The organism is Bacteroides sp. AM41-16, from assembly GCF_003603495.1.
Taxonomy (GTDB): Bacteria; Bacteroidota; Bacteroidia; order Bacteroidales; family Bacteroidaceae; genus Bacteroides; species Bacteroides uniformis.
In genome coordinates, this window is sequence record NZ_QTNE01000017.1 from 1 (window position 1) to 56,573 (window position 56,573).

The 56,573-nt window shown below is 45.9% G+C and carries 65 protein-coding genes (1 of these 65 running past the window's edge); 10 read left to right on the forward strand and 55 right to left on the reverse strand.

All coding sequences use genetic code 11. From position 1 onward, the window contains the following. Positions 1-96: 96 nt before the first annotated feature. The 6 genes from DW896_RS14405 to DW896_RS14430 form a co-directional block, all read right to left on the reverse strand. Positions 97-324 (reverse strand): hypothetical protein, encoded by a 228-nt coding sequence (locus DW896_RS14405; RefSeq protein ID WP_119993390.1) that lies wholly within the window; start codon positions 322-324, stop codon positions 97-99. 115 nt (positions 325-439) lie between these two features. After that, positions 440-937 (reverse strand): hypothetical protein, encoded by a 498-nt coding sequence (locus DW896_RS14410; protein ID WP_061411836.1) that lies wholly within the window; start codon positions 935-937, stop codon positions 440-442. Between the two features lie 195 nt (positions 938-1,132). Next, complete coding sequence (locus DW896_RS14415) at positions 1,133-1,594, reverse strand: DUF6808 domain-containing protein (protein WP_119962310.1); 462 nt, start codon at positions 1,592-1,594, stop codon at positions 1,133-1,135. Then, positions 1,591-2,115 carry a glycoside hydrolase family 108 protein gene (locus DW896_RS14420; RefSeq protein WP_119962309.1) on the reverse strand — a complete coding sequence of 175 codons (525 nt, stop codon included), beginning with the start codon at positions 2,113-2,115 and terminating at the stop codon, positions 1,591-1,593. Before DW896_RS14420 ends, DW896_RS14415 begins: the two co-directional genes overlap by 4 nt. Positions 2,116-2,137: 22 nt before the next feature. Further along, positions 2,138-2,479, reverse strand: coding sequence for a hypothetical protein (locus DW896_RS14425; protein WP_119958097.1), 342 nt, complete (start codon positions 2,477-2,479; stop codon positions 2,138-2,140). A 146-nt stretch (positions 2,480-2,625) separates the two neighbouring features. Next, complete coding sequence (locus DW896_RS14430) at positions 2,626-3,225, reverse strand: master DNA invertase Mpi family serine-type recombinase (RefSeq protein WP_117599663.1); 600 nt, start codon at positions 3,223-3,225, stop codon at positions 2,626-2,628. Between the two features lie 77 nt (positions 3,226-3,302). Between DW896_RS14430 and DW896_RS14435 the strand changes: the two genes are divergently transcribed. The 5 genes from DW896_RS14435 to DW896_RS14455 all read left to right on the forward strand — a co-directional run bounded on the left by DW896_RS14435 (position 3,303) and on the right by DW896_RS14455 (position 5,693). After that, positions 3,303-3,680 carry a hypothetical protein gene (locus DW896_RS14435; RefSeq protein WP_120096305.1) on the forward strand — a complete coding sequence of 126 codons (378 nt, stop codon included), beginning with the start codon at positions 3,303-3,305 and terminating at the stop codon, positions 3,678-3,680. A 133-nt stretch (positions 3,681-3,813) separates the two neighbouring features. Beyond that, positions 3,814-4,170 (forward strand): hypothetical protein, encoded by a 357-nt coding sequence (locus DW896_RS14440; protein ID WP_119993392.1) that lies wholly within the window; start codon positions 3,814-3,816, stop codon positions 4,168-4,170. Between the two features lie 66 nt (positions 4,171-4,236). Further along, positions 4,237-4,578 (forward strand): hypothetical protein, encoded by a 342-nt coding sequence (locus tag DW896_RS14445; protein WP_117965667.1) that lies wholly within the window; start codon positions 4,237-4,239, stop codon positions 4,576-4,578. Between the two features lie 60 nt (positions 4,579-4,638). Then, the gene (locus DW896_RS14450; RefSeq protein WP_119993394.1) at positions 4,639-5,037 is read left to right on the forward strand and encodes a hypothetical protein; all 399 of its coding nucleotides are present in this window, start codon (positions 4,639-4,641) and stop codon (positions 5,035-5,037) included. A gap of 74 nt (positions 5,038-5,111) precedes the next feature. Then, complete coding sequence (locus DW896_RS14455; protein ID WP_117945645.1) at positions 5,112-5,693, forward strand: hypothetical protein; 582 nt, start codon at positions 5,112-5,114, stop codon at positions 5,691-5,693. A gap of 1,113 nt (positions 5,694-6,806) precedes the next feature. Here the strand turns inward: DW896_RS14455 and DW896_RS14460 are convergent. The 13 genes from DW896_RS14460 to DW896_RS14525 form a co-directional block, all read right to left on the reverse strand. Beyond that, on the reverse strand, positions 6,807-7,343 hold the full coding sequence (locus tag DW896_RS14460) for a hypothetical protein (protein WP_119993396.1): 537 nt from the start codon (positions 7,341-7,343) through the stop codon (positions 6,807-6,809). Between the two features lie 40 nt (positions 7,344-7,383). After that, positions 7,384-8,223 (reverse strand): hypothetical protein, encoded by an 840-nt coding sequence (locus tag DW896_RS14465; protein ID WP_117965684.1) that lies wholly within the window; start codon positions 8,221-8,223, stop codon positions 7,384-7,386. Position 8,224: 1 nt separating this feature from the next. Further along, positions 8,225-9,220, reverse strand: a complete 996-nt coding sequence (locus DW896_RS14470) for a hypothetical protein (protein WP_243634826.1) — start codon at positions 9,218-9,220, stop codon at positions 8,225-8,227. 40 nt (positions 9,221-9,260) lie between these two features. After that, positions 9,261-9,545, reverse strand: coding sequence for a hypothetical protein (locus DW896_RS14475; protein WP_119993400.1), 285 nt, complete (start codon positions 9,543-9,545; stop codon positions 9,261-9,263). An 18-nt stretch (positions 9,546-9,563) separates the two neighbouring features. After that, positions 9,564-10,721, reverse strand: a complete 1,158-nt coding sequence (locus DW896_RS14480; RefSeq protein ID WP_243634827.1) for a hypothetical protein — start codon at positions 10,719-10,721, stop codon at positions 9,564-9,566. A gap of 204 nt (positions 10,722-10,925) precedes the next feature. Beyond that, positions 10,926-13,583, reverse strand: coding sequence for a hypothetical protein (locus DW896_RS14490; RefSeq protein ID WP_119993405.1), 2,658 nt, complete (start codon positions 13,581-13,583; stop codon positions 10,926-10,928). Positions 13,584-13,656: 73 nt separating this feature from the next. Next, complete coding sequence (locus DW896_RS14495; protein WP_119993407.1) at positions 13,657-15,699, reverse strand: hypothetical protein; 2,043 nt, start codon at positions 15,697-15,699, stop codon at positions 13,657-13,659. Positions 15,700-15,708: 9 nt separating this feature from the next. Further along, positions 15,709-19,203 (reverse strand): hypothetical protein, encoded by a 3,495-nt coding sequence (locus tag DW896_RS14500; protein ID WP_119993409.1) that lies wholly within the window; start codon positions 19,201-19,203, stop codon positions 15,709-15,711. A gap of 4 nt (positions 19,204-19,207) precedes the next feature. Continuing rightward, positions 19,208-19,627: a hypothetical protein gene (locus tag DW896_RS14505; protein WP_119993412.1), complete on the reverse strand. Its 420-nt coding sequence runs from the start codon at positions 19,625-19,627 to the stop codon at positions 19,208-19,210. 111 nt (positions 19,628-19,738) lie between these two features. Then, entirely contained in the window at positions 19,739-20,011 is a 273-nt protein-coding gene (locus tag DW896_RS14510) for a 5-formyltetrahydrofolate cyclo-ligase (protein WP_117599745.1), read from the reverse strand. Beyond that, positions 20,001-20,213 carry a hypothetical protein gene (locus DW896_RS14515; protein ID WP_119993414.1) on the reverse strand — a complete coding sequence of 71 codons (213 nt, stop codon included), beginning with the start codon at positions 20,211-20,213 and terminating at the stop codon, positions 20,001-20,003. The genes DW896_RS14510 and DW896_RS14515 overlap by 11 nt, the downstream gene beginning before the upstream one ends. Then, a complete protein-coding gene (locus DW896_RS14520; protein WP_119993416.1) occupies positions 20,210-20,485 on the reverse strand; it encodes a hypothetical protein in 276 nt (91 codons plus the stop codon). Before DW896_RS14520 ends, DW896_RS14515 begins: the two co-directional genes overlap by 4 nt. Before the next feature lie 366 nt (positions 20,486-20,851). After that, on the reverse strand, positions 20,852-21,415 hold the full coding sequence (locus tag DW896_RS14525; RefSeq protein ID WP_118358100.1) for a DUF4468 domain-containing protein: 564 nt from the start codon (positions 21,413-21,415) through the stop codon (positions 20,852-20,854). A 178-nt stretch (positions 21,416-21,593) separates the two neighbouring features. On the opposite strand from DW896_RS14525, the gene DW896_RS14530 reads away from it, so the two are divergent. Both DW896_RS14530 and DW896_RS14535 read left to right on the forward strand, forming a co-directional pair. Then, positions 21,594-21,791, forward strand: a complete 198-nt coding sequence (locus DW896_RS14530) for a hypothetical protein (protein ID WP_117599675.1) — start codon at positions 21,594-21,596, stop codon at positions 21,789-21,791. A 44-nt stretch (positions 21,792-21,835) separates the two neighbouring features. Next, entirely contained in the window at positions 21,836-22,252 is a 417-nt protein-coding gene (locus DW896_RS14535) for a DUF5053 domain-containing protein (protein ID WP_044467566.1), read from the forward strand. A gap of 124 nt (positions 22,253-22,376) precedes the next feature. Here DW896_RS14535 and DW896_RS14540 read toward each other — a convergent pair whose 3' ends face one another. The 32 genes from DW896_RS14540 to DW896_RS14715 form a co-directional block, all read right to left on the reverse strand. After that, positions 22,377-22,610 (reverse strand): hypothetical protein, encoded by a 234-nt coding sequence (locus DW896_RS14540; RefSeq protein ID WP_044467563.1) that lies wholly within the window; start codon positions 22,608-22,610, stop codon positions 22,377-22,379. Position 22,611: 1 nt separating this feature from the next. Next, complete coding sequence (locus tag DW896_RS14545) at positions 22,612-23,547, reverse strand: amidoligase family protein (protein WP_117652831.1); 936 nt, start codon at positions 23,545-23,547, stop codon at positions 22,612-22,614. Positions 23,548-23,807: 260 nt separating this feature from the next. Next, a complete protein-coding gene (locus DW896_RS14550; RefSeq protein ID WP_119993418.1) occupies positions 23,808-24,368 on the reverse strand; it encodes a hypothetical protein in 561 nt (186 codons plus the stop codon). Further along, positions 24,365-25,333 carry a hypothetical protein gene (locus DW896_RS14555; protein ID WP_119993420.1) on the reverse strand — a complete coding sequence of 323 codons (969 nt, stop codon included), beginning with the start codon at positions 25,331-25,333 and terminating at the stop codon, positions 24,365-24,367. Before DW896_RS14555 ends, DW896_RS14550 begins: the two co-directional genes overlap by 4 nt. Beyond that, positions 25,327-26,184, reverse strand: coding sequence for a hypothetical protein (locus tag DW896_RS14560; RefSeq protein ID WP_119993422.1), 858 nt, complete (start codon positions 26,182-26,184; stop codon positions 25,327-25,329). The genes DW896_RS14555 and DW896_RS14560 overlap by 7 nt, the downstream gene beginning before the upstream one ends. Then, positions 26,181-27,653, reverse strand: coding sequence for a hypothetical protein (locus DW896_RS14565; protein ID WP_119993424.1), 1,473 nt, complete (start codon positions 27,651-27,653; stop codon positions 26,181-26,183). The genes DW896_RS14560 and DW896_RS14565 overlap by 4 nt, the downstream gene beginning before the upstream one ends. Further along, entirely contained in the window at positions 27,650-27,961 is a 312-nt protein-coding gene (locus DW896_RS14570) for a hypothetical protein (protein ID WP_117599681.1), read from the reverse strand. The genes DW896_RS14565 and DW896_RS14570 overlap by 4 nt, the downstream gene beginning before the upstream one ends. 251 nt (positions 27,962-28,212) lie before the next feature. Then, on the reverse strand, positions 28,213-29,967 hold the full coding sequence (locus DW896_RS14575; protein ID WP_119993485.1) for a hypothetical protein: 1,755 nt from the start codon (positions 29,965-29,967) through the stop codon (positions 28,213-28,215). Position 29,968: 1 nt separating this feature from the next. Further along, a complete protein-coding gene (locus DW896_RS14580; protein WP_119993427.1) occupies positions 29,969-30,610 on the reverse strand; it encodes a hypothetical protein in 642 nt (213 codons plus the stop codon). Next, positions 30,607-30,957 carry a hypothetical protein gene (locus DW896_RS14585; RefSeq protein WP_119993429.1) on the reverse strand — a complete coding sequence of 117 codons (351 nt, stop codon included), beginning with the start codon at positions 30,955-30,957 and terminating at the stop codon, positions 30,607-30,609. The genes DW896_RS14580 and DW896_RS14585 overlap by 4 nt, the downstream gene beginning before the upstream one ends. A 1-nt stretch (position 30,958) precedes the next feature. Next, positions 30,959-32,170 (reverse strand): DNA cytosine methyltransferase, encoded by a 1,212-nt coding sequence (locus DW896_RS14590; RefSeq protein WP_119993431.1) that lies wholly within the window; start codon positions 32,168-32,170, stop codon positions 30,959-30,961. Beyond that, complete coding sequence (locus DW896_RS14595) at positions 32,167-33,498, reverse strand: site-specific DNA-methyltransferase (RefSeq protein WP_119993433.1); 1,332 nt, start codon at positions 33,496-33,498, stop codon at positions 32,167-32,169. Before DW896_RS14595 ends, DW896_RS14590 begins: the two co-directional genes overlap by 4 nt. 1 nt (position 33,499) lies before the next feature. Further along, positions 33,500-33,874 (reverse strand): hypothetical protein, encoded by a 375-nt coding sequence (locus DW896_RS14600; RefSeq protein WP_044467552.1) that lies wholly within the window; start codon positions 33,872-33,874, stop codon positions 33,500-33,502. A gap of 41 nt (positions 33,875-33,915) precedes the next feature. Next, the gene (locus tag DW896_RS14605) at positions 33,916-34,533 is read right to left on the reverse strand and encodes a hypothetical protein (RefSeq protein WP_119993435.1); all 618 of its coding nucleotides are present in this window, start codon (positions 34,531-34,533) and stop codon (positions 33,916-33,918) included. 77 nt (positions 34,534-34,610) lie between these two features. After that, positions 34,611-35,612: a hypothetical protein gene (locus tag DW896_RS14610; RefSeq protein ID WP_119961570.1), complete on the reverse strand. Its 1,002-nt coding sequence runs from the start codon at positions 35,610-35,612 to the stop codon at positions 34,611-34,613. A 93-nt stretch (positions 35,613-35,705) separates the two neighbouring features. After that, positions 35,706-37,736, reverse strand: coding sequence for a hypothetical protein (locus tag DW896_RS14615; protein ID WP_119993487.1), 2,031 nt, complete (start codon positions 37,734-37,736; stop codon positions 35,706-35,708). Positions 37,737-37,753: 17 nt separating this feature from the next. Beyond that, complete coding sequence (locus tag DW896_RS14620; RefSeq protein ID WP_119993437.1) at positions 37,754-38,725, reverse strand: S49 family peptidase; 972 nt, start codon at positions 38,723-38,725, stop codon at positions 37,754-37,756. A gap of 51 nt (positions 38,726-38,776) precedes the next feature. Further along, positions 38,777-39,121, reverse strand: a complete 345-nt coding sequence (locus tag DW896_RS14625) for a hypothetical protein (protein ID WP_117652841.1) — start codon at positions 39,119-39,121, stop codon at positions 38,777-38,779. Positions 39,122-39,216: 95 nt separating this feature from the next. Further along, the gene (locus DW896_RS14630; RefSeq protein ID WP_317133015.1) at positions 39,217-39,711 is read right to left on the reverse strand and encodes a hypothetical protein; all 495 of its coding nucleotides are present in this window, start codon (positions 39,709-39,711) and stop codon (positions 39,217-39,219) included. Positions 39,712-40,285: 574 nt separating this feature from the next. Then, positions 40,286-44,344 carry a DNA primase gene (gene dnaG / locus DW896_RS14635; RefSeq protein ID WP_119993439.1) on the reverse strand — a complete coding sequence of 1,353 codons (4,059 nt, stop codon included), beginning with the start codon at positions 44,342-44,344 and terminating at the stop codon, positions 40,286-40,288. Further along, positions 44,341-44,766: an XRE family transcriptional regulator gene (locus DW896_RS14640; protein WP_243634828.1), complete on the reverse strand. Its 426-nt coding sequence runs from the start codon at positions 44,764-44,766 to the stop codon at positions 44,341-44,343. The genes dnaG and DW896_RS14640 overlap by 4 nt, the downstream gene beginning before the upstream one ends. Then, positions 44,702-44,974, reverse strand: a complete 273-nt coding sequence (locus tag DW896_RS14645; protein WP_133303686.1) for a hypothetical protein — start codon at positions 44,972-44,974, stop codon at positions 44,702-44,704. Before DW896_RS14645 ends, DW896_RS14640 begins: the two co-directional genes overlap by 65 nt. A 47-nt stretch (positions 44,975-45,021) precedes the next feature. Next, entirely contained in the window at positions 45,022-45,381 is a 360-nt protein-coding gene (locus tag DW896_RS14650; protein WP_119993445.1) for a hypothetical protein, read from the reverse strand. Between the two features lie 33 nt (positions 45,382-45,414). Then, positions 45,415-45,795: a xylulose kinase gene (locus DW896_RS14655; protein ID WP_117965736.1), complete on the reverse strand. Its 381-nt coding sequence runs from the start codon at positions 45,793-45,795 to the stop codon at positions 45,415-45,417. A 17-nt stretch (positions 45,796-45,812) separates the two neighbouring features. After that, positions 45,813-46,421, reverse strand: a complete 609-nt coding sequence (locus DW896_RS14660) for a master DNA invertase Mpi family serine-type recombinase (protein WP_119993447.1) — start codon at positions 46,419-46,421, stop codon at positions 45,813-45,815. Positions 46,422-46,862: 441 nt separating this feature from the next. Beyond that, a complete protein-coding gene (locus DW896_RS14670) occupies positions 46,863-47,102 on the reverse strand; it encodes a hypothetical protein (RefSeq protein ID WP_118937028.1) in 240 nt (79 codons plus the stop codon). A 10-nt stretch (positions 47,103-47,112) separates the two neighbouring features. Further along, the gene (locus DW896_RS14675) at positions 47,113-47,478 is read right to left on the reverse strand and encodes a hypothetical protein (protein ID WP_119993449.1); all 366 of its coding nucleotides are present in this window, start codon (positions 47,476-47,478) and stop codon (positions 47,113-47,115) included. A 753-nt stretch (positions 47,479-48,231) separates the two neighbouring features. Continuing rightward, entirely contained in the window at positions 48,232-48,576 is a 345-nt protein-coding gene (locus DW896_RS14695; protein ID WP_119993456.1) for a hypothetical protein, read from the reverse strand. 12 nt (positions 48,577-48,588) lie between these two features. Then, positions 48,589-48,888, reverse strand: a complete 300-nt coding sequence (locus tag DW896_RS14700) for a hypothetical protein (RefSeq protein ID WP_119961560.1) — start codon at positions 48,886-48,888, stop codon at positions 48,589-48,591. Between the two features lie 179 nt (positions 48,889-49,067). After that, entirely contained in the window at positions 49,068-49,631 is a 564-nt protein-coding gene (locus DW896_RS14705) for a response regulator transcription factor (RefSeq protein ID WP_119961559.1), read from the reverse strand. Beyond that, positions 49,625-49,840, reverse strand: coding sequence for a hypothetical protein (locus DW896_RS14710; protein WP_119993459.1), 216 nt, complete (start codon positions 49,838-49,840; stop codon positions 49,625-49,627). Before DW896_RS14710 ends, DW896_RS14705 begins: the two co-directional genes overlap by 7 nt. Further along, a complete protein-coding gene (locus tag DW896_RS14715) occupies positions 49,833-50,045 on the reverse strand; it encodes a hypothetical protein (protein WP_119993490.1) in 213 nt (70 codons plus the stop codon). Before DW896_RS14715 ends, DW896_RS14710 begins: the two co-directional genes overlap by 8 nt. A gap of 143 nt (positions 50,046-50,188) precedes the next feature. On the opposite strand from DW896_RS14715, the gene DW896_RS14720 reads away from it, so the two are divergent. Beyond that, complete coding sequence (locus tag DW896_RS14720; protein WP_119993461.1) at positions 50,189-50,518, forward strand: helix-turn-helix domain-containing protein; 330 nt, start codon at positions 50,189-50,191, stop codon at positions 50,516-50,518. A 172-nt stretch (positions 50,519-50,690) separates the two neighbouring features. Here the strand turns inward: DW896_RS14720 and DW896_RS14725 are convergent, their stop codons facing one another. Continuing rightward, entirely contained in the window at positions 50,691-51,656 is a 966-nt protein-coding gene (locus tag DW896_RS14725) for a PAS domain-containing sensor histidine kinase (RefSeq protein WP_117713672.1), read from the reverse strand. Next, positions 51,653-53,026 (reverse strand): sigma-54 dependent transcriptional regulator, encoded by a 1,374-nt coding sequence (locus DW896_RS14730; RefSeq protein WP_034523182.1) that lies wholly within the window; start codon positions 53,024-53,026, stop codon positions 51,653-51,655. The genes DW896_RS14725 and DW896_RS14730 overlap by 4 nt, the downstream gene beginning before the upstream one ends. Positions 53,027-53,489: 463 nt before the next feature. Here DW896_RS14730 and DW896_RS14735 point away from each other — a divergent pair, with 463 nt between their 5' ends. Together DW896_RS14735 and DW896_RS14740 are read left to right on the forward strand one after the other, a co-directional pair. Then, positions 53,490-54,713 (forward strand): site-specific integrase, encoded by a 1,224-nt coding sequence (locus DW896_RS14735; protein WP_119993463.1) that lies wholly within the window; start codon positions 53,490-53,492, stop codon positions 54,711-54,713. A gap of 22 nt (positions 54,714-54,735) precedes the next feature. Further along, complete coding sequence (locus DW896_RS14740; RefSeq protein ID WP_119993466.1) at positions 54,736-56,037, forward strand: site-specific integrase; 1,302 nt, start codon at positions 54,736-54,738, stop codon at positions 56,035-56,037. A 68-nt stretch (positions 56,038-56,105) separates the two neighbouring features. On the opposite strand, the gene DW896_RS14745 is transcribed toward DW896_RS14740, so the two are convergent. Together DW896_RS14745 and DW896_RS14750 are read right to left on the reverse strand one after the other, a co-directional pair. Then, positions 56,106-56,417 carry a helix-turn-helix domain-containing protein gene (locus DW896_RS14745; RefSeq protein WP_005644200.1) on the reverse strand — a complete coding sequence of 104 codons (312 nt, stop codon included), beginning with the start codon at positions 56,415-56,417 and terminating at the stop codon, positions 56,106-56,108. Further along, on the reverse strand, positions 56,414-56,573 hold the 3' portion of the coding sequence (locus DW896_RS14750) for a helix-turn-helix domain-containing protein (RefSeq protein WP_008777759.1). The gene runs 137 nt beyond the window's last position; the window shows 160 of its 297 coding nt (coding positions 138-297); its start codon lies beyond the right edge, outside the window; the stop codon is at positions 56,414-56,416. The genes DW896_RS14745 and DW896_RS14750 overlap by 4 nt, the downstream gene beginning before the upstream one ends.

The window sequence follows — 56,573 nt, forward strand, 5'->3', positions numbered from 1 at the left end:
TATAACTGAATCCCGTTTCTATTTACACAAAATTATGGATACTGCCATAATAAATAATGTAGGAGGCTAATATTGGTCTCCTACGCTCCTACAGTCCTACATATTATCTTCCATATGCTCCTTCAACCTATATAACCGGTCAATAGCCGGGTTATAGAATGCATCCGGATAATGCTGCTTAATATCGCAGATATTCGCATTAACATACATGGAGGTATCAAAAATATGTTCTGCCTCACTTAATGTCACCTCTTTGGGTAATAGTGCGTTCTCAGCCCATTTCATTAAGGCATTCACGCTTTCTTCGTCATAATTGTATGCCATATTTTTTTGTTGCAAAGATAAATCATAGCAGAGAGAAGCCAAAGAAAAAAGGTCGCTTATTGGACTGCTTTACCTATCAAAACCTTACGATGTAAGAATGATGGATGCCTATTACCTAATCCCACCAAGAAAACAACTTGTAAGTTCTGATTTTATTATATAGATACCACGCCTTATATCTTCTCAATTCCTCTTTATGAATAATTTCAATATCATAATCATCTGTCGGGAAATTAAATAGGCAGAACCTTGATGCATTTTTAGTGTTAATGTATAGATTCCTACAAGCTATTATATGCGGACTTTCTACCATTTCATACATACCGTCATCTCTACGCATAGTCTTCATTCCTGAAAATTCCAACTGCAAATTATCTTTTTCGAGCACAATATCCAATAGGCCAATGCAAAGTTGCAAGTCTCTTGCCACTATAGGCATTTTATCCGAACGCGTACACTTTTTAAAGTATTCATACATTTCTATTATTTTCTTGCGCTCTATTTCCAATAAAAACGTATAATCCCAATCAAAATCCTTTTCTAAAAGCCTGCACCACGAATTAATCTTTGCACGTTTATAGTTGGACTCAGACCTATTTCTTCTCTGTTTCATATCTAATACTATTATTATTTGTTCTTACTTTCAGATAATCATATCTGAGCTTATATCAACTTAGATATAAAAGAAAGTAGGCACTGGAATACTTTTAACTAATCATTTCTTGTATAAAAAGCCCCGACGGAAGCCGGGGCCACTTATCAAATGAATGATAAGTAAAACTACTACAGCAACAAAGGTATGTTTTTTCTACCACATAAACAAATTATAACTCACCCCACCACCGACATAAAAACCACCCGGATAGCCATATCCTACCTGCAACCCTAATCCCCAACGCTTCTTCTTCGACTTGATGGGAACCGGATGATAGACGTCATTCGTCACTGTCTGATACACAGTTCTTGGGAATATCTGTAAACTATCCAGCCGAGGGTCTACATATCCGCTCACCACAGCCCGATACGAGCTGTCTGAATACACTACTTGTCGGCGATGAAGCAGCGTATCACCTATCCGTGTCGTATCATCCGGCACGAAACGCCAGAATACTGCCATCGGTGCAGAGATAAGCATCGTATCTACCTTGACAACCGTCTTTATCTTCGTCTCTACACGAACTTCAGCCGGAGGCTGCTCATGCGGACGGAACCAAACCACTATACAAGCAATTGCCAGCAGTACAATTAATATCCACGGTAACTTTTTCATTCCTCGAATCTCAAATCATTAATCCGATTCATCCAACCTCTCTTAAATTTATTGTTCGCCGGACGTTTTTTGCATATATCCTCGATGAAATCGAACCGTGCAATCTTGATCTGGTCGAACAACTCACGCGGGTTCCTGGCATTCACCGCAGCAAGTGTCTTAGGACCTACTATTCCATCCACAGTAACACCAAGCAAACGTTGAGGAATCTTTATTCCGTGTGCACCGGATGCCCACACCCAATCGACAAGGATATTAGCAACTGATTGCGATTTAATATCGTCAGCTTTCCATCTGTCCCAATAATGCGGCTTGAGCACCCGTTTAACGACATCCTCACGGGTAAGCAGATGCAGGTCATCTACGTCTATATCACCGTCGCCGTCCTTGTCATAGCCGCATGACTTCCACGTACCGATAGTCACACCCATATTTGTAGCACCTCCAAGGTCTGCCGGGTCATTCACGAAACCGCCTTCCCATTTTAGGATAAACGGTGCAAGTTGATTCACATTCGCCATTTCAATTTTCCTCCTTATTCAATTAATACCCATTTTGCGGTTCTCTATCACCGCACTTCTTTCTCTCACACCGTTTCAGTGCTAGTTCCAGTTTCAAGTCAGAATTAGTTTCCTTCAGTGTAAACAGCTCATCCTGTGCCTTACGGAGCCGGTCAGTCTGCTCCACAAACCGCTGTTCCTTCTCCGAAAGCTGCTTCTGCAGGAACTCGTTGTACTCCCGTAATGCCTTGAACTCCTCTACATCAGCATGTGCGTCCTCAATACGCGCATTGGTTTTGCGCGACATCCACCACTTAATAAGCTGCTTGATGCCCTCGATGCCACCGAGTGCGGTCACCAGCATAACCCAATCATTCATACCCATTTTATTGCTTTATTTATAACCATCAAATTGTCAGACAACCACAAAAGTAAGTAAGCTTATGTCAAACATGCTGCCAATTCGAGATTTTCCACTGACACAGAATGTCAATGCAAAGATAGATATGGATGTAGCCTTCAAAAAGGACATTATTTTTTTGACATTCTCCGCAAATGGTCATCCAATGTTTTAGGGTTACATTTAAGCTTACGACATATGGCTGCCTTTGAATAACCATATTCGAGCATAGTTCTAATGAGAGGTTCTTTTCCTGTAAGCTTGTAATGCGTGTTTTTATCCCCCTTTTTCCGACCAAGTCGTATTCCTGCAGCTTTTCTGTAAGCAAGGGCCTCCTTGGTTCGCTGACTGATCAAATCACGTTCAATTTCAGCGGATAAACCGAAAGCGAATGCCAATACCTTACTGTTGATGTTATTACCTAATTCGTAACGCTCCTTGACAGTAAGAACGCAAGTCTCCTTAATCATACAGAGGTGAAGCATTGACATAATACCCATCAGGTTTCTTCCTAATCGGCTGATTTCTGTTATGATTAGAGTGTCGCCTTTCTTCATCCTCTTGAGAAGCGGACCTAATTTCCTATCGTTAGCAATTTTTGTGCCGGAAACCTTCTCGGACACCCATTTATCTATTACAAGTCCTTTTTCCGTTGCAAATTTCTGGACTTCGAACCTTTGGTTCTCGACTGTTTGTTTGTCAGTGCTAACCCTAATGTATGCGTAAACCATTTTTAGCCGTGAAGGTAGTCTTATTCAACAGCCTAACCAAAAAGGGTATTCTAATGACCCTCAAAAGTACAAGGGATATGATAGAGAAGGTTCTGATAACAGACACAAACGTGATAAATGCTATCACAAGGCAGCTCAATATAAAGAATATCAGGAATGAGATGTTCCCTACCTGGAGACTGACATTGCAACCGGGGGAGGAATACGATTTGAAGACATCCTATTATGGAATGTACATGGTTCGATGGGCTGATGCTGGGGCGACAGCCCTGATAATGATCGGCGCCGGAGTATCGGCCAATATATTGTTGAATAATGGTGCGAGTATTTCCACGGACTTCACAGAGGTCGGCAAGATTATTTTGAATAAGAAGGCTGTCAATGGCACTGTATTTGTTAAGAACAACGGAAATAAAGAAACGGGAATAAATGTCATGCAGATAACTAATTATTAGCAGGGGTTATTCCCCTGCCTTCCTTACTCGTTCTCGATATAAATTGCTCAGTAACTTTTACTTTTATTGTGCTCATTGTTGTTTATTACTTATTTCCGTCATATCCTTTGACCCTCAAAAGTACAAGGGATATATGATAGAGAAGGTAAACATAAGCCAAGTAATGAACCAGTATCAGATAGTAACTGATGCAGACCATGTGTATGTGGAAAAAGGGAATAGCCAAGGGAAGATTAAGAAAAACGATTTTTTCAACTTACTTCCATTTAAGAATTATGGTATTGTAGAAGGTTCCTTGGATGAAATAGGTTCCGGATTTGGCTACAATTCAAATGGAGATGGTTCTGGTATTTCTGGTATGTTTCTTTGCGTTAACTATAGTCAGTGTAGGTTTCAACTAAAATCCGATTTATTGGGAAATACTTTAAAAGTCAGGAGCAGCAATTTTTACGGGGAATGGACGAACTGGAAGTCCATATCATTTACTTGATTGACAGTAGAGCTCATAACAATCTTTTTCCCGTCATATCCTTTGACCCTCAAAAGTACAAGGGATATGATAGAAAAGGTTAATATAACAGATGCCAATGTGGTTGAGTTAATCAGAGAAAAACTGCCTGCTGCAACAGAAGCAAACAAGGGGCTTATGCAAGCTAATGGATTTGAACAAGGTAAGAATATATTAAATAAAGAATACGATAGTAAAATCAGTGCCGGTGTATATTCATCTACTGATAATCTAAATAATATGGGCACTGGAATTTTATTAGCGCTAAGAGGGTTTCAATACACAGCCCATTTATATATTACCAACTCTGCAAGAATATATATTAAAACCATTCGTAGCAATGGAGAGGTTTTGAAAGATTGGACGTTAATAAATAATACCAAAATATAAGAGACTTTTGGAGTATCCGTTTTCCTATCCTATCCTTTGACCCTCAAAAGTACAAGGGATATGATAGAGAAGGTAAACATAAGTCAAGTAATGAACCAGTGCCAGATAGTAACAGATGCAGACTATGTGTACGTGGAAAAAGAAAATAGCCAGGGAAAGATTGATAAGGATACAATATCATCTTTGTTGCCAATTAAGAATATCGGTATTACCGATGTAACAGATTTAAATGAAGCTTATAAAATTTGTAATGCAGGACTAAGCATTTTACATATTGCTCTTACCATGAATTCACCTGTTGATTATGGAATTTGTATTCATGTACAACGCACATATCGTGGTAATGTTACTGGTAGCCAATTTATCTTTCAGATAGTAAGCGGTGGTGAAAGGACATACATTAGAGAAGGAAGTGGAACAACATCTTTTATTAATTATACTGATTGGAGGGAAATATAATTTACCTATAATAGAGCAATTTATTCATTCTACTTTTTCATTCGTATCTTCTGACCCTCAAAAGTACAAGGGATATGATAGAGAAAGTAAACATAAGTCAAGCAATGAACCAGTGTCAGATAGTGACTGATACAAACTATGTGTATGTGGAACTGGCAGATGGTAGTCAGGGGAAAATAAAGAAAAGTGATTTGGCAAATGTGATGAATACATTAATAGGAGGCTTATTTCCAAAGTTATTTTCCACTCCTTCAGCTGGAAATGTAAAAGGCTTTATAATTAGAACAGCAATAAGTACGGCACAATATCGTGCCATAAGGTTGCAATGCTCTATAGGTTTTAACCAAAACAATATGAGTAATGAGAATTTCTCTGTTAATATAAAGTATTGGGAGAACAAATTCGCAGACAGTCGTCTATCCAAAGAAAATTACAGTTCAACAATATGTAACTATATCGTATGCTACGTTGATAATGACAATACTTTCAGTTTTTATTTAAACAGTAAATACCCAAACCATTCTGGCGGCTATCTTATGTTGTATGCCATATCAAATGTTAATGGAAACAAGAACCAAATTCTCTCCATGGAAGCGGTAACATCGGAATATGTTATTGGCTCTCATTCCAAGGAAAATAAAATTACCATTTCATAAGTCTTTCCAATTTTCTGCCTATAATTAAAATCCGTCCTATCCTCACGGACAAGACGGAAAGTCTGTATTAACTAATTGATTAAGTGTAAGTTCTATAAATTCCAACTCTTCGGACTTTACTTTATAGAACAAGAACTACTTACTATGCCTAAAAGACATGTGGTAAAATTAATAATAATCAATCAGAATGCCAAACAAAACCCGCTCAAACCATCTCGGCTTGAACGGGCTTAATTTGCGCACATTGGACATCCATTATAAAAGGTATGAAGTGTAATTTAACAAGCAAACAAACATTCTGTCCAATGCGCAAAAGAAAGAGATAGGGTGGCAACCCGAATTCAACTTTATGGCGTTCCCAATGCCTTCTAAGTACATGCTCTATCTTCACAAATAAGGCATGATTATCGGGTTGTCAATGCACCAAAGGTATGATTTTTATTTCAAAGGAACAAATCCTATATTACAAGACATGCTGAAAAAAGGGAAGTCAATGGTTTGTTTGAATTCTCTTGTAACCCGTTCCGGCCATCTCGGTCAGAACGGGCAGAATACTTCTTGTCAATGCAGTCCATTCATGGGGTAGACTGCATAAAACCTAAACACTTAACTGGAATAATTGGCGGCATTACCCACCAAAAGCATCCGATCTTCACAGACTGAGAATACTTTCATTATTCCAAAGAATAAAATAGTATTAGTTAAGTAGTATATCGGCTAACTATACAAAGTTACAGTATTTAGTCGGAAACAGCAACCATCTAAGTAAAAACATCCCGATACTTCACAGACCGGGATGCAATGCCAAACAAAGAGAGTTTCCGAATGAAAATCAATATGAACAAAATGTCTTTAAACCTTAATGCAACTAATACCTATTGTCTAACCATAACAACTACAAGTTACTGATAACTTTTAAGACATAAACCATAGTACAAAATTGATGCCAGAATGATTGCGCAACAATATTGCATTCATTTTCATTAATATAAGGCAAAATCCTCTTTTGATAATACTGTGGAATATTGTGGAGTACTCCACGGTATTGTGGAATAATTCCACAGTTTTAAGCAAGAGTTGGTGTCTTTCACCCTGACCGTCCTGCAAAGCCCATTACGTTGATATGTCTGTTAACGATATATATTTCCATGAAGACCACTCATCTTTCCCGTTGGCAGTGACACACTTTCTTACAAGGATAAAGTTTTTCCTTGCAGGAAAATCAATATGTATTGTATATTCATCTATGTACAAGACCAAGAGCACACCATGCGCGCCATAGGAAGTCCCCGTACCGATTATGGGGTCCCCATGCTTATACACACCAGGTTTCTTGAGGTTATCTATAACTTCTTGACTGTTATATATAAAGGAGCCTCTTGCACATAATATGTCACTCAAAAAAGAATCCAACGGTTCTAAAATGCCCTCTCCCTGGGTGTTCAGCCCGCGTATCTGAGCAATTATTCCGTTAGGCAAACCTTTCTCCACTTCTGACAACTTAATCTTTTCCATCATACCTTTGTACTTTTGAGGGTCGTCATTTTCGGATAAAAACGACAACCGGTTTAACATTTTGTTTTTATTCTCGTTTTGTAAATTTAAAATCAAATGAATGTGATGGTGCTGTAGCCTTACCACAATAGCCATTTCACCACCTCGCTTTTATAAAAAACTTTCATACACTCTTTTATTTTTTAAATACACACCAATAGGTAATATCCCCATCGGCATATCTAAACCCGATTAATTCATGATATCCGTAAGCATCTACTATATCATAACTTGACGCAGAATCAAGTATAGAGCCATTGGGCGCAATCCTCACATTGGCAGATGCAGTGGTTAAAGTTACGGAAAGGGGAACCCTTGTCGCAATAGGAAACAACATCTTCATTTCCTGGCAAGTGCCAGCTTCCAGTTCCGGTAAAGGCCCCAAATTCTTCGGATAAAGTATTATAGAGCCATTAGGTAATTCATTGTCTGAATTTGTACAAACCTTCAGATTCATTGTCTCGGCTGTAATGTCACCCTGCAAGTCAACACTCCGCCCATAAAGGCTCCCTCTCAGGAAGTCAATCAGCAGGTTCGGACGGAACCCGTTCGCCGGATTCATCGGATCACTGTAATTGAAGTCCTTGTACCCACCCTCCGTCTCCACGGCCGAACCGTCCGCTCTCACCCCGTACTGGGAGAACATGTACTGCCCGTAGAATACGGCGCTCGCCAGTTTTGCGAAGTTCGCCATCAGAATCTCGACGAACGAATACCTGACCTTGTCCATCAGCACCCAGGTGGCCTTGCTGCCGTTGGCCGCATAGTCCTTTTTCGGATTAATATTCTTAAAAGTGCCCTCCTTGTTCAATACGTAATACTGCCCCTCACACAGCACCATGGGTGCGGACAGTGGGGTACGGGTATAGGATACGGATGCCGCGTACTCCCCGGTCGGATAGACCAGTGGGCCGACCGGTCCCTGCTGGAGATACTTCACTTCTCCCGTCTTGCTTGCCAACGCTTTCTTTGCCATATCATGCTGCCGTTGAGATTGTCCATGAAACATTGCCGCCTGCCTGCTGGCACATAGCTTCAGTGCAGGTACCGCTTGCCGCAGCCACATTCGCCGTAGCCGGATTGAGAATGACCCCTGCCGAATCCATAAAGACAAAATAGAACAGCATATTCTTTGCCTTCGTGGTCTGTCCCCTCTTGACAAGGATAGGCGTATAAGTCACCGAACCTCCGGAACCGGAAACAATCGTCTCATCCTCGGGATTGGGATTAGTTATGATGTCGTAGGGGTCTGACAAGTCCATCACCGTCTGCGTGTCAAGGCCTATCAGATTGCCGCCCTGCGACACCTCCACCTTGAAGATACCCGTAGTGTCAACCAGGCTGTCCGTGACGGTCAGACTCTTGCCAGTCTGGTCGACGAGTGTCTGCCAGGCACCGTTAACCATCCTGGACCACTTGTAGGTCAGTCCGGAGGTGATCTCTGACGCTCCACGCCGCGCCATCGCCGTGAGAACGACACTGCCTCCCTTCTCACGGATGGCAAAGTATTTGTCATCTCCGGAAACGATGGTCACCACGTTCTGGTTACCCACACCCTTAGTGATAGGGATGCTGTAGACGAACTGCACCTCATCCGACACGTTGCCCACGGTCACCGTAGCCACCGCCTTGACGCTACAGCTCGCACCGGACGACGCCTTCACCAGGTTCTTCACGATCTGAAGCCCGTAATAGTTCGTAGTGCCTGCCTTGTAGGGAATGAACTTGAAATGACCCGTCTCGCCGCCAAACGTGTTCGTGGAGACGTTGCCCGAGAACTTGACCTCGACGTCATTGAAATACCACCTGATGGAAGAGGGCACCACAATCCCCTCAGCCACCCGTGAGGAGGTGAGAAGGAAGGAGAGCGTCGGCTTCATCGCGGTGAAGTCGGGGGCTATGTTGGTCGGAGCACCCGATTCACCATCATACTCTTGATAGAGGTCGCCTTTGTCGCACATAATCGCTGGCATGTAAACGCCAGACTTTTGCGAAAAGATTACCTGCCCGACCTTACTCGCTACGCTCATCGGTCACCTCCTCCCCGCCTTTATCCATGAAACCCTCCGGAGTGGCGACCTCCACCGGATCTTCCACGCCGTCTATCTCACCCTTGGCCTGCTGCGGGGAAAGGCACACGCCCCCGACTACTGCCGCCCGGTCGAATACCGTATCGCCGGGAAAGCCTGCCACATCGGCCTGCCATAACAGCACATTGCCGTCGGCAGTGCTGTTGCGGATTCCTGCCACTCCCAGCTTGTCCGCAACCTCTCTCGTCACTTTGATATAAAATGCCATACTGCTATCGATTAATGGTTAAACATCCCTTTTCCTTGCCACTATAAACTTACCGCTGTCATCCGTCACGTACTTGCCGTCAGATGCCACCACCGCCGCATACGGGCCCTTGTCAATCACCTTCAGCTGTAGCATCATGCCGTCGGTGCATGGGATGGAGGGCGAGTACCCGGCAGCGGCCAGCACGTATGAGGAGGCGCCGGCCGCCTTCGTGTACCATTCGCACTCAAGGATGGCCTGGGGATTGGGGACAATCCCTGCCGTATCACGGATGACCGGTTTCGGGTATATCATCTTGGTTCCGTCGGCCACCTGCTGCGGAAATCCCTCCCAGTCAATCTCGATGGCGGGAATACGCCTGCGAATGGTGGTGGAGACATAGTCTATGTCACTGTCCGGCTTGGATGAAGGAGCACCGTCCTTCGAGTACGATGCTTTCACAACGTAGGTCTGTTCGTGGCCGATATAGTCCCGGTCTATGGTAAGCACGTTCTTGGCAAGTGATACGAACTCCCAGTCATTGTCGCCGTTACCGTCGGTAATCTGCTCCAGTGCGCCCGTATTCAGCTTCCGATAGAAGAAGAACTTGCACTTGTTGGTTGCTGTGACATCTACATCACCGACAAGCAGTCTGGCGGTGATGGCCTGCCTAGCAATGTCCCGACACGGGTTCCAGTCAAGTGCCGACGGAGAGTCGACCATCAGCTTAGGCTGCGCCTCGCTGCCGTCAACGGCACGGACAAGACAGCTGAAACGGTAGACGTGCGTCTGTCCGGTACGCTTCGCATCGACATACTCGGCGTAGAACTCCAGTGTTACCGGACTGCCGGGAACGGTATTCTTTTTCACCTGAATAGTCCCTTTTGTTGCTCCGGTCTCGGTAATGACATAGCTCTTGTTGGCAGATGTAATCAATGTCCGCACACCGTTCAAGCGCTCGTACCACTTCATGTTGACCAATGACGCGTTGACCGCACCCACCTTGACCACCGCATCCGGGTCGGTAGCATTGCACCGGGGGAACAGCGTCAGGGGGGTAAGCATGTAGTCCGGAGTGTACTCGGCCTTGTCAGCCTGGTACACCTGCACGTCCGGTACGCTGCCGACAACCTCTATCCCGCCGCTGGTCTGGAGAGGGCGGTAGTTGACCTCTATCTTCTTCTGTATAGTCTGCATAATCAAGTATATGAAATGATTGTGACATCCTTATGACCTGTCTTCTTTTCAACCGCCTTTTCAAGACAATCATCCCTACAATCACCATGAACTATTGTGATACGGATTACGGGGAACAATCCAAACACTTTATACCTGTATTCCACTACATGGCTTTTACCAAACTCCACTTTTGACACTCTGCTGACTTGCATAATTCATTTTTTAAAAGGTTATATAATTCATTGTCTCATAATTGTTCTGCCCGTCACGCAGCAATACCCGTGCGACAAACTTGCACCCGGTCATGTTCATATAGTTGGGACCGAGGTCGTTGACCGTCAGCGGCAGCGACTTGCCGGTTTCCGCGTGTGCGACCGCCCAGGCGTTGTCCTCGGTGACGTTGCCCGTGTCGCGCGTCCACTCCACATCAGCGTCAAGTATATGAGCCGTCACGTCACGGTTGTACAGCTCACCGGTAATGGTGAGGGTGGTAGCAAAACGCTCCGCATCGAAGTACCAGCCGTTGCTGCTCTCAATGTCGATGCTGAAATCCGGATTGCCCTCGACCATTGCCCAGCCCGCTGCTCCGTACTTCGGTTCGTCGGTAGTGCCGGAAACAAGACACATCCACTTGCATCCGTAGTGCCACACGGTATCGTACATCATCACACGTACAGTCTCGGTCTGTGCCTCGCGGTCGGCTTGGTAGGGTTCTGCTCCCGTGGCGGTCTCCATGCTCCACTCGCCGCGGTCGTTGGCGATGCGGGGCAATACGCCTTGGAAGTCGATGCGGTGGATGTCCTGCGCTACCAATCCCCGAACGTAGATATAAGAGTGCAGGTAGTTGATGGGCAGGTTGTCGAACAGAGACAGATGCTTCAGCCTGCCGACGATCACCGAATAGTTGCTTTCCTCAAGGACGGGTTTTGTGACCCCGTTAAGCATGCAGATACAATGCTCACGGGATGACAGATACCAATAACCCTGCCGTTCAGTATCAACCGGGTTGCCACGGTGTGATAATATCATCAACGGCTCAGGAGGATAATTCTTGCCACCCGGCACCTCGCTATCAGGGTACATCACAGCGTTGATCGTATTGGCTGAGATGTCAACATGCAAGACACGTAGCCAGGAGGTATAATACTTGCCGCCACCTGATGCAAGGTCATTGACAACACCATATACAACATCGTTTTCTGCCAGTGCAGTAAAGTCGTTATCCCACCGCTTCTTCATCTTCAGGCTGTATGTGCCGTCTTCAAGCTGCGATACACTTTCGATGGTACCGGACTCGGAGAATGAATAGTCGCTTTCCATGGCGGAGAGACGGTTGAAGATAAGCTCAAGGACGGTAAGGCTGTCGCGGACCTCGAGGCGGGACAGCTGCATACGGCCGTCAGGGAATATTCCGGCACCCTTGCCTGCGACCATAGAGTCGATAAACTCGCCGAACTTCAACAGAAAATTTGTGCCGTCAGACTGGTCTTTGCGAAGGAACATATCCTCCATTCCTTCAACGTAACCGGCTTTGTCCGCGTAACCGGCCTTTATCTTCTGACCATTTACCAATAGATAGTTCTCAATATATGAAAGCAACTCAAGCAAATCATAGTTACGGTGTTTGTGACCGACTCCACCACCAGAGCCATAAACGCGGGACATAAAATCTGCCAAAAAATAAGCAATGGCATCCACAGATGTTGTTGACCATTTTTCTGAATACGGATTTTGAACAGGAAACAGTGCCCCCCCGGATAACGATAGATGGGGAAATTCAGCAAGCCGAGGGGGCACTGTAAAAGAACCGACTTCAGGTACGGTAATGTTGAGAACGTCTGTAGGGACATCGGTTCGGGAAAGATTTAGTAATGGACGAGCGTCGGCATACTTGAATGTGAACGTATAATTGCTTGGAAGTTCGCGGTCTGTATAGCTGACATTGCTGTCTGTTACGACTATCCGGCGCAAATAATTACCGGCGTACAGATACTTGCCATTTGACGGGAAGAAATCAAGCAGCCATTTGCGCTCATCTCCATTCAGGTAACCAGTGTTTTTTTGAAACTTCCTCTCTGTGTCTACACGGTATTCTGAAAAAAATTCGTCAATTTCAGCAATATTATGCGTGTGTTCGCCATTGAATACAGTGTTACCATATGCCCGGAATGTATCGACACCTCCCAAAGAGTTTTCAAATAATATCCACTGTTCCTGCTCGGAGCGCATATCCTCAGCATAGTAACGCTGTATATATGTAAGACGCTGGCCGGAGGTGTTCTCGACCCATACATCATAATATGCAGGTAATTTATGTTCCAGCCATCCCGCAACGACAGAGTATTGTAGAGGCATGGTATAAGCTATACCTGGCATCAATTCTGTAACAGTATAATCAGTCTGAGATTTAACAGTTCCAGACTCATCAGTAAAGTATGCGCGGAGTTTGACTGTACCGGCAACCACAGCATAGTAGGTCAGGAATTCCGGAGAATAATAAGTGACCGGCTTTACATTCGGCTGCCAGGTGAGGAAATTCTGTGTCAGGAAATTGGTGGGAGAGTCAGTCAAGCGGTCCACTCCAGAGCGGATAACGCGAAAGGTGATTTCAGTGGAGTCGATGACTGCTGTGAAATCGGCAACCAGGTTGGTTTGCTGATATACCTCTCCGATGTCTTTCAAGCTGTATGACAAAAACGAGTGTACAATTTCATGTATATCTATCTCCATCACTCCGTTTTCGTCAGGAGCATATACCTGAGACACCAGTTCTTTGTCGCCGGCCTTCAGAGTGAATGTCGTCTGCCGGGAAGAGCCGATGATGAAATTCTTCAGGTTCATCGAGAGCGACAGCATGTCGGGCTGTTGGATGATATTCATTTTACATTCTGTTTTTGGTGCGAATTTATGTGGATTGATTGCATGCAGAAAGGACAACGCATCATCAACCGCCTTAATCTGTAATCAATTGGGGAGTCATGTAAACGGACACTCTTCTATAACAGATTTCACCTTCTCCCCGGCGTGGATAATACATATAGCTGTAGTAGTCCGTCCGCTTGTGGTACTGTCCGCCTGCGGCATACTGTTTCTCGGTGGGCGGTGCAAGATAAACGATGGTCATGTCCACCAACGCGCCCGCCTCGAAGCCTGCTGCTGTCCATTCGTCTTCCGTCATTTCGGATAGCGTACAGTTTACCTTCCACTTGTAGGCAGGCATCTTCATCCGTTCGCTCTCGTCCATGGCCATGGTTACGGGCTCCTGGAGCTGCGTAGTGAGCAACGTTGTATCCATTGGCATATTGTTGCCTCCGAGAGTGTACTTCAGCACGTCGATGAGGTATTCCGAACCGCCCAGTGCCACTTTCCGGTAGACGGGGAGGGCTTGCTTCATTGTGTTCGTCATCAGTAGCGGAACTGTTACCTTGTGCAGGGCATTGCGCAGCAAGGTGTCGAAGTCTCGCCAGAATTTTTCATAGATACCGATAGGGCCGTTGTACAGAAGGGAGTAGCCACGCGCGGCATCGTGGTTTGCCCCGACGGGCAGTCCGGTACTGTTACTCAAGGCGAAAGCCAGCATGGGATTCTGGTCATGGGAGGTTTCGGTCAGGTAGGGATCGCTTGTCGTTTCCTCACTTTCCTCACTTTTCGTACTTTCGTCTGCTACCCGGATAGTACTGTTGAGCATCCTTCCTTCTCCGATATAGGGGGCAGTTACGGAATTCCCGTATTCTCTTCCGTTGATAGTGCCCTGCACGAAAAACATTAGGCTGTCGAAACAGAACTGACTGTCGGGCACCTCCACTTCATAGTCATCCAGTCCTTCTTCTCCGGCATAGAACGGCAGGTTTCCGTCGGACACTACCCTGATGACGCCCTCCCTGCCATAGCCCATCCTTACGTATCTGCCGGATGCCATGTCATAGTAGGCCGTGGGGTATTTGCGCTCCAGCTCGGTGGTGCTGTCAAGAGTGCTTCCATTGCTGAGGGAGCTCTTTGACGATAGCTTCAGCTGACGGGCTGTCTCGTAATTGATTTCCGGTTGTCCGGCCAGACAAGCCGTCAAGTCTGTCGGGTTGCGTGCGGCTATCATGTCTTTGAAAAACTCTATGCGGACGGTCTTGGCCACTTCGTCTGGAACAAACTCGCAACAGAACTTCTTGCGGAAGACTTCGAGCAGGGTGGAGCATAGGCAGTCGGGCACCAGGTGGGCCAGCAGGATGGTGCCGTTCACCAGCGCATCGGCAGTATTGTTGATGAACACCATGCTTTTGAAAGGCTCGGTCTCGGTGAAAAAATTCGGTTGCAAGGTATAGCCGAAATAGGAGAAGATACGTTCCAGTAGGTAGGTGGCACGGATGAAGGGCGTAATGTAGTAACCGGGATCAAGTGTGATTATACGGCTGTCCACCTTCTCTGTACGGGCATATGAGTTGTATAAGCCTTGTTTCCTTGTGACTCTGGGACGGACCTGCATCGGCCTTCCATTCTCGTCCATTACGCAGGTGACGTTCACTCCGCGTTTTTCCCCGTCCAGCTCGATGATGACGGGGAAGAGGGTGAAATGCGGATTGGTGTTGTCGAGCAACGAACGGCACCAGTTGATACCCTGCTCTACGGTTTCTACTCCGGGTACGGTCTCGCTGCCGAAAACGGCCGGTACGGCAACTTTCTCGATGCGCGAAAGGAAACTGCCCTCGTTCATGTAGAATGTCGTCGTTATCTTCTCTTTCCGCTTGGCACCGAGTATGGCTTGCCGGGCGGTCACACAGTAGTCACCGTCTCGGATGCTGCATGTGATGTCTGTCTGCGGCTTTTTACGGTTGGCCACCATATCGGGGTAACCGGTCAGTTCCCGGTTCAGGTCTGTATCCGGGAGAACTACCGGAAGTGACTGCTCACCATAATCATTGAAGAACAGATTCGGACGTTCGATTTCAATTTGCGTGTCAGGTGCCAGTTGATAGGCTTTTCCTGAAGAATGTACTATTTTCATGATGAAATGTTATTTGCTTCCTATTTTACGCGAACGGTTCCGCAATTCCTGCTTGCGTTCAAGTTCAGATAGAGTGACGGATGCTGGGATGCCTTCTTCATCAATACGGATGATTGCATTGGCCAGGCGTTCCATCAGTCTTGGAGGCAGAGAGGTTCCTGATGGCGCAGGCGGTACCGGCACTGCAGATTTCTGGGCATCAATGGAGCCACCGGATGAATAACCGGCCATTCGAGCACGGATTGCCTGGTTAAGGTCAAGTGTCCTTATGGTACCGGCCTGCTGGGACTTGTCCAGTATGTCAAGTATCGGTGCGACGGTAGGGTTGCTTACAGCTGCATTGCTGGCCACCCATTCTTTGGATTGTCCGGAAGGCCCTTCACCTACTATGACAGTAGGACGGTCAATGAATCCCCGTGCATCAGGGTCGTAGTCGGCATCGGGAAAGAGCTTTCCATCCTGGGCGCGCCGGACATCAATCTTGCCTCCGGACTGGCGACCAGTGGCAACGCGTGCGCCGGTACCGGAACTGCCGGAATTACTGCCGGAAAGAGTCATATTTTTGATTTTATCCCGTTCAGCTTTGGCACTGGCCAATTGTGCGGCTCCGGTCACGCCCATAAGGGCTGCTGCGATTGAACCCGCAATCGGTCCCAAATCTGCATATGCTTTCATGATTGACACAGCTGTGTCTGCGATGATTTGTGATGCCTTGATTGCAAAATTCACGTCCGCATATTTTTTCTGTATATCAAGCTTTTTTTGGGCCTTTTCGTTTTCCAGACGTTCCACTTCTTCCGTATTACCTTGGGCTGCCTCAATTTCCGCATCATATTTTGCATCGACCTGGTCCATTTCCGCTTGCTGCAATGCTTGAATGGCCCCGGAAAACAGACTGGAATAATAGTCAAACTGCTTTTTATAACTGTCCCGTTTGAGGTTCTGGACGGCTTGCTCATATTGTTCCTCAGTCAGAAATTGCTGTTCACGTGCGAGCCTGAGCTGTTCCAGTTCCGCATTGAACCGTTCCTGCTGTGTAGACAAGCCATACTGGTCACGAATGGACTGGATACGTTGTTGGTGTTCGGATTCAAGTTGTTCCTTAGCTCCAAGGTAGGCACTGTCCAATTCTGTCGTATCAAGATTGTTTTTCTCAGCCATTTCCTTGCGCGCCTGGTAGGATGCCTCAAGAACCTTGAGTTGCGCGGCATAGTCTTCATCAACTGTAGTAACCTTGAACTCTGATTTGAAGTCCTTGACAAGGGTATTCAGCTTTTCCTGCAGTGAAGCACGCTTGGCATTCGCCGCCTTCTCCGCATCAATGACACGTTGATTGGACTTCCGGACGAGATTTTCCTTGGTTTCTGCATTGGAAATGGCCATGGATATGGCGTCCTCATAATAAGACTGTTCTATGATGAGCCTATTTTCCGCATACGATTTTTCAAGTTCGAGTACCAGCATTTCATATTGTTCCTTACTCATTTTTCCTGATGCCAGAAAAGCTGAAAGAGCGGCAAACGAATCATTATACCATTTCTGTTGGGATTGCAGTTCTTCCTCCCTTAATGCTTCAAGAGACTTGGCAGCTTCCTGCTCCGTAGAGACTTTTGCTTTCTGCTCTTTTTCTGCAGCCGACTTTGCTTCTTTGGCAGCCTTTTCAGCCTTCTTCCTGGTCGCGTCAGAGTCCTCTGCCGGGAAACGTTTGTTGTATATTTCTTGGGCTATTTCCACATACTCACCGGCAGCATCCTTATTGTTCTTTATCCAGGCTTGCAACTGAACCTTCTCCATCTTGTTGAAGTTCTGGCGTGCTTCTGCAAGCTTCTGCTGGTTCTTGACGGTTTCTTCAATAGTCTGGCCGTTCAGTTGTTTCAATTTCTCTTCGGCACCCAGAATGAGGTCACCATACTTTTTTATATCCTGCTCTATTTGTGGAAGAGCTTCAGTATTGATGTATGCTGTCGGTGCCGCAAACATGCCGTTGCTCTGGAAAACAGTCCTTCCACCTTGTTTCTGCTGTTCCAGCAGATTCTTATATGCCTGGCGATATTCTTCCAATTGCTCTGTTGTTTCCCGGATGGCTTTCTGATTCTCAAACTTTAGCAGCGCCCTTTGTTTCTTAAGGAATTCCTCCACCTTTTCGCCTGAAATTTCGATGGCATTCCCGTACTGGTCGAATGCTGTCGCTGCGCCAGGTACCATGTTCCTTATCTGGGCTATGACATTGGCCAACTCTTTCTGTTCCTCAGCGGAACGGGAGGACTTGCCGGTCAGTTCCTCGTATCGGTTCAACAGTCCCGGCAATGCGCTCTCAAGCTGTACCATCTTGTCGAAATGGTTCTCGTAAGTTTCCGTATAAGTGGTGAACATTTCCCCAAGTTTAGTGAAGAATCCATTGGCATACTTCAACATGGATTTCCAGAACGGCTCCAGCTTTTTTCCCACTTTATTGAAAAAGGCATCCATTGTGTCTCCAAGGTTGGACTGGATTCCTTCAAGTTCCTGCATCTGCACGGCCATGGAACCGGCAATGCCGTCGACACGACCGAGAGAAAGAAGATAATCCTTGATGGCATCCTCAGAATTGCGCACTTCGGTAGTCACTCCCCGGAAAGAGAACTTTGTAGTCTCCCCGGATTTGGAAGCCTTGATACCGAACTCCTTCAGACGTTCGTTCTCCCCGGTCATCGCATCAAGTATAGCCTCAATGAGCTGATCGACGGACTTTCCTTGGGAAGCGGCAAGGTCTCCCATGTTGACAAGCTCCTGGCTGGTAGGCTTGACCCCACGATTAACCAGCTTGATATATGCTTCAGTCCATTCCTGCAAGGACGATGGGGTGTCTGCTGCCAATTGCTGAAGCATCTTCATGGCATCATTGGCCTTCTTCTGCGACTGGAAAGTATTCCGAAGGACTGCCTCGTATTTGGCGAATTCCTTGCGTGTCTCGTATGCCTGGTTATGGACATCCTTAAGCCATCCGACAACCTTAACGGCAATGAAAGCCTTGGCTGCCATTTTTAACTTGGACATCCAATTCACGCTGTTGCCGAACTCATTGTTCATGTTGTTACCTGCACTGCGTAACTCGCTCATGCGGGCACGGACTTCTCTGAGACGGGTATTGAGTTTGGCATATTCTTCCGGATTCGCAGATTCAGTCATATCATCCAAAGCAGCGGAAAGCTCCTTAGCTTCTTTCTTGAGCTGTCTCATGGTGAGATCGTTGACTTTCAAGTTACGGGTCAGCAGACTTATTTTCTCATTGTTTTTGGAAATTTTGGCAGTATAGTCTTTGCACTCTTTCGCAAGGTTCTGATAGTCTTTCGTGTTCTTTTTGCCTTGGGCTTCGAGCTCCACCATAGCCTTGCGGCGTTCGGCCTCTTCCTTTTTCAAAGCCTTGGTTTCCTTGGTCAGTGTATGCAGCTCTTCCTGAAGCTTGGAACTGTCACCTGAGATTATGAGTTTGATTTCGTCTTCGGATAAATGCTTTTTTGCCATAATGTTACCAGTTTGAGTTTTCATATTGAAGGGCCTGCTCCAGTTCCTTGCGAATATTGGTACGAACTTCTTCCGTGAAACCGTACTTTATTTCCGGGAATGTCTCATGATACAGCACTCCCCAGACCACCCGGTTATAAAGAGCAAGATTACGGCGAATGTGACGGGAAATACGGTCACTGGCTCCACGACGATAATAGATGTCAAGGAAGCGGAGATATGGGAATATACGCAGATAATAGGCTTGTTTCGTATCTGATTCCTGGGCAATGAACGGACGTTTCTGAAGATGTGCCACCAGGTCACCAGACCGTGAGTTGAGATATGTACGCACAACTTTTTCTTGTGTCTCATAAATAAGGTTGATGCCTTGAGACATTATATCATGGACAAAACGTTCTCTGACAAGCTGGTCTGTAATCATATTCACTGTTATTTCCAGCGAAGATAGAATAGGGGAGGGGGTACGGAAAGGACATAAAACGAAGGGGCAACTATTCATCACGAACAATTACCCCCTATATGACAGTAGTATTTAGTTTCTCGCTTGGAGCATCCACCGGAAGTCCAGTCCTGATGAACCAGGACGGTTCTGGTATTTATAACCGGCATCAAGCATGGCTTGATGAACCTGCTCCTTACTAATATGCGCTCCAGGATCAATGCGACGAATGGCGTCGTAGACTTCATCCGTAGTGAACCAATGGGTGGCATGGCGTGCATCCGGGGCAGGTTTGAACGATGCGGACAAGGATGCTATATGGATACTGATATCGGTAATTTTCTGTTCTTGCTCTTTATTTTTCATTTTGTCCTCCTTTCTCATTAACATCAAGCGCATGCTGCAGGCAGGAAATGATTTCACGGGCATCCTCCGCAGAGATGTCACACATCACAAAGTTGCCATAATAAGCAAGGCAATATTTATACTCACTTGTTTCAGTTCCTGTACAAAGACGTTCGGCTTGAACATAAATATCTTTTTGTGCTATAGACTTGATACGGTTCATTTGGCACCTCCTTTCTGGCACTTCTTTGCCTTATAAACGCACAATGCAGTGACCACAACCAATGGTGGGAACACCATCCCGGCACATGCCCATACGATGGCGCGGAAGTACCAGTGGTCTGCTTCGGTCTTGACTTCGCAGTTGGGAGCCAAAGCACGGTAGTAACGGCGCTGGAGGTTATTGACTTGCTCGGTAAGAGCGTTAACGGATTCGCCCACGGTAGGGATGCCGGAGGCAGGCACGTTGAGAGTGCCGGGAATTTGATTTTTCATATACGAATCGTTTTGTTTGGCATTAATGGCAAGTTCTCGAATACACGAACGGCTGTCATTTTCCCGTTAAAGTCGCCAAACAAAACGATTCGTATTCCCGAAGGGTCCGAAAATGGAAAAGACAGCCGTAAGTTTCGTATATGAATTTGCTAAATACTTAATGTTTAAGCAAATCGATGGACATAAAAAAAGCCCAATTTCGTATTGAGCGTCTACCGGACGCAACGGGATAGATGATACTATCGTTTTATTTGGCACTGCAAATATGGGATTTTTTTTTGAAACAAAAAAGAAAGCTGACGAAATATTGCAATATTTCGTCAGCTCTTAAATATATAAATACTTGTATTACCCTATATAAGTAACTTACCAATTATCATCTTCGCTTTGAATAGTGGCTCCTTCTTTTATAACCTTTTCAACATTAACAAAAATATCAGAACTGATTTTAGCCGCTTGTTCTTTCAGCATTAACCATACTTTATTGTGATACTTCTTTTGCATACCTTTATCAGTATATTCATCTGCCTTAGTAAGAACTCCTAATTGTGCTTTTTTCTGATTTCCTGGTTTGTTATGATGAAAAAAATGAGAAACTTCTACTCTTACCCGTCCATCACGTGCTTGCAACTTTAAATTATAGTCTAACCATCCTTCATACGCAGAAAGCATCATACTGGGAGAATCGAATACAGATGTAGCTTTCCCTATAAGAATTCCTGCGTCTTTATCATCCATTTGAATAACATTTTGGGAATTAGCATAATAAATAGCCATAAAACTACGTAGTGCAGCGTATAGGCTATTTTTGTCTGCATTATTTTCGGATTGAATCACTTTGAAAAATTTTAGTTCTTCGTAATTGTTCTCTTGTGCATGAGTGAATAAGGTCAAGCTCATCAGCACAAATAATAAAAGTGCCTTTTTCATACAGTATGAATATTAAGTTATAAGTGCAAATATACCCCATTTCTGCACATGTTAAAATTTTCATGTGCAGAAAATGCATTTTTGTTCAATAAAGAAGAAATACATAAAATTTTCTTTATGGAATTTGTGCATAAAGAAATATTTATGTATATTTGCATTGTCATTAAAACAAAGAGATATGGAAAAAGAAACAAAAATGCAACTGGTTGCAAAGCTTACCCAGTTAAAATTGTTATCTAAAATGTATGAACACACTTTCAAGAATGCAGGAAACCAAATGAGTAGGCAGAAGATGGATGAACTCTTGGATGCAAAACTGGAAACAGACAAACAGATAGCACTTTTAGAAAAGGTTTTGAAAGAATTGGAAAAATGAAGTTAAACAAGCTCCCCATAAGGGGAGCACAAAACAATAAGCTTATGGCACTTAAAGATGATTTGAAGAAATTGCATGAAATCGCTCACTCCGGCACACCGGATGCTATGGAGAAATATGTTGCTCTCTCTGATGAAATAACCAGTAAATACACAGATCAAAAAGATGTTGATGCAATAGCCGATTTCCTAATCAATGGCTACAAGGAGGTTTCATCAGAAGCTGAAGAATTGAACAACTATATCACATTGAAGCAACAAATAGCTCCCTATACGGAAATCATTCCATTGGGATACATTGCCAAGAAGTATTTCGGTAAAAGTACCGCATGGCTTAGCCAACGTATCAATGGCAGCAAAGTTAGGGGTAAAGTTTATACGCTCAGCAAAAAGGATTTGGAGACATTCAACTTCGCTCTCCAGGATATAAGCAAACAATTAGGTTCACTCTCCATATCTTGAGAGACGTTTTATGACAACTTATCCCCGTAGTATGAACCGCTACGGGGATTTTTCGTTCTACCGACCACATCAATATAAAGAAGGCTTTCACACAAGTTGGAAGCCTTCTTTTGTTTGGAGGGGATTATTCTACTTTCATATACCCGTTGGAAAGCAAATCCTCCAAAAAATGCTCCGGGGTATCAGCTCGGACTACATGCCCCGTCTGGTCATGGAAACGGTCGGCGAAATGGTACATATATTCCTGGTCGGTACATTCACTGTCGAAACGGCTGCTTTCACGGAGTTTGGTTACAAAGTCTGCAGGGCAGGAGGCGGCAATTATACCGCCATCCTGCAAAGTGTAAGTTGTCATCATATTATGCTAATTTTTTGGTTCTCAATTTGAAAAATACTTTTTGGTCGGCTGTCAGAAAGGGGATATTTGAAAGCGGGCATCCCGAATTCACCATGCCGTATTTTGCAAAGGTAATCATGTTGGCGGCAAACCGTATCCAATTTTCCATCTTTGTGAAATTGGTGGTACCCGAATGCTGGCGAAATTCAACTGTGCGGTGGCGTGCGTAAGCCTCAAGGTTCAATTTGTGGTAGCGGTCGTTTCCAAAGGCTGAACGTAGCTGCATGATGTTCTCTGCCTCCGTTATACTGCGTTCTGAAATTCCGGTAAGGCATTTGCAATATCTGTTGTTCCGGCGGGTACCCGGCATAAAGGAGTCGATTACCGGTTCGAGGCGGCGGTAAGTTATTGCAAGGTTGCGCCAGGTTTCAATGGTAAAGTCTGCAGCGTCCATGTGTATATGAAGGCCGCAGCTGTCGTTCACCTTCACATTGCAATAATCGAGCACCCAGCATACCTTCTGAAGTTCCTGCAATCCGGCTTCCCCTTCAAGTATCGGGCTTACCAGCTCGAAAGTATCGTTCCCTCTAAGACTTCTGTCTGTAACCAGCTTCCAATGGTCGCGGGTGTTATGGTTGTAACCTTCCACTGCAACTGCAATTCCGGCCTCACGAAGTTCACGGGCAAGAACTCCCTTTTCGCAGTTATATGCCTCTATCTCGATGCCGAAACGTCTGTTGAAAGTATAGTCCAATTCGGGGCAGGCTGCGATGGCCGGTTGCTGGCCGAATCTTCCGGCTTCCAGCATTTTCTTATATACGTTCTGCACGAAACCGTAATTTCCGTTTGTTACCAAATCGGCTACCTGGCGGCGGGTCAGACCTAAAAGAAGGAGCTGCTGTATCTTTGCCGTCTTTGTTATGCTCTGGTTAAGAATGTTTGTAACTTGTTCGTTCATAATGTTTTATCCTTTATTTTTCGTACAGCTAAGGTAACACTATTAACGCGCATAACGTAGTAATATCTTGTTTATTATCAGCGTATTAGCTTTGTTTAGCTTGAGTAAAAGAATGATTATTTCTCGTGGTAGGGATGACGGAAAAGAGTAATCATGAGTAGCTCCTGGTCGCGAACTTCGACAGCCCACGACCAGGATGGAAATAAACAACATGAACAAAAAGTTTCTGAATTATTTAATGATTGGCACAACAGTATCAGCTACTCATTAAGGGAAGGTTTAGCATTGAACAAATCGGTCGCGGCAGAACTGAACATGAGTGTCCAACCTATGGATTTGAATTCGGATGAGACAAAAGGGATAATGTCATGATTCTCCGATATCTTATCAAGCCATGGCAAATCCTCAGACCGTGAATCAAAAATAAGCCTTTTTCTGAGTTCCGCAAGGAGAGACAATGTTATTTCAGAAGCAATGGCCGTCTCAACCATGTCTGCGGAATCCGAAACTTTCATGGCTATGGTGGCGGCAAGTTTCTGGCTGTCAAGAATGGAGTTGTGTGTGTCACGGCTTGATGTGAATTCTCCGAAATCCACGAACAGATAGTTGCCGGTAATATTATCGACGCGCTTCTTTACGTAATCGTATGACTGCCCGAAAACAAGATTCTCAAGTTCGGGCATTATCGGTTCCGGGAGTTTCTTGACATACCCAAGCAGTTCCGCATATTGGATAAAGTCACTTGAGCCGTTGGCGAACATGGAGACAACCCCTTCCTTTTTGGGAAAACAGGCAAAATATCTGAGCAAATCAAGTATCATAGGATCTCATTTATTATGTGAATTGGAAGTCTGGTTTCTCTCGCAATATCCGCTTTATCCATTTTGGCCGCATGCAGGCTGCGCACCGTATCAATAATTTTTTTCCGGAGGATGGTCAAATACTGGATGACATTCATGTGTTCGATGGTTTCAATATCCCCAAACCCGTCTGAACTCAAGTTGTACAGAGACTCAAGTGCACCCGTGGAAATGGCAGAAACTTTGGTCTCCTCAAGTTCTGTAAGCAACTTGAACTCAGTTTTGGTAAACAGATAATTGATGAAGGCCTGAAAATTGAAGGCTATGGGAATAAGCTCATCCATCGGCAGCCCAGTGAACTTCTGTGCCAACTTATGCGCTCCGGCAGATGAATACCGGTCCGGATAGTAAAGGATAGCGGCCAATAACGGAAGCTGCTCTTTCGGACATCCAAGGAGACCACGTGCCTCAATGAACTGGAGTGCCGTAAGCGAGCAAGTAAGACGGTTGAACATGGTTTCTATATTATAGGCAAAAAAAGTTTCATCCTCAAGATGTATCGCCGGAACTAGTTGTTTGCAGAAACATGAGTCGACTGCATATTTGTAGTCCAGTCTGTCCAGATACCTGGATATGGTTATTCCATGCAACCGGTGTGGTGGTATCTTCTTACAGAGTCTGTATGTTTCAGAATCCAATTCCTGGAGTGCTGCATCATTATCCGGATAGACAATCGTGAACGGAAATGTCACCTGCTCTGCAAGCCAGGCCACATTTGCCCATCCATCCGTATTCCTTATTTTTTGAAGATTCCATCCCATAATCCGGCAAACATAATTCGCACGGACCATGCCGACGGATATTTTTCCATCCGCAAACTTTTGTATATCACGCATGAGTGCTTGGAAGTGATAAGGAGTTAATCCATCCCAGGAATTGGGGATGCTGTATTGCATTCCTTTTGCTATAAAATCTATTGTCAACATGGCATCAGCATTATTATGTCGTCCGGACGGTTAAAGGATGTGTTCGTATCTACAGAGCCGGAACTGTCCGTTGACAAAAGCAGATCTATATTGGCCAGTTCCCGCTTCACCTCTTCAAGCAGAGAAGCGGACAACTCAAGCATGCGGGCCTGCTCATCCTTCCCAGACCTGCTTGCCTTAGACTCGTCAAACAGACTTCTTATTGTCGGTGGAAACTCTATAATGTCAAATCTCCGCAGGGCAATGGCTATGGTCTGCTTGGCGAGGCATCGTTTGAGCGGGCGCAATACCTCCTCCTTTTTCTCTGCCCGTTCAAAATAGGCCGATATCCCGTCATCCAGCGCTTCGCTCTGGATCGGTATGGTCCGGAAAAAGAACAGATAGGACATGTCTATCGTATACAGCATGTCGAACTCCTCCGTACTCTTTATTTTAAGAACATCAAGCATCTTTTTGTATCTCGTATCTTTCCAGGAGGGCACGGTCTGACTGTTGTCAAGCAACTGAATGACAGTATCCATGGCATTATAATAATTCTCGATATACGACCTGCGCATGCTTTCCTGCTCATGCTTGTATATATCGACATCATCCTTACGCTTGGATACAACATCAAAAATGAGCTGTTTGGCCATGGTAAGATTGGCCATAGCAAGACGCAGGGCCTCCTTCAGTTCGCCCTCGTCTGCCGTCAGATCGGTGTAGACATCTTTGGTAAGGATGATAACCATCTGCTTTTTCGCAGAAATGGCAGACGAATTGAGCTGGTCGAAAGTGACATTGCTCTCTGCATAGGGAGCATACTTCCGAAATTCCGAAATGGTGGTAAACAGTTCTTCCAATATTCTCATGACTGTTGCTGATTTAGTCTGTTTTGAGGTGAAACATCTTCCTGGCGTGCCGGGACTTCGCGATAGAATCCAAGACGGTACCCCTGGCTGTACAAATGGGGAAAGTTAATCTGTATGGCCATATTGAACGGTTCGGAGCATATTTCGTCTTCCGAGGTCAGTGACATAATGTATATCAGATAGTTGTAATACGCATCGGCTCCTGATTTGGATATGACCCCGTCCTTGCTGACACTGGATATGGAGGAGTCAAGTCCCACGCTTGACAGCAGCACCTCATCGGCGCGTTTGTCATAGGATATCAAGGCATCGATATATTCCTTGTATTTCAAATCAACCGTCTCTATCTTCCAGCGTTCCTCTTCGCCCTGGCTGTTCTTGAAGCTGATTGTCGCATACGCCTTACCCTGGTTGTCTGCACCGGACAGATAGCGGGAGATCTTGCGCAGTTCAGACTGCAGATACTTTATCAGGGTGGATTCCTTGAATTCCGAACCAATCACGATGCCATTGTACATCAGTTCTTCCTCATTGTTTTTCTTGCGCCGTTTATTCTCGTCGCAGAGTTTGGTTATCTGGATCCTCTTGGACTCAAGCCAGGCATTGGGGATGACAATGTGTATCTTGGCGGCAAGCGAATTACGTAAAAAGGAGTTGATATAATCAGCCGTATCGTTGGAACCCTTGATGTAGGAGCGGGTACCGGCATGGGTTTCGTTCACACCGTAGAACTCATCCACGGATTTTTCCCGGTGATGGGAAATGGCCGCGAATCTGTAATTGGCAAGCTCCGAAAAGGAAAACTTCGGATAGATGCGGAAAGTGGATGTGCCATACCCCCAACGCCCTACGGCAATGTAGCGGAAATCCCGGTAGTAGACAACATCTGTCGCCACATCCTTCTTGGTGGTGGCCAGCCGGCAATGTCTGTTCTCCATGGATTCAAGGCCGGCAACGGGCATCGTCCCTCTTGCTTTTCCCTTTGTGAAGCGCCACTTTACGAAACAGTCCCTGAAATAGTAGTAGTTCTTGATGATTGATTTGGCCACTTCCTTATAACCCGATTCAAGACCGCGCTGTTCCCAACTGTTGAGCCAGTCCATGATTTCCGGACAGTCAACCCACTGTTTCTGAAGTTTCCCGTCCACGATTGCCGGCTTGTACACGGCAAGCCCATGGCCATACAGCATGCTGACCTGCTTGGTAATCAGTCTTGGCAGAAGCCGGTTCTTCTTTATGTCGGACGCGACTTCCTCGCATTTCATGTTGTTGAAGCCACGGCTGCACACCTGGAATCCTTGGATGCTCTGCCACTGCGTATCCGGAAGACTTCCTCTACTCAGGGGGAACATCGGGTCCGGTTCCAGGACTGAAGTCATTGGCCTGTCTCCAATCTGGAAGGATATTACATTGTCATCGTCAAGATAGCAACCGAAGTTGCCTACCATTTTGAGATTGCTTTTACTCATAACCAATCTATTTTATGAAGTTTGAAACCATCTTGAGGAAAGCCCATGTACCTGATGAGAATACGGTAGCACATCTTGGGTTCCCCGTCTGCGTCTGTAAACAGAAAGAAGTTGTCACTGTCTATACTGAATCTTTCTTCAGGCAGTTGAGTACGCCATCTGCATCCTTCTTTAACTGTCAATGTGGCTGATGCCTCCCCCTTATGCCTGGAACACGGGAAGAAGGCAATGGTAAAGCAGCCGTTAGGCAGTTTTGATATCTCTTTGGCCCATTGCATCGCTTGAATACCGGTCATTGTCATTTCCATGCCCGAAAGTAGCAGGATTCTGCTGTGGGAAAAAGGACGAGAAGCGCCCTCCGTCATATTTCCGAGGAATGCCGGAGGATGCCTTGCAATCCCAAAACTCAGCGGTGCGTGCTGAACAGCGCCTCACGAAGAAAACGCTTTCCTTTTTTAAAAACATAAAAGTCTGGTTTCTAAATGAAAGGCGTTTGTTTTAATGTCAAACGATACCATTATTGTATCTTTACTGACTATTTTATAGTGAAAAACAGCCGTTATATAGCCAGATTATCAGGTAAATTGTCCGGCATGGACGATAATTCACTCAACACTTTGTTTCCATAACGCCCGAAAAGAAGATAAATCAGGGCACTGGGAAGCTGCGTTGTCAGTCCGGCCTGGTTCTTGAGAGGCACTTTCTTTTCCGACGATTTGTCCAGCTCGATGCGGCCTTCCGTTTTTTTTAACGGTGACAGCATAATGGCACTGCAAAGGTTCTTGCATTCGTTCTCGTCTATCAAAATTTCTGGCAAGGCATTGCTCCGGCCTCCAAACATAAGAAGCAACAACTTGAACTGTTGCCAATGATATACGGTGGCCTGCCCTTCGTTCATCAGTTCCACCTCAAAGCCATAACTTTCCAGCTCACGTTTCAGGGCACGGCTGTCGGTGGTTATCTGTTCCAGTTCCTCACGGCGTTTGTTCCCGGCACGGTCAGGGTAGAGAATGATACGCTTATTCAGGGAATCAGCACCGAAAAACTCATAGAACTGACGGGCGAGTTCGGGCTGTTCATCCGGGTAACAGCAATAGAGTTCCTTTATAATACGGAGCTGACGGCCGTATTCCTTTTCCTGCCCGACAACAAGGCTGGAAAAGTGGCCGGGGTCATATCCTACCAGTAGCTCGTCACGCTTGTTGTAGTGCTTCAAATAGCGGGCTGTGAGTAGAAAATGTTCCCGCAGGTCAAGTCGTAGAATGGATTCATAGATATAGCTGTCTGCATACTGATGTTTCTCCTTGTTGTAGTTAGCGAAGAACTTGTTGATAACCTCCTTATGGCGGATAGCGCAGATGGAAGTGAGGAATTCGTCCATATCCAAGGTCTCAAGCTGCGTCTTGAAGAACTTCGGACCAAGAATATCCTTGTTGCAGAAGGAACTGGCACGGACGTACAACGTGGCGTTACGGCGCATGTCTGCCAGACGGGGCTGCCATAAGGATATGATGCGGTCCTGTCTGATGATTTCAAGACGGATACGTTCAAGGGTAACGGGATTTGTCGTTTCCCGTTGGGAATTTATGAGATTGTATTTCTGATAGATAGCTGCATTTACATGAAGCGCAACTGTAGAAATTTCCTCCATAAGTTTCGTATCCATATTCTTCTCATATTCCTCGAACCAGTCATCTTCGCCGAGATCCACACGCGCGGTATCGGATACGCCCGTGATACCTTGGTAATAAGGTGACCGGCGTATTTCGGCACTGGCACCACGGAGGGAAGGGAACAAGCGGGTTTTCAATTTCTCCCCTTTGTTGTGTTTCATCTCTTCAATGATGGCGTGAACGGCAGAGCGTCCGGCAACGGACTCCGGCTGATCCGAACTTACCAACTGGATGTGATGGCCATCCCGGAAAACGACACTGTGTTTGGGGTAGGATATGGGATATCGGGGCTTGCGGAAATGAGAAGGGAGCTTATTTTCGCCCACCACATAGTCAATACCATATTCCAGCATGGAGCGCACCTTCCCACCTACGGTGACTTCCCTGGAGAAATAAGCCTGAAGGTTGGGCCATACGTTCGTCATCAAGGCAACGTAGGTCTTATGTACCAGGAACGACAGTTCGCCTGGCATGTCATTGGCCACACGGATGATACGTGGCCCGGTGATACCTTCCGTCTTACCACCGGCACGCGCCACCTCGGCAAAAATGTTGTTGGCATCGATGACATTGACCAGTATCTGCATCTGGTTCATGTAGTATTCCTCAAATCGGGAAGTGGTTTCAATATCTGTTTTCATCTCACTCTTCATTAAGTTCTTCGTATTCAGCTTCCTCAATATCCGCATCGCGCAGCAGGCGCTTCTTTTCGGCTTTCTCGATGGGAAGGTTCTCTATCAGGTTCAGATAGAACCCTTTATTGTGCTTGGAGGCAATCTCCTTCAGGGAGGCCTTGCTGTATCCCAGGTCTTCCGGAGTAAGTTCGGGAGATATCAGGAAAACGATTCCCAGATTACGGTCAGCTTCGGCAATCTCGGCGGCACGGCGACGGCACTCCAGAGCAGCGGCATAGCACTTGCCCTGGGTCTTGTAGTCACCGGCAGCCGCACATAGTTTGGCAAGATCCTCGTACTTGTCGGCATAGTTGGACTCCCACACCTTGATGGACACATTGTTGTCGATATTGAAGTAATTGATGGCTGCATAAATGCGTGCCTTACATGTACGTTCATCCACATTTATCTGCTGCTGGGCATTGATGCGCTGGCGCAGCTGCTTGGCGGCACGGGTGATGTTACGTTCGTATTCGTAAATCTCCGCAGCCCATTGCAGCTGCTTGAGGAATAACTGCACATCGGCAGGAATGCTATCACACTTCCCGGTGGTGAGGAATGCGGTTATCAAGTCCGGATGTATCTTATCAAGGGTGTCGAGTCTGGTCATATTCCAAAAAGTTGGTTTCTTAAGTCTTTGACTGTCCGTTCCTGCTTACGTGTTTCCAAGGTCTCAATGGCCGACACATCACCGGTTTCGGCTTTCTTGGCAAGTTCGGCATCGATATTGTATTCTCCCAGGGCACAACCGTTACGGTAGGCGTCGTAATATACGTCACCGGGTATCGACAGACGGACTATAAGTGCCATTTTTTCTTTCCCACGCAGGCCGAGAAGCGTACATATACGGTGTGGAGTGTACCCCAAGGCACCGAAAGTACGCACTTGGGATACATATTCGTCACCTATCAAGGTGGCCTTATCGACATTTGAAGTTGGACTGATTTCATTTTTCATGTTATTGTTCTATTTCGTTGATGGTCTTATATATCTGATATATCACTTGCGGCACCATGGCATTTCCATAGGCTTTTATAGCTTCTGTCCTCCATCTGGAATAAGAGTTTTGACGGATGGACCGGGAGCCTTTAAAAATGGCATCAGTATCCAATAAATCGGAAATCCCATCATCTCCTCGACAAATAGGGGGTTGAGTTGGGAAGTCTTCCCAATACCGTAATCCGCATGTATTTCCCCACGCAGACTCGTTCTCTGGAGAGAGGGATTTTTCCTTGTCGAGCCTCCCTTCCAATCCGACGCAGTCGGTGTGCTCATCAGATGGAAAATCCTTCCAAGTCCCACACTTCCGTTCGAACCGTTCTGATTCACTTTCCGAAACATCCCGTTCTTCGTAATGATAAAGCGGTCGTTCTGTCCTATTACTGCACCAATTGAACTGTCTGCCGCTTGAGGAGTAGGAAGAAGTCCCCCATAAACAAGCTGGCTTAGCAGACTGTTGTATGTCGTTCCGTTCTTGTACCCCTTTTTGAGTGTACTTTCCTTCATTTTTTCCGGTGCTTCGCAACGTTGGACAGTCGTGGGAGTCTGCAACAAATTCGTACGGAGGTATTCTGCCATCCATATCCGATTTTCCTTTGCTCCTTTTTTTTCGTAATCTGAAGCTGTTGTTACAAGCGATGAACCAGACTCTGTCTCTTCTATGGGGCGCACCGACGGCACAAGCCGGTATAACAATCGGTTGGACAGTATATCCTTCGGCTTCAAGATCCTTGCAGATGGTTTCGATGACAAACTCTTGTTTATCCTCATGCTCCGTAGTCGGCATACTTTCCATGTCAGCCTTCTTACTGGGTTGTACCATTGATAAGATGCCAGCAACATTCTCACCAACAACCCAAGGCGGTCTGATTTCCCGTATGGCACGTTTAAATTCCGGCCAGAGGTAGCGGTTATCTTCTGTTCCCTTTCTCTTTCCGGCCACACTGAACGGTTGGCATGGAAATCCTCCTGTGAGGACATCAATTTTCCCTTGCCATTCTCTAAAATCTGTTTTTGTGATATCCTCATAACTTTTTGAATTAGTGAACCAATAATTAAGTACTTGTCTGCAAAATGGGTTGATTTCGCAATGGAATACATTTTCCCAACCCAACCAATAAGCGGCCAATTCCGGCGCACCTATTCCGCTGAAAAGTGATGCATGTCTCATTGGATTACCTTGTTTGGGCCAGTCATAATCTTTGCTGTCTGTTCCACATCATGTGATTTCCCGTTCCGAATCAACCGGATGGGCTGTTCAGGGAACATGGCGCGGTACCTGTGAATGGTGGCTGTAACATATTTCGAGTCTATCTCCATAGCATGACAGATACGGTCTATCTGCTGGCATGCCATGAGTGTAGAACCGGATCCGGAGAAGATGTCGAGGACTATCTGACCGGGAGTGCTGGAATTGGATATAGGATATGCCATAAGGGCTATGGGCTTCATTGTCGGATGTATGGCATTGCGCTGCGGCTTGTCGAAATTCCAGACGGTAGTCTGCTTACGGTTGGAATTCCATTGATGTCCGGCACCCGGTTTCCAGCCATAGAGACAAGGTTCATGCTGCCATTGATAATCCTGGCGTCCCATCACCATAGTATTCTTTACCCAGATGCAGCATTGTGCAATCTTGAATCCCGCTTTCCTGAGAGAAGCCCGGAAATTCTCGCCTTCACTGTCCGCATGGAATATATAGTAGGATCCTCCCGGCTTGAGTACGGCAAACATGACAGAGAACACCTGCCTGAGAAAGGTGGCGAACAAGTCGTTTTCCATGGAATCGTTCTGGATGGTGAGTTCCTCCTCTGTACCGCCTTCATAGTTCACGTTGTACGGTGGGTCTGTGACGCACAAGTCCGCATGCTGTCCGTCCATCAGCGCCGTGATGTCCGATTTGGAACGGCAATCACCACACATCAGACGATGGTTACCGAGCAACCATATATCGCCGGGTCTGGCAATTACAGTATCTTCAGATGCAGGAACATTAAAATCAATGGCATCTTCCTGCACATTTTCCGACTCATGTTCTTGGGCAAAAAGGGGGGAAACCTGCCCGAAATCAGTGGTCTTGACCTCATAACCCAGGTTGAAGCGCTGCAGGGTGTCAGAATCTATATTATATTTTTTGAACAGCAGGGTATCCGGATTCCTGGTGGCAAACTCGGAATTATAGGCTGCTATTTCCTCTACCGCTTCCTTTTTGTCTGCCGCAAAAATGGGTTCATAAGGTATTTCCGGTATTGTAAACCCGGACTTGCGCAATGCAAGCAGTGCCTTCCGTCTCTGATGGGCATCGATAATCCAGAGCTTTCCGTCCGGATCCTGCCAGGCTTTGAACGCATACTTGAAACCACGGGTGATGATAAGCATCTGCAGTTTCGATAATTTGTCAGGATCAGACTTCTTGAAGTCTTCCTGAAGCTCCAAGAACGAATCCAGCGGGGCAGTAGGCAAACCACCCAAATTAAATACTTCTATCAGCTTTTCCATTTTACTTCGAATTGAATTTTTGCAATATTGCTTTGAACAGTGATTCCCGTTCACGGTGACGTCGGAGATTCTCCTTGTCTTGGGTGCGCTTGTTTTGCCTGTCAGCGCGTTTCAGGTAACACTCGTATCTGCGGATATTGTCCGTCACATTCTTATGCAGGCGCAGGAACTCCTGCGGGTCCGTCTGCAGCAGCTTCTCCAGTTGTGCTCTCTCTGACTGGTGGGCTATGAGCGGATGAATGTAGAGGAACTTCCCAGTGTCGTTGAACGATTGCAGCTCATCGAATGCCTGAAGATTACGGATACGCAGTTCCACCATGTCCATGATGTCACGCTTCTGCGGTTTTCTTTCCAGACTTTCGTCGAGCTGCTTCATCTGTTTCCAAGTGACCACACGGTCGTTGTAGATGAGTGTGGCTATTTGGACTTGCGGGTCGAAGAGGTTGTCCCAGTCGATTTGCGGGTATTCCTCTTGCTTTTGGACTTTACCGGAACCTTGGCCGGCTCTTTTTTTTTCTCTTCTTCCAGCGCCTGCTCAGTCTCCTGGGCACGGGCTTCCGCTTCATCCCTGGCTTCCTCCGCTTCATCGGCACGCTGTTCGGCTTCTTCAGCACGGGCTTCCGCTTCATCAAGCGCTTGTTTCAACTCTTCTGCCGAGTTGTCAGCCGGAGCTGTTTCAGGCTTTTCAATGTCGTCATGTGGACTGGTTCCTTCAGCATGTGTTGTTTCCCCTTTGGGCATTTGCTGTTTTTTTTCGGCCGGTTTTTCCGCAGCAGGGGCTTCTGTTTTCTTTTCTCCGGCATCTTCTGCCTCTTTTGCGATCATAGCCCGGCGATACTCACGTATCTTCTCACGTGTAGCACAATCTAACAGTGCATAAAGGATATCATCGGCATAACGTTTGGGATTGCGTGAGAATGTGGCAAGCTGCGGAAATCCAGGAACTTCTTTAGCCAGTAACTCAAGGTCATATTGTGCCACATCCGGATTCCGGAGAGCCACGAAATGTGTCTTCTTTTCTTTGAAACTATACATAACATACAGATTTAAGTCTTACAAGCCAACACGCTGCCTATAAGGGAATTCTGCTGACTTGTAAGAGGTGTTTTTTACTAAGCTGTCTGCACACGGCTACCGGATACCTCGACAAGTGTAGAGGCATCAAGCACCATGAAGGTGATGGAGGAACCCGCTTTGGCTGTCCAGGTAGCTCCATCCTCAAGCACAAAGCTGTTGCCGTCGGCAATGGTGGCCGCCTTGTCGGTACCGGTACCCTCAAGTGTGATGTAACGTCCCTTATCATTGGCTGTCAATCCGCTGACAGTGGAAATGGCGTATGTGCCTTCATTGCCATCGGGGATGGTATAACGGTTGTTGGTGGATTTAATGGCAAGTGCCGTTGCGCCAGCCGTGTGAGCAGCTGCCGGAGCACGGACAATATCGCCCGTATACTTGTAGTACTGGTCAATGCTTGTACGTGTGAAGGTATAGGTTACATAACGCCCGTCCTTGTCATTTTTGGACTCGAAGGAGGAGAGTACCATCGGACGGTCATAGTTGCCGAGGATGTACCACTGCGCATCGCCCACTTCCTTGAAAAGGATGATGAACTTGCCTCCAGCATGCTGTTCAATGAAATCGAGCAGCTGGTCACGCATGCCGCCCATGACGGCAACAAAAGTGTTGGTACCGCTGGTGGTAATGTCACCTTTCTCACCGGTTGAAGTGTAGGTGGGAATATCGTGCGCCGCAAAGTACTTCATGTATTGTCCGGCTTTCATCGGGATGGTGCTTATCTCACGCTGCTGGTTTGGAAGCGGAAAGGGGACATCGGAATTTATCTGGTCGACATCCACCAGGTAAATCTTGTAGGCTATATTCGAGCCGTGCGTCTTACGGTCGGATACATCGTCCACGTCACCGATGACCATCATGGCGGCCAGTGTGGTACCGGAAAATCCGTAAATTCCCAGCACAGAACCGGGAGACATGACCATATCAAGAATAAACACGAGTGCCAGAAGCACCATCAGCGAAAGGAAAAACCGGACCTGCATCTTACGGGCAGCCTGGTTCCCTTTACGGAAAGGATTTGAAATTCTTTTTGCTTTCATACAATTTTAGTTTTTAAGTTATAAAAAACGGAGCGGGCTTAAGTGGACCCGCCCCGCGCTACCTGAAAACAATCTGTTCTTATAGACAACCAATTATCTGACTCCAGGAATGTTGGGCTGGAGTGCAGCGTTCACCTTGCGTACACCGCCTACCTGACGTTCCAGTTCCAAGAAGTTACCCTTACTGTTCAGGATTACCATTATATAGTCACCCTCTTTGGTCGGAGTATAAGCTTCCGTAATGTCGGCAAACTTGTCCGACTTGGCGATGGTAGTGGCATTCTTCGTGCTGCCACATTCAATGATGTAGGCTACACCGGCTTTGGCATTCGTAATATCCGTAATCGCTTTGGCTCCAGTGTTGGCCGCTGTTATCTGCCAGAATCCCTTTGAAGCATCGACAGTGGTCGCGTCCGCTGCCATATCGACGGTAGGTTTGTTTATGAAGATCTGCTGCCATTCGTAATTGTTGGCCTTCAGTTTTTCCAGGCTGTCAAAACGGCGGCCGGTGAACGAAGCGGCGGTGCCTTCTTTCCAGGTGGACCATGCCTTTACCAGTTCCATGTCCTCTTTCACCTTGATAGAGAGCATCTCGCCCGGTACGAATTCCAGGAACTGGAGGTTGCCCGGAACATCCATGAACATGAGGGGAAGCTGACCGAGGTAAGGCAACCAGATGATACGCATATTTGTGTCAGGTACCACATTGCGGTAACTGTCCGGACCGGAAAAGTCAATGTCCTTTCCATATTTGGCGCGGACATTCTTAATCCACCAGGGAAGATGGGTCTTATTCAGATAGAGGACGTGGCGGTCAAGATCCATGTCTTCTGTGCAGGATGCCACCACATCGCCGACAAACTCCTGAACGGAATCCAACATGTTGGAAGCCGTGTAGCTGCGATAGGACTCATCGTCATGGGGAAGAATCTTAAACTCATGCATGTAGCGGACCAGTGTGTATATGATTCCGGTCGATGCGTTCAAGTAACTGCCTGCGACACCCGTTTCCGGCTTGACATAGATACCCCGCATACGGCGTTTGTTCTGCTCCACCTGCGCAGTTTCCAATGAGTTCAGGATGCAGAACTCGATCATGGTCCACTTGATAGGATCGGAGCCTTCCTTGTTCAGATAAGCGATGTACATGCGCTCCAGTTCTTTCATCGGACCGAACTTGAGCTTGATCATCGCATCATCCACATGACCCATCTCGTTCTCAAGCTTCATGTCACCCTTCCAGATTTCACCCTGCTGGTAAGCTTGGGAAACTTCGGAGAAGAAGGCATTGAACACGAGGTCATGGTCTTGAATTCCATAGCGGACGGGAAAATACTGCGTGAGGTCGCGGACTGAGAGTACACGGGCAATCAAATAGTCCTGACGCAGAACCACATACTGGTTGCCCACACCGGCTGTATCCACCCCTTCGTAGTTCGTACTGAATTCTCCGGCTGCCAGACGTTTGGCGTCAAGCATGCCGTTTCTGTGCAGATAATCGTAACGCTGCTGCAGTGAACGGGAGAAAGTAACGGCCTGGCGACGGAAAGCGGTCCCTTCAATCTCTTCATTCCATGGACCGTAAGAAGAAGCGGAGGCCGGATTGACAGCAATTTTGTTCCAACGTTCGGACATGGAGAACATCTGGTTTTCGATACCGAAAAGATACCGGGAACGGTCTGCCGGTCCCGTGAACATGATGGAAGCGGCTGTCACTGTCCGGGAAGGGATATCATCCTCCGCGCGGTTGTTCATATTGTCAACCAGGCTCTGCACAGCGGTGGCCAGTTGCACCAGGCCTTCACCGTTGGCTGGCTGTGAAATGGTCTGCACCGGTCCATTCCCACTATTTTCCTCTTCCGTGGCTGTTGAATTGGTTTGTACCGGATTGACGATACTTCCAAGAATGGACTGTACCTGGTCAATCTGTTCCTGGGTGACGGCAACCGTTTGCCGTTGCGCCGCCTGGTCTGCAGCCAAGTCATCCTGAAGGATAGACTGGTACTCCTGATTATAGGAGTTGACTATCTGTCCCCATTCTTCCTGGGTCAGTTGATTGGCTTTCGCTTTGTCCAGCAGATTCAGTTTCTGCAGGACGGTCTGAATTCTTTCCTTTAAATTCATGATAAACAAAAGTTAAGTTATAAATAGTTGAGAGCACTTCTTTTTATATTCTCAATCTCCATATAGCTGCGACCGAGCTCTACAGCCTTGACCACAGCTTCGGGAAAAGTCATGGAGGCGTCAACCAGCCCTTTATCGATGGCATGCGGAGTATCGAACGTTTCACCACGGAATACCGGGTCGTCTTCCGGCAGGCTGCCCAGTTGCGGTCTGGACGCAAGAACGGCGGCAAGGAACTGTTCATTGGGTGGATCCAGTTCTTCTTTGATATACTGTTCCGGGTTCCCTCTGAGCAAGTCATCCGTCTTTTTATTCTTCAGGTCTGATTTCGTGGCTTTGGCCTGGATGAGTTTGAGACCCATCTTTTCGAACCATCCGTCATAGTTACAAGTGGAAATCATGGTTCCTATGCAGCCGATGGTATCATAGGCCGTGAGTGCGGCAATGAAACTGGAATGGCAGGTTATATAATAGCTGGCCGAACAGTTGCACTGCTCCACCAATGTCATGACGGGCTTGCCGAGTGAGCGCATCGTCTCACTGAGTCTGTCCATATACCATGCTTCCCCTCCCGGAGAGTTCACATGCAGGAAATGGCAGGTTATGGCCGGATTGGCTTCTGCCGCAAGCAGGTCCCGTTCGAACTGCTTGGAGGAGAAATACCACTGACAATCTGAGGTGATGAATCCCCAGATACGGTGATAGGCGATACTGCCTTCAGGAAGTTCGTCAGAAGAGAAGTCATCGGTGACGGTTATACCCTGGAGTTCTGAACGGGCCTTCATTTCCTGCTGAAGAAGTGAAAGGGCCTTTTTCGATGTCTCTTTATATGTGGGAGGATTTTCATTGAAGAAAAAGGATGTCGGCTGCAGACTGTCAGCGGACACCAATGGAAAAGCCTCTATCATGGCAGAAGACAAGCCCTCTGCCGTGATAAGAAGCCGGTGTATATTTAAAGTAAGAAGCTGGCGTAGATAAGTTCTGTTCATTGCGTATCTTTTCAGCGAAGATAGGCGGCCTGCAGAAAGGGGTGAAGGACGCTACAATAGCGGGGAACTGAGCATTTTGCATTCAATTTTCAGAGTTGCCGAATTCAGATTGGGGGATATCGAGACAATGGCGGGTATTTTTTTGTCCCCGATCCGGAAACTCCGGTGCCTGGTGTCAGTGAACTCGACAATGCAGAATCTGCCAGCCAGGAAGTCTTTCATCACTCCGGATGGAGGAAGGCTTATGCTTATATCTTTATTGCAATTGAAACAGCGGCCCGCCTCTGAGGATTCCGGTACCGGAGTAAACTCAAACTCATCGGCCATGAACCGATAGACATCCTGGCGCATGTTACTCACCGGATAGACTTTAATCTGAATGGAAAGTTCTTTCATATTAGGATATTTGTTTGTAATTCAACAAGTTCGCCATACATAGGACATTTTGTCCGCCATTTTGGGACAAAACGCATAGTTCGGTCGGTGATTTTTTAGCCGTTTTTTAACTTCTTTTTATATTCGCGGCGTTTTTTCCGCTTGCGGATGTTCTCCCGCCACCGATAGAAGTTCTTCAGCAACGCATCCTCACTGATGCTGTCTATGCAATACGCACATAGGAAATTGTGAACGATATCGAGATTGTTCAACTCATGCCCGTTCAAGTCGTTCTCGTCCATTGCCGTATGAAGTTCCCGGTTGAACATCCTGCGTATTTCCGTTTCTATGATTTTGGCCGACCGTGGAGACAGATAGTTGTATATTTCCGGATCCTTACCGATACGCCTCTCCGGGAGTATGATAGTCAGATTACCGTCATCTATGGGAGACTGGTTCTGATGACGCCGCGACATCAGCGTCCATATCACATGGTACAAGTCCGTATTGTCAGGAATACGGAAAGGTTCATCCGCACCGTTGTTGTACTTTCCACGCAGATATTCAGCCAGGTAAGGTGTAATTGAAATACTCGTCGTAATCATGCTCATTTCCTTAAAAAATTTTTTTGAAACCGTTTTTGTTTATTTTTGCTTCCAACTGTCCTACAGTCCAACAGCATTATTAAAGTTACTGATTATTATTTAGTTATACAAATTTACTATAAAGAAAATACTGTTGGAGGACGTCCAACACGTCCAACAAGCCGCATTTTTTGCCGTTTTTGTTGGACGGAGCCAGTTGGATGGTTGAAAAATGGCAATCCAACACGTCCAACAGCGTCCAACAAGACAACGCCATTGTAGTATATATATATGATTAAATAGAAAATATATACTACTATACAACAGAGAGTTACATTTTAAAATTCTTTCTCTTGTTGGACTGTTGGACTGTTGGACTGTTGGACGCCTCTTTTGAAATATTTTCTTTTCAAAACTCCCTCTATATTGCTTGTCTTTTTATTCCAGGGGGTCCGGGGGATGGAGTAGGGAAGTATCATAAGATACCAGGAGGATGAAACCGAACGAAATGTCCGTAAATCAGAATATAAAAAAGCATTTATTCCCGATGGGGCGGCCACCGGGAATAAATGTCTGGTTTGTGATATAGGAAAATGTAACATCAGAACTTCAGCTCCTGGGGGGCACCGATTGCTCCGATAGGGTCATTGTCGGGATTATTGTCAACACGGGATTCTTCAGAACCGCGTTGCAAATCAATGCTATATAATTCTCTGAAAATTTCGTAGTTGATAGCTATGCAACTGGAATTGGTACACTTCTTCTCAACTTTACGCACCATGTCATTGTTGAGCTTTACCGGAATTCCGGTTTCATTGGGAGTATCCTCCTCGAAACCGCCGCGTGGTACCTCCACGACTTCATACCAGTTGAACCGGCGTGCATGGACAAAGCCCAGGTAACTGGGATGGGAGCGGAGGTTCTGCTCGATGGTCGACTGCGTTGAGTCTTCCTGATTATAAGAAGAACGTGCGTACTGCGTATAGATGGTACTGACGCGTAGGAATAACACACGGGTTCCTGCAGGAATAGGAACCTCCTTTTTTTCTCCTCCGGGCAGCTTGATGGTGATTCGTTCCGGTGTATCAATGGCGAAGTCCCTGCCTTCTCTGATAGCCTTGGTATCAATCATCACATCCATAGCCTTGAAGAACGTAGCCAGCTTATCCGTCTTGGAAATCAGTTCCACCTGGAATTTGATTTTATCGCAGGCTATTTTAAAAAAATCCTCATAGGTGAACGGCAATTTCAACTCTGTATAATCCTCAATCAGTCTGCATGTTGCCAGAAACAATGATGCAGTCTTCATGAGCCGGTCAATCTCACCGGCATTCACCAGTGCCTGCTTCAATTCATCATAGGATTTCTGCTTCAGTGCCCGGAAATGCTGCATTACCAGCGGACGCAGCTGAAGGACTTCAAAGAGGACATTCGACAACCCGATTTTGGCCGGATCCTCTATATCCTTGAGTTTGTTGAAAAGCTCCACTTCCTCTTGGGTTCGGTTTTTCGGTTTGGGGACTTCGCAGACTATAATACGTGACATGAGTGCATTATCATCACGTTGGGGAGTTTCCTGGCCGCAAATGACAACCGGCGCGTACACCTTGTCGTTTTCTATCTCCTTGCCGGATGTGCCTTTACGCTTCTGTCTTCCATCGCCATCATATACTATTCCTTTAAGTGCCTGGAACTTTATATCTGATATATCCTTATTGTTGTATTCATCAAGGACAACCGGAACATCCCGGAAAGTGCTCATCAATGTGGACATGGCGGCATCGGTACCGATGTTCAGGTTGAAAATCGGTATCTTGGGAGATATGAATAGGGAACGGATGGATATCGCAATCTGTGTTTTTCCGGATGACATCGGTCCCATAAAGAATGGCGCTGTAAACAAACGGTCTATGCAGTGTATATTGCTTCGGAAAGCGCACATGATGGCAAAGAGAATGGCCCATTTCCCGTTGTCGTTGATTTTATATACACGGTCCATCAGTGAGGCCCATTCGTCGAAAGTGCAACGTTTGTCTATAGGGATTTCCTTATAGACAAGCTGTGAAATAAGTTCGTACTTGTCGGACTGCTTGCCGGAACCGGCATATATGGTGGAGAATGCCGGCAGATAATAATTCCGGCCATTGTGAGTGACCACTCCAAGCTCATTTACCGCATCAAATCTCGGTATTCCGTCAACAACATGGAAGATGCCGTTGGCGAAGGCAAAAAACTGCTGGTCTTCCCGTCGGGAAAAACCGTCTTCTTGCTGGTTCCCGTATGTGGAAACCTCTGTGCAAGTAACATAATGTCTGCTCATATATTCACGTATTTTAGTCCAATGTTTCTCTTCACCATTGGTGAAGTTGACTGCTTCCAGCATAATCAGCTTCTCCTCAATAGTGCTTTTCTTGGCCAGGATTTTGGAATTCACCTCAATGTAAAGCGGTGTCTTGTAATAACGGCGGTTTATTCTAAGGACACGCTTGTTTTCCTCGTCGTTGTCCGAGTAAATATGCAAAAGTGGAATCATATAGAAATCACCTACCATGGTATGGCCGGACTTCTCATTCTTGAAAAGGTAGCATACCGGTTCCCCCTGCTTGTTTAACTTCGGATAGTAATTGCATTGCTGGAACATCTGCAGATATTCCGGATTGTCCTGGACATAACGGGGAAGTTCGTCCGGGTCATAATTCTCTTCAGTATAGTCATCGTCCGTCCGTTGTGCATTGATGGCCATGCGTGATTTGCGTTTGGCCAGATAGGGCTTGAGTATTTCATTCAAGGCTTGCTTGGTCAGTCCCAGGCAATTCTGAAAGTAGGTAAAGTTGATGATGCGTACCGAATCTTCCGCGTAGCTGATTATTTCAGCACAACGTTCGATATAGGGAGCACGCTCACCATTATAGGTCTTAAAAAAAGATTTGTGTAGGAATACATAGAATTTCGCGAAATTGAAAGTCTCGATGATATCGTTTGCCTCCCCGTCCATATTTTCCTCGTCGTCACTTCCTTCCTCATCATTATCATCCTGGACATCTCGTTCGACCGTTATGGTGATATTGGAGAGCCCGGCACGGAAAATGGCGGATAATCCGGCAAGGTAACCGGATTCCGTACCGTCCTTTGCAATGGTAAGGCCATCGCTGTCAGAGGTGAACATCTGGCTTGCCTGACGCAACTGCTGTATGTCGTTCATTCCAGGAATGCCATGGACGTATGCTATGGGGGCATCTCCATACAAGGTGAGGAACTCCTGATAATTCGATGTCAGGATGCAAGGCTCATTCCCGCTACGTGCCTCCGCAATCATATCGATACCATATATGCCGGGAGCCATCTTGTCTTTCTCCTTGATGGAAGCTGTCTTCCGCTGCCGCAAGATGGAATTCACTTTCCGCTGGATGACTTCCGTGTTGCAGCCGAAAATCCCGGCCATTATCTCTATGCACTTGAGAAGAAGCGTTTCCGAAGGGATGACAGATATGAGGGTTGAAAGCCGTTGCATTGCCTCTTCCTCTCTGTTTGGGTCGGTTCCGGGATTCTTTCCGCGTAAGGAGATGGCAAAATATTGAAGGAAATTCTGTTCCCGGTTTGCAAGCCATTTTCCGGTTTCAAGTTTCTGCTCCTGGGCGATATTATCAGGATCCTTCCCTTCAGGAAGCGGAACTGCACTGACCTGGAAACCCGCACGCAGAAAAGCCTCACAGTTGGCCAGTGACGCTTTCAGCCCGGCTGCATCCGCATCATATACAAGTATCACGCGATGGGTGAACCGGCCAAGCAGCTGTATCTGTTCCGGAGTCAGTGCGGTCCCGCTGGTGGCAACGGTATTGCAGACACCGAACTTGTGCATGGACATGGCATCGAACTGGCCTTCGACTATATACGCACAATCATATCTTGCAATGGCAGTACGTGCCTGATACAAACCGAAAAGGTGAGTGCCTTTCTTGAACAACGGCGTGTCCCCGGTATTGACGTACTTGCCGGTGTTTTCCTGCGGGATCAGCCAGCGTCCGGTATATCCGTTTATGTTGCCCTTGATATCAAAATAGGGAAACATGATGCGGTCCTTGAAAGTGTCGAAGGTGAAGTTCTTCTCGCTTCTCTTCAGAATGTCCGTTTCAAGTAGCTTCTGTTCGGAAAATCCGGCTGCAAGCATCTCCTTTTTAGCCAGGTTACCTGCCGGGGCATATCCAATTCTGAAATCCTTCAGGACCTTGTCATCCAGACTGAACCCTCTGTCATGCAGATAAAGTTGCGCCTCCGGAAGATGCTTCTCGAAAAAGAATGCGGCGCCTTTCATCGCTATACGCTGCGCTTCACGTTCTTTTACCCTGGCCGTTTCCTCGTCGGACATCACCCGTTCAGGGAGATAGATTCCCGCACGGCCAGCCAGCCAGGTGACAGCCTCGTTGAATGACATGTTCTCATGATCCTGGACAAACTGGATAACATCCCCTCCCTTGCCGCAGACGAAACACCTGTATGTCTGTCTTGACGGACTGACGGTCATCGACGGATGCCGGTCCGGATGAAACGGGCAGATCCCTATATAATTGATACCTCTCTTGTGAAGGGATACAAACTGGCCGATCACGTCCGTAATCTCGTTGGCATCCTTTATTCTCTGTTTTAATTCGTCATCAATCATTGTTCTTCAAATATGCAAAGTTGACGCGCTGCGAATGCCTCCTCCAGTGTTATGCCGAAATACTTCGACAACGCGATATATTCTTCTTGGTTTATATTTTTTCGGCCATAGAAAATATCCCACCAGCGCATCTGGTTGATGCCTACCTCCTGGTAAAAGGCACGGTTGGGCATGAAATTTTCCGGATGCCGGAATTTCAGTCGGAGAATTTCCTGCACCATATTCCGTTTGACTGTCTGTCCCACTACAATATGCTTCCGGTGCATATATAGCTGTACAGCCAATGCGGATCTTCCCAAATGCTCCGCCATTTGTTCCAATGTCTTCTTATTGACATTTTCCCGGACGTATCTGTCCTCATCGGGTTGCCATCTTCCATTGTTCATAGCTTTCTTTCCTCCATATCTGTGTATAGTCTTCATTGAATTCGTATTCAGGGTGCTCAGTGATATAGCAGCAACAGAATTTGATAAATAGTTCCTGCTGTTCCGGTATGACAGCCCCCCCGATATCATAGTAGTGCATGACCTTGAGCTTGTCGAGGGCACTATATACCCTCGTCTCAAACTCAAGAAAAGCGTCGACGCCAAGCTTCTCCAAGAAACGGTCTATCCAATCAAGATTTTCCATTCTATATTTCAATAGGCTTTCCATATCATCAAGGACGTTATCCGCTCCTACAGTTCTGTTTTTTCCACCAGGCTCCCAATGAACAAGTTCATCAGTCTCGCATATAGTCCGGAAGCTTCCTTCAGATTATCCGGATTCTTACCGGTAAGATGCACCTTCATATTATCCTTGGAGTAGTCATGGCATATAAATAAGTGCAGCTCCCGGTTCCGATCATCAACTACCGAGACCTTCACTTCTTCCACGACACTCCCCAGTTCTGAGGCATCCAACCACAAATATGACTTTTCATCTGTCTTCAGATGGCAGTACCGATGTACTTTGCCACCTTTACGAATTAACTCCACTTCGACGATTGTCGCTACCTGATTGGTACGCAGGATGCGCACCTTCTGACCTTTTTTCATTGATATTTCTTTTTTATTCATTACTTTTTAGTTTTACGCTAATTCTACAATAGTAAATTCAACTAATTCAGAGGGAAAAATATCAAGAGTTCGCTTTTTACCTTCAGGTAAAACTGAAACTCTTGCATTACCTAAATATTGAAATATACATTGTTGATATCGGTTAAGAACCTTAAATCGCTTTCCATTCTTCTCAATCACCATTCCTTTACTAACAGGTCTTCCTGTTGAATCAACCAACCATTTATCCAGAAAAGATTCCTCCAATTGAGCAATTTTTTGTTTAAGCGGAGCAATCTGTTTTTTATAAGCATCTTCAAAAACTTTAATTTCTGAATAAATAGCTTGTACCTCTTTCGTGAGTTGTTCAGCATCTGCAATGCGGTTGCTGTATTTATCATCTGATTCTTTCATATCTATTCGGTTATACTCTAATTGATTAATTCATATTTCAAAAATCTTGCAAGCGTATTTCTATCAACCTTACATATTTTTGCTATTTTACGCTGTGATATGCCTTCGTCAATCAATCCTTTTATCAAGGCATTTTTCCCATACAATTTATATTTGTCAGGAGAACTCTTTCTGCCTTTAGGACGACCAAGGACTACGCCTTCCAATCTCTTTCTGGCTAATGCTTCTTTAGTCCGCTGGCTAATCATGTCACGTTCTATTTCAGCAGCAATTCCGAAAGCAAAAGCAAGAACCTTACTTTGTATGTTATCTCCAAGTTCATATCCGTCTTTTACTGTATAAACCTTAACTTCATGAAGCATACAGAACTCCAATATTCGCATAATCATGAATAATTTTCTACCAAGACGGGAAAGCTCGGATGTAATAATCACATCCCCTTTTTGCAATTTCTTCATAAGTTTGCCCAATAACCGTTTTTCAGGCTCCTTCGTCCCAGATATGCCATCATCAATAATCCAATCATCAACTGACATCCCCAAGGATTCCGCTTTTTTGCAGACTCCTAACTTCTGATTATTAGAGTCCTGCTCGTCCGTACTTACTCTTAAATATCCGTATATCATAATACTGATTCTATTAATTGCATGGCTTCCAAACCATAATGTTTAATAATTATTTCCTTCATAGACATGCACTCCCATTCTTCAGGATACATATTCTGCAATCTATTGTCTAACGCAATTATATCAATTACCAATCTATTATTGATAGCTGATAACAGTGCATCATGTAAGTCTATTATAGGTATATTCGGCAGTAATCTCTGAAATTTCTTTCTGAACTCCGCCCATTCGTTGACTTTATAAATATTCATCACATTCTGTTCATTATGCATTGATTGATGCCTGAAATCCTCCATGTCGATTTGGTATAATATTTCTTTATGTCAAATATGTCGCACATTATACACGCTGAATTTATACGCTTATTCTTTCTAACCCCAGCGCACTTAACTGGGTATCCTTGAATATTCTTACTTATATTCATTTTTATTTTGGTTATATTTAAAGTTCACGCATCAACAGAACATCATTATAAGCATCTGCATCTATTTTTTTTGAGCAGATGCTTTTAATTTTGAATCCAGCTTCTAAAATATCAGCAAGATCTGTATCTGATAAGAAAGAACTCCTTATCTCAACGTATTCACCAGGCATTGTCAAGCCTACAATCTCTTTTTGTATCCAATACCTAACCCACCTATGTGCGCTTAGGAGATTGAAGATGATTTTCTCTATATTCATATTTATTCGATTACATTACAAAACATGTACAACCATATGCTCCACCTTCAGGCATTCCCCCGAAATCAACCCTGATACACAATTCTCCACAAATGACAAATGGCTTATCGCTTATCACTTTACCATAGACACCATAATGTTCGTGAAAGACCTCTGACCCCGGTTTCATTGAGTCCAGTGCCTTTTTCATTTTTTCGGAGGTATAAACGGTTATCCATCTGTTGGAATAATTGTAATAAAGCAGTCCGACACCGAGAGAATCGCACATCTTCAATACGGTTTCTTCCACCTGCTGCCTGCTAAAGACAACGCTGGTCTGTAGCTTCTGCACCTTAACGTCCGGAAATTTCTTTTTGAATGTTGTTTTCGTTACCATAAATCTTCATTTTTTATTAGTTCATCTGATTCAAAAGTGCTATTAATGCAGTGCCGTGTTTCAGGGTCACAGCTTAATTCTTCATCAGCGCAATGGCTACACAAGGTGTGGGTTTCATCTATCCACCAACAATTGCCTACTCGTGGATTAAAGCAAGGATCGTCATCGGTACAACCACAAATACGGCAAACACCTTTGGTTAACTCATTCTCATTCATACTTTAAAAATAATGGTGTGATGTACATAGGGATGGAAATTTTTGCTTGGTAGAATATCCCGCCAGTTCCAAGTTAAAGATGTCCTCTTCGATTTCTTTCCACGCCGAATATATACCATACATACATTCACGCGCATAGAAAGGCGGCTTGTAGGGGGCGCATACACAGATTATCTGCACATGTGATTTTCTGTTGTATGATACCAGTTTCGTCTTGGAATCGTCGAATAAATCTCCAACGACATGTTGGCCAGGACGGATATTGTAACAGTAACTGTTGTCCTGATACATGGTCAAGGGTCTCCCAAGGATATGTCGGGAAATCTGTCATTTTCATGTCTCTCATATTACCGTATATTAGATAGACACCCAATTGCAAATCCTATTATTCCAATATTTATCATCAAGATGATAATATCAAAGAGAAAGAGAATTCGGTAAGGTCCGGATGCTTTCCGCATTGCCCAGACACATAGTATCAAGGCGGCCACCAATGCAATCAGAGATGTCCATAAAAAAACAATCACATTACTCATCACTGTCCTATTTTTGCAAATTCATCTATCTTATCTGCCAAGGCATAATAGCCCATCACCTTTTCATAGGATATGATACAGACAATACTGTCACTGTCATGCTCCACAAGAATAGTCCACTGTCCACCCTTGGCATTCTCATATACCTCGAGCCGAACCGGACGGCTGCGTGGATATTTCTCATTCATAACCTTAATCTGGTGCTCGATGTCACACTTCAGTGCATCCAAAGAACATTCGTCAGCAATCAGATGTCGGTCAAACTGTTGCACGTATATCTGTAATGCCCTGCCTTTTTTGTTGACACTGGCATAAGTCTTGATGTTGTCTATAAAGTATCTCATAGCATTCAGATCTTATGTATTTACCAAGTATTGCTCCATAAGTTCGGGGATATCTTCTATCATCTTCAGCATGCACTCATGCGGTGCATCGAGAAATGAAATAACAAGGATACTAAGGTCCTGGTCTATCTGCCGAACTTCGTCTACCTGCAGGTAGTCCAGCGCATCAACGGCATCGACGAAAGGAAGATGGCTCTTGAGTGCAAAGCCACAGTTGCATATTACTCTGCCCGAAGCCGTCGGACGTGGAATCCATATCCTGAACTGTCCGTCAGGAGTGGAAATGGAGGAAAAACCTTTGTTATTATTCATATATTCTGTTTATTAAGTTAGTAAATCATCGTCTCATATAGGGGAATCGAACCCCAGTCGCGGCAAATCTTAAGTATACCGCTACCATTTGAATGCAGTATGAGGGGCCGGACTATCTTCGCAGACCGCCACAGCCATAGAATACACATTAAACACAGATGGCACACCTCACGGTGGGCTTATTTCATTTGATTCCGATGCCAGTAGGAAATCATCTCACCCACATTGCGAACCTTGATTTTTGCCTTGATATTCTCCCGATGGCGGTTAACCGTACAAGGCGAGATATGTAGCTCTGCCGCAATTTCATCAGTTTGGCAGTTGGAGGCAATGAGCCGGAATACATCCATCTCGCGATCGGTCAGTGCTGTATCAAGCTCCGGTCTGCATATCACCCCTTCATGTTCACATTCACCCCGTAACGGGCATTTGACCTCCTCGAATACAAACTGTCCATCCTTGTTAATGTCAAGATTGTACTGGTCATACTCTCCGAAATTGCATCGGATGAAACGATGAACTACCCGGAATTCATAATGCCAACGATTCATCGTGCTGGCTGAATAGAGCTGCATCAGCCGGGCATGTGCTTTCGGATATCTGTCCCTGATGACAGCAAGCATGTGTTCGATAGTCGGGCGGTCAGCCTCCTTGAGAACAACAGCCGGCTGCCCGAACTCTTTCATCATCACATCACCTTCAGGGGTGTTGTAGAATTCAATATTGGAGATAAATGCTACCATATAATTTGAGTTGCTACACGTCCTTTTCTAATTTCATACCCAACACCTAACAAAGCTCTTTCATATTCAGGTTTTAAACGTCTGCTACTTATGAGGTATCTTGTTTTTCCGCTGCGTACCGCCGCCTCTACTTCAGACATTATACGTTTGAACTCTTTGGGCATCGTTTCCATCATCTTCTCATGTGCAGAAATCATTTGCTTATCCATAATTATTTATTGAGTTAATAATATCATTTATCAAAGCTGCTTCCAGCGGTTTAAACGTATTGTATCGGAGCTTATAATAAAAAGTAGTATAAGACATACCGCTTTCGGAAAGTACTTTTTCTCTAAGGTCAGTCTTTTGCTTTTCGGTCAGTGCATTGTAATGGTCTCTAAGTACCATTTCTTTCAGATTTTGTTCTTTTTTCATGCTTGGTATAATTATTAGTGCCATATTTATACTGCAAACATAAAACATATTTGAGAAAATCGCAAGTAAAAATTGAGATATTGCCATTTTTTATTGAGATTATCTCAATTTAAAATCGAAAGTATTATGATAACTTTATAATTATGAATGCAATAGATAATATAAAAAAAATACGTCTTGAAAAAGGTATTCCACAAAAGAAAATTGCGGATGCCCTAAATCTTGATAATGCTGTTATAAGCAATATTGAGAATGGCAAACGTGAGTTGAAAGTTAGTGAGCTTGAGATTATCGCAAATTGTCTTGAAGTAAGTATTATTGATTTATTTACATACCCTGACAAATACGTACCTCTTAAGAACATAGATGATGAAATAGCCGCCACCTTAACAATACAACTAAAGAGAGAAAAAAAAGATCAAGTGCTAAAGTTGGTATTCGGAGATAATAATCTTGAAATATTAAATAAATAAACGGGTGGTAGACATAAATAGACAATTATAGAGGAATAGACGGTTATTTAATACCGTAAATAGTAAATAATCAACAATTTATAAGTATCGGTGTTTTTCCCGCTACCCCGACAGAAATTAATAAGCTACTGATTTTTCAGTAGCTTATTTTTGTATATACCCTCTTTCCCACTTATCCAAATAGCAGCGTAAAGCAACTCCCTTTTCCCACAGTAGACTGCACCGTGATATTCCCTCCATGCCGGTTCATCACTTGTTTACATAAACTGAGCCCGATGCCCGAACCGGAAGGCTTGGTGGTGAAGAACGGTACAAAAATCTTATCTTGCACTTCCGGCAGAATGCCTTCACCATTGTCACTGACAGTGATTAGGCATTGCCACGAGAGGGCGGGTAGCATCTTCACTTCTATCCGGGGATGCTCTTTCCTGCTACATGCCTCTTTGGCATTTTTAATCAGATTAATCAGTACTTGTTCTATCTGTGTCCGGTCTATCTGGAGTATGCGGTCGGCCTCCGGAAGCTCTATCCGGATATACTCTTCCGAAAACAGCTTCTGCAAATCCTGCAACAGCTCGCGGACGGCAACCGGACGACGGACGGGGGCGGGAAGTCTTGTCAGCTTCCGGTAATTCTCCACAAACTCCAACAACCCCTTACTACGGCGGTGGATAGTCTGCATTCCCTGCCGCATGACGGGATAGTTCTTTTCCGACATTTCCCGCTCGCTCAAGGTTTCGGAGAGGGAGATGATGGGAGTGATTGAATTCATTATTTCGTGCGTCAGCACACGTATCAGCTTTTGCCACGCTTCCATCTCATTGCGTTCCAGCACGCGGGTACGGAAATTCCTCATCGCTTCGGAAAGCTCGTCCACCATATCCTCCATAGACCGGTTCTTGTAGGGAGAACGGAACGACAGCATCATGTCGTCATAGCGTAGGCTCTCTGCCAGATGGCGCATCATGCGCACTTGCATCATCTGCAGGCGGTACAGATGAACGGCAATCGCCAGCAATATCAAAAAAGCCATCAGTGCACTGAACCACAGTCCGGCATCCACCAGCAGATAAACGCCGACCGAAAGGAAGGCTATGCCGATGATGTGCAGTGCCACAATCAATGAATATCGTTTCATAAGCCCAGTTTTTCAAGTTTCCGGTACAAGGCGAAGCGAGTAATGCCCAAGTATTCGGCGGCACGGGTCACATTTCCTTCACTGAGCCGCATGGCACGTTCCACAGCCTGCCGTTCCAATTGCTCCAAGTTGAGGACTTCTTCTTCCTTCTTCTGACGGGAAACGGAAGCTTGGAACATAAAGTTCTCCGGACGAAGCAGAGAACCGTCTCCCAATATGACAGCACGTTCCACTGTATGCTGCAACTCACGTACATTACCCGGCCAGGCATATTTCAACAACTTGTTTTTCGCCTCCCGGGTCAGCCCGCGCATCTCTTTCTGATATTTGCGGGCATACCGTTGCAGGAAATACTCTGCCAGCAGGAGGATGTCGTTTCCGCGTTCCCGCAGAGGTGGAATATGCAACTCGATGGTGTTGATGCGATACAGCAGGTCTTGGCGGAAGTCTCCTTCGTCCACCAGCCGACGGATGTCTGCATTGGTGGCGCAGATGAGCCGCACATCAATGGGCGTAGCCTGCGTACTTCCCAAACGACTGATACAACGCTTTTCGATGGCAGTCAGCAATTTGGCCTGCATGGGCAGGGAAAGGTTACCTATCTCGTCCAGAAAAAGCGTACCGCCGGTTGCCACTTCCATACGTCCAACTTTCGCTTTCCGTGCATCGGTGAAGGCGCCTTTCTCGTAGCCGAACAACTCGCTTTCGAACAACTGTTCGGGAATACTGCCGAGGTCTATCGTGACAAACGGCTTTCCATAGCGGGGAGAATTGCGGTAAAGCATACGGGCAATCACATCCTTTCCGGTTCCATTCTCACCTAATATAAGAATGTTGGCATCCGTATCGCGCAACTTCTCCACAGTAGAGAAAACTTGCTGCATGACGGGAGAATCACCGATAATAATCTCTTCGGAGCCTCCCGCTGTGGCATTGCTCAGAACTTCCACCTGCTCCTTCAGCAGATTTATCTCGGTCCGCGAACGACGCAGCTTCATGCCCGAAGAAAGGGTCGCCAACAATTTTTCCTTCTCCCACGGCTTGGGAATGAAATCCGTAGCCCCCGCTTTGATGGCACGCACTGCCTTGTCCGTATCCGCGTAGGCAGTCATGAAGATGACCACTGCTTGCGGGTCGATACTCAGAATCTGCTTCAAGCTATCGAAACCTTCCTGACCACTGATGGCATCACGGCTGAAATTCATATCCAGCAGAATAATGTCCGGACGGAAAGTGGTCATAAAATGCTCGATGCGGTCGGGAGTCACTGCCACTTTTATCTTCTCGGCGTAGGGTTCGAGAAGAAGGTTCAGCGCAAAAAGGACATCCTCGTTATCATCTACAATCAATATTTTACCAAACTGTTCCATATCTGTTTTCTTTTCGTGCAGGCAAGGCCTACACAATCCCACATCTCTTGTACGGGCAAAGATTTCAAAACTCGCTCACATACGGATAACTTTGGAGAAAATAATGTAAAGTGTTTGATAGCAAAAGGGATATATCGTTTTGTACCACATTCTTCCGCAGGGGGCTTTTAGCAAGTTTTAGGTGGAGTTAGGAGGACAAATCACTACTTATCCGTTGCCTTTTCGGGATAAAAAAGAGGCTTGAAAAACAAGCTTTCGTCTTTCATTGATTACCCCGTTTACCACCGCAAAGAACGCTGTTTTTTCCATGTCTGCTGACGCAAACTTAGTCATATTTTTCCGTATCAGAAAAAAAATACAGGCTTTGTTTGCAGGCCGAGGGGTCTTATTCTACGTTCCGCTATATTTTTCATGCCGTTCATTTGCTCTGCATATAATAATTTTGCAAACAAAGGAATTGGTTATGAATCAGGCAAATGTAAAGGTGTCGTTCTACCTGAAAAAGAGCGAGGCGGATGCCGACGGGAATTGCCCCGTAATGGCAAAGTTGAATGTCGGAAAATATTCCGAAGCGGCATTCAGTGTAAAGATAAAAGTCCCGCAATCCCGCTGGTCTTCGGGACGCGCTTCTGGAAAAAGCGTGGCGGCAAAGGAAATCAACAACCGGCTGGATGAGATACGTGCGATGGCATTGAATATCTATATGGAACAGTCGGCTGTCCGTGACGGTGTGACGGCCGAAGAGGTGAAAGGCATACTGCTTGGAATGGCAAGCGGGCAGGAAACGCTTCTGGGATATTTCAGGCGGTTCATCCGCAACTTTGAAAAGCGTGTGGGGATAAACCGTACGGTAGGAAGCCTGAGAGCCTATAGCAATGCCTATAGCCATATCGAAAGATTCTTGCAGGCGCAATACAAGCTCTCCGATATTCCGTTTTCTGCGTTGGACCGTTCTTTCATTGACAAGTATGATTTGTATCTCCGGACGGAACGGAACCTCGCTCCCGGAACAATCATCAACCTGACCGTCCAACTGAAAACCATTGTCGGAGAGGCCATTGCTGACGGTGTTATTACCGCCAGCCCGTTCATGGGCTACGAGCCGGTGCGCCCGAAGCACGTGCAGAAATATCTCACGGCAGAAGAGTTGCACAGGATTATGACCACCCCGCTTCACAGGCAGACCCTCTATCATGTCCGTGACATGTTCCTTTTTTCCTGTTTTACCGGCATTCCATACGGAGATATGCGCCTACTGACAAAGGACAACCTATGCCTTGCGGAAGATGGAATATGGTGGATCAAGAGTGCCAGGCAGAAAACCAAGATAGAATTTGAGATTCCTCTTTTGGATTTACCGTTGCAGATTCTGAAGAAATATAGCGGTACAGCTCCCGGTGACAAGCTGCTGCCGATGTATTGCAATTCCACGCTGAACCTCTACTTGAAAGAGATTGCCCGAATCTGCCACATTGACCGTCCGTTGGTCTTCCATTGCTCACGGCATACATACGCAACGGAAATCACACTCTCTCATGGGGTCCCCCTTGAAACGGTCAGCAGGATGCTCGGCCATAGTCAGATAGAGACCACACAAATCTACGCGAAAGTGACCGATGAGAAGATAGACGCCGACACCAAGGCATTGAACCGAAAAATCTCGGAGCGTTTTTCTGTCGTCATTTAATAACCTTTTAAATGGAAAGAATATGGAAAAGAATACTGAAAAACAGAATGTCAAACGACGCAGCACTTTTGCCGTGCTGTTTTATATTAACCGCACGAAAGTGCGAAAGGACGGAATGTGCCAGCTATTGTGCAAGGTGAGCATTGATGCCGAATGGGCACAGATAGGAACCAAAGTCTCTGTCAATCCGGACATCTGGAATCCGGAGAAAGGCCGTGCCAACGGAAGGAGCGAGAATGCCGTTACCGTGAACCGTGCCATAGATGACCTGACACGTGAGATTGCCGGACATTATGAGCGGATAAGAAACAGCCTGGGGTTCATCACGGCTGAACTGGTCAAAAACGCAGTCAAGGGTATCGGACAGAAACCGCTTACCCTGCTGGCTCTTTTCAGGGAGCATAACGAGGAGTTCAGGAAACGGGTCGGGATAGACCGCATACAGGAAACATACGACTCCTATCAGCGTTCCTACAAGCATCTTTCCGCTTTTGTCCGGGAAAAGAAAGGCGTGGAAGATGTGACGCTGCGAAGCCTTGACCGGACGTTTTATGACGATTTCGAGGTATTCCTGCGGACTGACCGCAACCTGAAACCCAAAAGCGTGCATGAACACCTGTACCGTTTGAAAAAGCTCACGATGCGGGCTGTGAGCCAGGGCACGTTGCGACGCGACCCTTATTGCCGCCTGCATCCCGAACTGCCCAAAAGGAAGAGCCGCCACATGAAACTGGAAGACCTTAAAACACTCATGACCACTCCGGTGGAGAAACCGCAACTGCAATTCGTGCGGGATATGTTCATCTTTTCAACCTTTACCGGACTGGCGTATGCGGATCTGAAACGGCTTTCGGACAAGGACATCACGCAGGCCGGCGACGGCACATGGTGGATTCATATCCACCGGAAAAAGACCGATACGCTCTCTTCTGTCCGTCTGCTGGATATTCCTCTTCAAATCATAGAGAAATACCGCGGCCAAAGAAGCGGAGACAAGGTGTTCAATATTTATGCCCGCAGGTATTTTATCCTGTTGACTAGGGAATTGGGGCAGGTATATGGTTTTGATTTGACCTTTCACCAGGCCCGGCATAATTTCGGTACCCACATCACCCTTTCGCTCGGCGTTCCGATAGAGACGGTAAGCCGGATGATGGGACATACCTCTATTTCCACCACGCAGATTTACGCGCAGGTTACGGACACGAAAGTGGACGAGGACATGAAACGGTTGAGGTCCACAGGTTTCGGAAACAGGATAGACCTTTGCGAGGAGGATTTCACCGTCAGGAAAAAGCGGAAAATAAAATCACCGGCTGTATGAAATGGAAAACGGAGAAACTGCCTGCTGTCAGCCGGGCAGTTTCTCCGTGCTTGATTAAAGAAGCAGTACTATACCCAGCGCTGTTCCTCCCGGCACCGTTTGTAGGCATCGTCCAGTATTTTCATGATATCGGACTCTTTATAGAGTGCCTTCCCTTGCACCAGATAGTAAGGGATTACACCGAATGTACGGTATTCCTGCAATGTACGCCTGCTTACCCGCAGGACTTTGGAAAGTTCCTCGTCCGTAAGGAAACGTTCACCGTTGAAGAGTGATCTCGGTACATCTTCCATTACTGAAAGCATCCTCTCCATTTTCTCCAGTCCCTGGAACATCACGTCAATGCGTGGGTCTTTCTTGTCTATAAAATGATAGCTCATAATTTGCTCTTTATTAAAGGGTGGTAACTCAATTCCAATAATCTCCGTATATCTTCCGGTTTGTAGAAAAGCTTGTTCTTGATGCGACTGAAAGGAAGGAGACCTTTGGCACGATACGCCTGAAGGGTCTTTTTGTTGATGCGGAGTACGTCGCAC

Bases quoted from the DNA above. Each gene is read 5' to 3' on its own strand.
- DW896_RS14550 (WP_119993418.1), bottom strand. From the start codon at position 24,368: ATGATACTTGATTTGCTCAGATATTTTGCCTGTTTTCCCAAAAAGGAA.
- DW896_RS14740 (WP_119993466.1), top strand. From the start codon at position 54,736: ATGGAAAAGAATACTGAAAAACAGAATGTCAAACGACGCAGCACTTTT.
- DW896_RS14430 (WP_117599663.1), bottom strand. From the start codon at position 3,225: ATGGTTTACGCATACATTAGGGTTAGCACTGACAAACAAACAGTCGAG.
- DW896_RS14575 (WP_119993485.1), bottom strand. From the start codon at position 29,967: ATGAAAACAGATATTGAAACCACTTCCCGATTTGAGGAATACTACATG.
- DW896_RS14500 (WP_119993409.1), bottom strand. From the start codon at position 19,203: ATGGCAAAAAAGCATTTATCCGAAGACGAAATCAAACTCATAATCTCA.
- DW896_RS14555 (WP_119993420.1), bottom strand. From the start codon at position 25,333: ATGTTGACAATAGATTTTATAGCAAAAGGAATGCAATACAGCATCCCC.
- DW896_RS14440 (WP_119993392.1), top strand. From the start codon at position 3,814: ATGATAGAGAAGGTAAACATAAGCCAAGTAATGAACCAGTATCAGATA.
- DW896_RS14425 (WP_119958097.1), bottom strand. From the start codon at position 2,479: ATGGGTATGAATGATTGGGTTATGCTGGTGACCGCACTCGGTGGCATC.
- DW896_RS14610 (WP_119961570.1), bottom strand. From the start codon at position 35,612: ATGAAAGCAAAAAGAATTTCAAATCCTTTCCGTAAAGGGAACCAGGCT.
- DW896_RS14585 (WP_119993429.1), bottom strand. From the start codon at position 30,957: ATGAAAAATGAAATCAGTCCAACTTCAAATGTCGATAAGGCCACCTTG.
- dnaG (WP_119993439.1), bottom strand. From the start codon at position 44,344: ATGATTGATGACGAATTAAAACAGAGAATAAAGGATGCCAACGAGATT.
- DW896_RS14620 (WP_119993437.1), bottom strand. From the start codon at position 38,725: ATGAACAGAACTTATCTACGCCAGCTTCTTACTTTAAATATACACCGG.
- DW896_RS14475 (WP_119993400.1), bottom strand. From the start codon at position 9,545: ATGGCATTTTATATCAAAGTGACGAGAGAGGTTGCGGACAAGCTGGGA.
- DW896_RS14565 (WP_119993424.1), bottom strand. From the start codon at position 27,653: ATGAGTAAAAGCAATCTCAAAATGGTAGGCAACTTCGGTTGCTATCTT.
- DW896_RS14670 (WP_118937028.1), bottom strand. From the start codon at position 47,102: ATGAATATAGAGAAAATCATCTTCAATCTCCTAAGCGCACATAGGTGG.
- DW896_RS14650 (WP_119993445.1), bottom strand. From the start codon at position 45,381: ATGAAAAAAGGTCAGAAGGTGCGCATCCTGCGTACCAATCAGGTAGCG.
- DW896_RS14560 (WP_119993422.1), bottom strand. From the start codon at position 26,184: ATGAGAATATTGGAAGAACTGTTTACCACCATTTCGGAATTTCGGAAG.
- DW896_RS14595 (WP_119993433.1), bottom strand. From the start codon at position 33,498: ATGGAAAAGCTGATAGAAGTATTTAATTTGGGTGGTTTGCCTACTGCC.
- DW896_RS14420 (WP_119962309.1), bottom strand. From the start codon at position 2,115: ATGGCGAATGTGAATCAACTTGCACCGTTTATCCTAAAATGGGAAGGC.
- DW896_RS14730 (WP_034523182.1), bottom strand. From the start codon at position 53,026: ATGGAACAGTTTGGTAAAATATTGATTGTAGATGATAACGAGGATGTC.
- DW896_RS14645 (WP_133303686.1), bottom strand. From the start codon at position 44,974: ATGGAAAATCTTGATTGGATAGACCGTTTCTTGGAGAAGCTTGGCGTC.
- DW896_RS14700 (WP_119961560.1), bottom strand. From the start codon at position 48,888: ATGAATAATAACAAAGGTTTTTCCTCCATTTCCACTCCTGACGGACAG.
- DW896_RS14720 (WP_119993461.1), top strand. From the start codon at position 50,189: ATGAATGCAATAGATAATATAAAAAAAATACGTCTTGAAAAAGGTATT.
- DW896_RS14455 (WP_117945645.1), top strand. From the start codon at position 5,112: ATGATAGAGAAAGTAAACATAAGTCAAGCAATGAACCAGTGTCAGATA.
- DW896_RS14630 (WP_317133015.1), bottom strand. From the start codon at position 39,711: ATGAGCATGATTACGACGAGTATTTCAATTACACCTTACCTGGCTGAA.
- DW896_RS14410 (WP_061411836.1), bottom strand. From the start codon at position 937: ATGAAACAGAGAAGAAATAGGTCTGAGTCCAACTATAAACGTGCAAAG.
- DW896_RS14505 (WP_119993412.1), bottom strand. From the start codon at position 19,627: ATGATTACAGACCAGCTTGTCAGAGAACGTTTTGTCCATGATATAATG.
- DW896_RS14510 (WP_117599745.1), bottom strand. From the start codon at position 20,011: ATGAAAAATAAAGAGCAAGAACAGAAAATTACCGATATCAGTATCCAT.
- DW896_RS14495 (WP_119993407.1), bottom strand. From the start codon at position 15,699: ATGAAAATAGTACATTCTTCAGGAAAAGCCTATCAACTGGCACCTGAC.
- DW896_RS14480 (WP_243634827.1), bottom strand. From the start codon at position 10,721: ATGCAGACTATACAGAAGAAGATAGAGGTCAACTACCGCCCTCTCCAG.
- DW896_RS14570 (WP_117599681.1), bottom strand. From the start codon at position 27,961: ATGGAAATGACAATGACCGGTATTCAAGCGATGCAATGGGCCAAAGAG.
- DW896_RS14605 (WP_119993435.1), bottom strand. From the start codon at position 34,533: ATGTATAGTTTCAAAGAAAAGAAGACACATTTCGTGGCTCTCCGGAAT.
- DW896_RS14405 (WP_119993390.1), bottom strand. From the start codon at position 324: ATGGCATACAATTATGACGAAGAAAGCGTGAATGCCTTAATGAAATGG.
- DW896_RS14655 (WP_117965736.1), bottom strand. From the start codon at position 45,795: ATGAAAGAATCAGATGATAAATACAGCAACCGCATTGCAGATGCTGAA.
- DW896_RS14535 (WP_044467566.1), top strand. From the start codon at position 21,836: ATGGCACTTAAAGATGATTTGAAGAAATTGCATGAAATCGCTCACTCC.
- DW896_RS14530 (WP_117599675.1), top strand. From the start codon at position 21,594: ATGGAAAAAGAAACAAAAATGCAACTGGTTGCAAAGCTTACCCAGTTA.
- DW896_RS14640 (WP_243634828.1), bottom strand. From the start codon at position 44,766: ATGAAGACTATACACAGATATGGAGGAAAGAAAGCTATGAACAATGGA.
- DW896_RS14590 (WP_119993431.1), bottom strand. From the start codon at position 32,170: ATGAGACATGCATCACTTTTCAGCGGAATAGGTGCGCCGGAATTGGCC.
- DW896_RS14615 (WP_119993487.1), bottom strand. From the start codon at position 37,736: ATGAATTTAAAGGAAAGAATTCAGACCGTCCTGCAGAAACTGAATCTG.
- DW896_RS14520 (WP_119993416.1), bottom strand. From the start codon at position 20,485: ATGAAAAATCAAATTCCCGGCACTCTCAACGTGCCTGCCTCCGGCATC.
- DW896_RS14695 (WP_119993456.1), bottom strand. From the start codon at position 48,576: ATGAGATACTTTATAGACAACATCAAGACTTATGCCAGTGTCAACAAA.
- DW896_RS14415 (WP_119962310.1), bottom strand. From the start codon at position 1,594: ATGAAAAAGTTACCGTGGATATTAATTGTACTGCTGGCAATTGCTTGT.
- DW896_RS14470 (WP_243634826.1), bottom strand. From the start codon at position 9,220: ATGCCAGCGATTATGTGCGACAAAGGCGACCTCTATCAAGAGTATGAT.
- DW896_RS14705 (WP_119961559.1), bottom strand. From the start codon at position 49,631: ATGGTAGCATTTATCTCCAATATTGAATTCTACAACACCCCTGAAGGT.
- DW896_RS14710 (WP_119993459.1), bottom strand. From the start codon at position 49,840: ATGGATAAGCAAATGATTTCTGCACATGAGAAGATGATGGAAACGATG.
- DW896_RS14600 (WP_044467552.1), bottom strand. From the start codon at position 33,874: ATGAAGCAGCTCGACGAAAGTCTGGAAAGAAAACCGCAGAAGCGTGAC.
- DW896_RS14745 (WP_005644200.1), bottom strand. From the start codon at position 56,417: ATGAGCTATCATTTTATAGACAAGAAAGACCCACGCATTGACGTGATG.
- DW896_RS14735 (WP_119993463.1), top strand. From the start codon at position 53,490: ATGAATCAGGCAAATGTAAAGGTGTCGTTCTACCTGAAAAAGAGCGAG.
- DW896_RS14460 (WP_119993396.1), bottom strand. From the start codon at position 7,343: ATGGCTATTGTGGTAAGGCTACAGCACCATCACATTCATTTGATTTTA.
- DW896_RS14490 (WP_119993405.1), bottom strand. From the start codon at position 13,583: ATGAATATCATCCAACAGCCCGACATGCTGTCGCTCTCGATGAACCTG.
- DW896_RS14545 (WP_117652831.1), bottom strand. From the start codon at position 23,547: ATGAACGAACAAGTTACAAACATTCTTAACCAGAGCATAACAAAGACG.
- DW896_RS14445 (WP_117965667.1), top strand. From the start codon at position 4,237: ATGATAGAAAAGGTTAATATAACAGATGCCAATGTGGTTGAGTTAATC.
- DW896_RS14515 (WP_119993414.1), bottom strand. From the start codon at position 20,213: ATGAACCGTATCAAGTCTATAGCACAAAAAGATATTTATGTTCAAGCC.
- DW896_RS14525 (WP_118358100.1), bottom strand. From the start codon at position 21,415: ATGAAAAAGGCACTTTTATTATTTGTGCTGATGAGCTTGACCTTATTC.
- DW896_RS14435 (WP_120096305.1), top strand. From the start codon at position 3,303: ATGATAGAGAAGGTTCTGATAACAGACACAAACGTGATAAATGCTATC.
- DW896_RS14580 (WP_119993427.1), bottom strand. From the start codon at position 30,610: ATGACCAGACTCGACACCCTTGATAAGATACATCCGGACTTGATAACC.
- DW896_RS14465 (WP_117965684.1), bottom strand. From the start codon at position 8,223: ATGGCAAAGAAAGCGTTGGCAAGCAAGACGGGAGAAGTGAAGTATCTC.
- DW896_RS14660 (WP_119993447.1), bottom strand. From the start codon at position 46,421: ATGATATACGGATATTTAAGAGTAAGTACGGACGAGCAGGACTCTAAT.
- DW896_RS14450 (WP_119993394.1), top strand. From the start codon at position 4,639: ATGATAGAGAAGGTAAACATAAGTCAAGTAATGAACCAGTGCCAGATA.
- DW896_RS14540 (WP_044467563.1), bottom strand. From the start codon at position 22,610: ATGATGACAACTTACACTTTGCAGGATGGCGGTATAATTGCCGCCTCC.
- DW896_RS14675 (WP_119993449.1), bottom strand. From the start codon at position 47,478: ATGGTAACGAAAACAACATTCAAAAAGAAATTTCCGGACGTTAAGGTG.
- DW896_RS14625 (WP_117652841.1), bottom strand. From the start codon at position 39,121: ATGAAAGAACTTTCCATTCAGATTAAAGTCTATCCGGTGAGTAACATG.
- DW896_RS14725 (WP_117713672.1), bottom strand. From the start codon at position 51,656: ATGAAACGATATTCATTGATTGTGGCACTGCACATCATCGGCATAGCC.
- DW896_RS14715 (WP_119993490.1), bottom strand. From the start codon at position 50,045: ATGAAAAAAGAACAAAATCTGAAAGAAATGGTACTTAGAGACCATTAC.